At 65.5% G+C, this 56948-nt stretch carries 53 protein-coding genes (1 of these 53 running past the window's edge); 24 read left to right on the top strand and 29 right to left on the bottom strand.

The window, feature by feature from the left end:
* The 6 genes from murI to ACQR10_RS11020 all read left to right on the top strand — a co-directional run.
* Positions 1-525 carry the 3' portion of a glutamate racemase gene (gene murI / locus ACQR10_RS11045; RefSeq protein WP_316215935.1) on the top strand. It extends 273 nt beyond the left edge of the window, so 525 of the gene's 798 nt are visible here — the last part of the coding sequence; its start codon lies beyond the left edge, outside the window; its stop codon occupies positions 523-525.
* Between the two features lie 12 nt (positions 526-537).
* Complete coding sequence (locus ACQR10_RS11040) at positions 538-1311, top strand: HpcH/HpaI aldolase family protein (RefSeq protein WP_316215934.1); 774 nt, start codon at positions 538-540, stop codon at positions 1309-1311.
* Positions 1312-1528: 217 nt separating this feature from the next.
* Positions 1529-2353, top strand: coding sequence for an acyltransferase (locus tag ACQR10_RS11035; RefSeq protein WP_315801194.1), 825 nt, complete (start codon positions 1529-1531; stop codon positions 2351-2353).
* Positions 2354-2570: 217 nt separating this feature from the next.
* Positions 2571-3188, top strand: coding sequence for a 30S ribosomal protein S4 (rpsD, locus tag ACQR10_RS11030; RefSeq protein WP_315801195.1), 618 nt, complete (start codon positions 2571-2573; stop codon positions 3186-3188).
* A gap of 199 nt (positions 3189-3387) precedes the next feature.
* A complete protein-coding gene (locus ACQR10_RS11025) occupies positions 3388-3942 on the top strand; it encodes a hypothetical protein (protein WP_316215933.1) in 555 nt (184 codons plus the stop codon).
* Positions 3943-4014: 72 nt separating this feature from the next.
* Positions 4015-5082 (top strand): threonine aldolase family protein, encoded by a 1068-nt coding sequence (locus tag ACQR10_RS11020; protein WP_316215932.1) that lies wholly within the window; start codon positions 4015-4017, stop codon positions 5080-5082.
* A gap of 52 nt (positions 5083-5134) precedes the next feature.
* On the opposite strand, the gene ACQR10_RS11015 is transcribed toward ACQR10_RS11020, so the two are convergent.
* Together ACQR10_RS11015 and grxD are read right to left on the bottom strand one after the other, a co-directional pair.
* Entirely contained in the window at positions 5135-5704 is a 570-nt protein-coding gene (locus tag ACQR10_RS11015; RefSeq protein WP_315801381.1) for an O-acetyl-ADP-ribose deacetylase, read from the bottom strand.
* A complete protein-coding gene (gene grxD / locus ACQR10_RS11010; RefSeq protein WP_006609190.1) occupies positions 5701-6039 on the bottom strand; it encodes a Grx4 family monothiol glutaredoxin in 339 nt (112 codons plus the stop codon). Before grxD ends, ACQR10_RS11015 begins: the two co-directional genes overlap by 4 nt.
* 305 nt (positions 6040-6344) lie before the next feature.
* Between grxD and egtB the strand changes: the two genes are divergently transcribed.
* Positions 6345-7595 carry an ergothioneine biosynthesis protein EgtB gene (gene egtB / locus ACQR10_RS11005; RefSeq protein WP_316215931.1) on the top strand — a complete coding sequence of 417 codons (1251 nt, stop codon included), beginning with the start codon at positions 6345-6347 and terminating at the stop codon, positions 7593-7595.
* A gap of 54 nt (positions 7596-7649) precedes the next feature.
* Positions 7650-8621, top strand: coding sequence for an L-histidine N(alpha)-methyltransferase (egtD, locus tag ACQR10_RS11000; protein WP_315801199.1), 972 nt, complete (start codon positions 7650-7652; stop codon positions 8619-8621).
* Here egtD and ACQR10_RS10995 read toward each other — a convergent pair.
* Both ACQR10_RS10995 and ACQR10_RS10990 read right to left on the bottom strand, forming a co-directional pair.
* Positions 8597-9799 carry a low temperature requirement protein A gene (locus ACQR10_RS10995; protein ID WP_316183082.1) on the bottom strand — a complete coding sequence of 401 codons (1203 nt, stop codon included), beginning with the start codon at positions 9797-9799 and terminating at the stop codon, positions 8597-8599. The genes egtD and ACQR10_RS10995 overlap by 25 nt on opposite strands.
* 39 nt (positions 9800-9838) lie before the next feature.
* Positions 9839-10078, bottom strand: a complete 240-nt coding sequence (locus tag ACQR10_RS10990; RefSeq protein ID WP_315714834.1) for a BolA family protein — start codon at positions 10076-10078, stop codon at positions 9839-9841.
* A gap of 255 nt (positions 10079-10333) precedes the next feature.
* On the opposite strand from ACQR10_RS10990, the gene ACQR10_RS10985 reads away from it, so the two are divergent.
* Positions 10334-10699 (top strand): DUF427 domain-containing protein, encoded by a 366-nt coding sequence (locus ACQR10_RS10985; RefSeq protein ID WP_316183081.1) that lies wholly within the window; start codon positions 10334-10336, stop codon positions 10697-10699.
* 80 nt (positions 10700-10779) lie between these two features.
* Here ACQR10_RS10985 and ACQR10_RS10980 read toward each other — a convergent pair whose 3' ends face one another.
* Entirely contained in the window at positions 10780-10953 is a 174-nt protein-coding gene (locus ACQR10_RS10980) for a DUF1328 domain-containing protein (protein ID WP_009031962.1), read from the bottom strand.
* Positions 10954-11382: 429 nt separating this feature from the next.
* Here ACQR10_RS10980 and ACQR10_RS10975 point away from each other — a divergent pair, with 429 nt between their 5' ends.
* Entirely contained in the window at positions 11383-12579 is a 1197-nt protein-coding gene (locus ACQR10_RS10975; RefSeq protein ID WP_316183080.1) for an acyltransferase family protein, read from the top strand.
* 293 nt (positions 12580-12872) lie between these two features.
* On the opposite strand, the gene purL is transcribed toward ACQR10_RS10975, so the two are convergent.
* Positions 12873-15083: a phosphoribosylformylglycinamidine synthase subunit PurL gene (gene purL, locus ACQR10_RS10970; RefSeq protein WP_316183079.1), complete on the bottom strand. Its 2211-nt coding sequence runs from the start codon at positions 15081-15083 to the stop codon at positions 12873-12875.
* A gap of 198 nt (positions 15084-15281) precedes the next feature.
* Here purL and ACQR10_RS10965 point away from each other — a divergent pair, with 198 nt between their 5' ends.
* A complete protein-coding gene (locus ACQR10_RS10965; RefSeq protein ID WP_315801205.1) occupies positions 15282-15764 on the top strand; it encodes a PaaI family thioesterase in 483 nt (160 codons plus the stop codon).
* Positions 15765-15864: 100 nt separating this feature from the next.
* On the opposite strand, the gene ACQR10_RS10960 is transcribed toward ACQR10_RS10965, so the two are convergent.
* From ACQR10_RS10960 to purC, 6 genes are all read right to left on the bottom strand, one after another.
* On the bottom strand, positions 15865-16602 hold the full coding sequence (locus ACQR10_RS10960; protein WP_316215930.1) for a tetratricopeptide repeat protein: 738 nt from the start codon (positions 16600-16602) through the stop codon (positions 15865-15867).
* Between the two features lie 236 nt (positions 16603-16838).
* Entirely contained in the window at positions 16839-18086 is a 1248-nt protein-coding gene (locus tag ACQR10_RS10955) for a DUF1236 domain-containing protein (RefSeq protein WP_316216113.1), read from the bottom strand.
* 196 nt (positions 18087-18282) lie between these two features.
* On the bottom strand, positions 18283-18984 hold the full coding sequence (purQ, locus tag ACQR10_RS10950) for a phosphoribosylformylglycinamidine synthase subunit PurQ (protein WP_315801206.1): 702 nt from the start codon (positions 18982-18984) through the stop codon (positions 18283-18285).
* A gap of 9 nt (positions 18985-18993) precedes the next feature.
* Positions 18994-19410, bottom strand: a complete 417-nt coding sequence (locus ACQR10_RS10945; protein WP_315801207.1) for a hypothetical protein — start codon at positions 19408-19410, stop codon at positions 18994-18996.
* A gap of 17 nt (positions 19411-19427) precedes the next feature.
* On the bottom strand, positions 19428-19670 hold the full coding sequence (purS, locus tag ACQR10_RS10940) for a phosphoribosylformylglycinamidine synthase subunit PurS (RefSeq protein ID WP_316215929.1): 243 nt from the start codon (positions 19668-19670) through the stop codon (positions 19428-19430).
* 13 nt (positions 19671-19683) lie between these two features.
* A complete protein-coding gene (gene purC / locus ACQR10_RS10935) occupies positions 19684-20451 on the bottom strand; it encodes a phosphoribosylaminoimidazolesuccinocarboxamide synthase (RefSeq protein ID WP_016843454.1) in 768 nt (255 codons plus the stop codon).
* A gap of 310 nt (positions 20452-20761) precedes the next feature.
* On the opposite strand from purC, the gene ACQR10_RS10930 reads away from it, so the two are divergent.
* Complete coding sequence (locus tag ACQR10_RS10930) at positions 20762-21085, top strand: DUF1476 domain-containing protein (RefSeq protein ID WP_316183078.1); 324 nt, start codon at positions 20762-20764, stop codon at positions 21083-21085.
* Between the two features lie 67 nt (positions 21086-21152).
* Here ACQR10_RS10930 and cynS read toward each other — a convergent pair whose 3' ends face one another.
* From cynS to ACQR10_RS10895, 7 genes are all read right to left on the bottom strand, one after another.
* Complete coding sequence (gene cynS, locus ACQR10_RS10925; protein WP_315749292.1) at positions 21153-21641, bottom strand: cyanase; 489 nt, start codon at positions 21639-21641, stop codon at positions 21153-21155.
* Between the two features lie 47 nt (positions 21642-21688).
* Complete coding sequence (locus ACQR10_RS10920) at positions 21689-22594, bottom strand: ABC transporter ATP-binding protein (RefSeq protein ID WP_316215928.1); 906 nt, start codon at positions 22592-22594, stop codon at positions 21689-21691.
* Positions 22595-22840: 246 nt separating this feature from the next.
* Positions 22841-23680 carry a nitrate ABC transporter permease gene (gene ntrB / locus ACQR10_RS10915; protein ID WP_316215927.1) on the bottom strand — a complete coding sequence of 280 codons (840 nt, stop codon included), beginning with the start codon at positions 23678-23680 and terminating at the stop codon, positions 22841-22843.
* 178 nt (positions 23681-23858) lie between these two features.
* Complete coding sequence (locus ACQR10_RS10910; protein ID WP_316183075.1) at positions 23859-25244, bottom strand: CmpA/NrtA family ABC transporter substrate-binding protein; 1386 nt, start codon at positions 25242-25244, stop codon at positions 23859-23861.
* Between the two features lie 96 nt (positions 25245-25340).
* Positions 25341-26216 (bottom strand): sulfurtransferase, encoded by an 876-nt coding sequence (locus tag ACQR10_RS10905; RefSeq protein WP_315801214.1) that lies wholly within the window; start codon positions 26214-26216, stop codon positions 25341-25343.
* Positions 26217-26263: 47 nt separating this feature from the next.
* Positions 26264-27385 carry an acyl-CoA dehydrogenase family protein gene (locus ACQR10_RS10900; protein ID WP_316215926.1) on the bottom strand — a complete coding sequence of 374 codons (1122 nt, stop codon included), beginning with the start codon at positions 27383-27385 and terminating at the stop codon, positions 26264-26266.
* 33 nt (positions 27386-27418) lie between these two features.
* Entirely contained in the window at positions 27419-27961 is a 543-nt protein-coding gene (locus ACQR10_RS10895; RefSeq protein WP_315801216.1) for an OsmC family protein, read from the bottom strand.
* Positions 27962-28218: 257 nt separating this feature from the next.
* On the opposite strand from ACQR10_RS10895, the gene ACQR10_RS10890 reads away from it, so the two are divergent.
* Positions 28219-28899 carry a TetR/AcrR family transcriptional regulator gene (locus ACQR10_RS10890; protein ID WP_315801217.1) on the top strand — a complete coding sequence of 227 codons (681 nt, stop codon included), beginning with the start codon at positions 28219-28221 and terminating at the stop codon, positions 28897-28899.
* 30 nt (positions 28900-28929) lie between these two features.
* Here the strand turns inward: ACQR10_RS10890 and ACQR10_RS10885 are convergent, their stop codons facing one another.
* The 4 genes from ACQR10_RS10885 to ACQR10_RS10870 all read right to left on the bottom strand — a co-directional run bounded on the left by ACQR10_RS10885 (position 28930) and on the right by ACQR10_RS10870 (position 32760).
* Positions 28930-29154 (bottom strand): hypothetical protein, encoded by a 225-nt coding sequence (locus tag ACQR10_RS10885; RefSeq protein WP_316215925.1) that lies wholly within the window; start codon positions 29152-29154, stop codon positions 28930-28932.
* Between the two features lie 30 nt (positions 29155-29184).
* Entirely contained in the window at positions 29185-30303 is a 1119-nt protein-coding gene (locus ACQR10_RS10880) for a DUF2336 domain-containing protein (protein ID WP_316183072.1), read from the bottom strand.
* A 155-nt stretch (positions 30304-30458) separates the two neighbouring features.
* The gene (locus ACQR10_RS10875; RefSeq protein WP_316215924.1) at positions 30459-31304 is read right to left on the bottom strand and encodes a hypothetical protein; all 846 of its coding nucleotides are present in this window, start codon (positions 31302-31304) and stop codon (positions 30459-30461) included.
* Positions 31305-31560: 256 nt separating this feature from the next.
* A complete protein-coding gene (locus ACQR10_RS10870; protein ID WP_316215923.1) occupies positions 31561-32760 on the bottom strand; it encodes a TrmJ/YjtD family RNA methyltransferase in 1200 nt (399 codons plus the stop codon).
* Between the two features lie 302 nt (positions 32761-33062).
* Here ACQR10_RS10870 and ACQR10_RS10865 point away from each other — a divergent pair, with 302 nt between their 5' ends.
* Positions 33063-34277, top strand: coding sequence for an NADP-dependent isocitrate dehydrogenase (locus ACQR10_RS10865; protein WP_316215922.1), 1215 nt, complete (start codon positions 33063-33065; stop codon positions 34275-34277).
* 99 nt (positions 34278-34376) lie between these two features.
* Positions 34377-34883 carry a DUF3455 domain-containing protein gene (locus ACQR10_RS10860; protein WP_316183068.1) on the top strand — a complete coding sequence of 169 codons (507 nt, stop codon included), beginning with the start codon at positions 34377-34379 and terminating at the stop codon, positions 34881-34883.
* Positions 34884-34889: 6 nt separating this feature from the next.
* Here the strand turns inward: ACQR10_RS10860 and ACQR10_RS10855 are convergent, their stop codons facing one another.
* A complete protein-coding gene (locus ACQR10_RS10855) occupies positions 34890-36548 on the bottom strand; it encodes a copper resistance D family protein (protein ID WP_316215921.1) in 1659 nt (552 codons plus the stop codon).
* 2 nt (positions 36549-36550) lie between these two features.
* Positions 36551-36916 carry a copper resistance CopC family protein gene (locus ACQR10_RS10850; RefSeq protein ID WP_316215920.1) on the bottom strand — a complete coding sequence of 122 codons (366 nt, stop codon included), beginning with the start codon at positions 36914-36916 and terminating at the stop codon, positions 36551-36553.
* A 313-nt stretch (positions 36917-37229) separates the two neighbouring features.
* Here ACQR10_RS10850 and ilvD point away from each other — a divergent pair, with 313 nt between their 5' ends.
* Entirely contained in the window at positions 37230-39071 is a 1842-nt protein-coding gene (gene ilvD, locus ACQR10_RS10845; RefSeq protein ID WP_316183065.1) for a dihydroxy-acid dehydratase, read from the top strand.
* A 286-nt stretch (positions 39072-39357) separates the two neighbouring features.
* The gene (locus ACQR10_RS10840; RefSeq protein WP_316215919.1) at positions 39358-39879 is read left to right on the top strand and encodes a hypothetical protein; all 522 of its coding nucleotides are present in this window, start codon (positions 39358-39360) and stop codon (positions 39877-39879) included.
* Between the two features lie 105 nt (positions 39880-39984).
* On the opposite strand, the gene ACQR10_RS10835 is transcribed toward ACQR10_RS10840, so the two are convergent.
* Together ACQR10_RS10835 and ACQR10_RS10830 are read right to left on the bottom strand one after the other, a co-directional pair.
* On the bottom strand, positions 39985-41157 hold the full coding sequence (locus ACQR10_RS10835) for a fatty acid desaturase (protein WP_410051401.1): 1173 nt from the start codon (positions 41155-41157) through the stop codon (positions 39985-39987).
* A 480-nt stretch (positions 41158-41637) separates the two neighbouring features.
* Positions 41638-42720, bottom strand: coding sequence for an AI-2E family transporter (locus ACQR10_RS10830; protein WP_315801229.1), 1083 nt, complete (start codon positions 42718-42720; stop codon positions 41638-41640).
* Between the two features lie 1059 nt (positions 42721-43779).
* Between ACQR10_RS10830 and ACQR10_RS10825 the strand changes: the two genes are divergently transcribed.
* The 7 genes from ACQR10_RS10825 to ACQR10_RS10795 all read left to right on the top strand — a co-directional run bounded on the left by ACQR10_RS10825 (position 43780) and on the right by ACQR10_RS10795 (position 51323).
* Positions 43780-44955 (top strand): transporter substrate-binding domain-containing protein, encoded by a 1176-nt coding sequence (locus ACQR10_RS10825; RefSeq protein WP_315801231.1) that lies wholly within the window; start codon positions 43780-43782, stop codon positions 44953-44955.
* A 14-nt stretch (positions 44956-44969) separates the two neighbouring features.
* On the top strand, positions 44970-45593 hold the full coding sequence (locus tag ACQR10_RS10820; protein WP_172131072.1) for an ANTAR domain-containing response regulator: 624 nt from the start codon (positions 44970-44972) through the stop codon (positions 45591-45593).
* Between the two features lie 240 nt (positions 45594-45833).
* Entirely contained in the window at positions 45834-46709 is an 876-nt protein-coding gene (locus ACQR10_RS10815; protein ID WP_315801233.1) for a nitrilase family protein, read from the top strand.
* 46 nt (positions 46710-46755) lie between these two features.
* Positions 46756-47919, top strand: a complete 1164-nt coding sequence (locus tag ACQR10_RS10810) for a substrate-binding protein (protein ID WP_316215918.1) — start codon at positions 46756-46758, stop codon at positions 47917-47919.
* Positions 47920-47981: 62 nt separating this feature from the next.
* Complete coding sequence (locus ACQR10_RS10805) at positions 47982-48818, top strand: branched-chain amino acid ABC transporter permease (RefSeq protein WP_315801235.1); 837 nt, start codon at positions 47982-47984, stop codon at positions 48816-48818.
* Positions 48819-48861: 43 nt separating this feature from the next.
* The gene (locus ACQR10_RS10800; RefSeq protein WP_316215917.1) at positions 48862-50625 is read left to right on the top strand and encodes a branched-chain amino acid ABC transporter ATP-binding protein/permease; all 1764 of its coding nucleotides are present in this window, start codon (positions 48862-48864) and stop codon (positions 50623-50625) included.
* A complete protein-coding gene (locus tag ACQR10_RS10795; RefSeq protein WP_316215916.1) occupies positions 50622-51323 on the top strand; it encodes a branched-chain amino acid ABC transporter ATP-binding protein in 702 nt (233 codons plus the stop codon). Before ACQR10_RS10800 ends, ACQR10_RS10795 begins: the two co-directional genes overlap by 4 nt.
* Here the strand turns inward: ACQR10_RS10795 and ACQR10_RS10790 are convergent.
* Both ACQR10_RS10790 and ACQR10_RS10785 read right to left on the bottom strand, forming a co-directional pair.
* On the bottom strand, positions 51320-54442 hold the full coding sequence (locus ACQR10_RS10790; RefSeq protein WP_316215915.1) for an efflux RND transporter permease subunit: 3123 nt from the start codon (positions 54440-54442) through the stop codon (positions 51320-51322). The genes ACQR10_RS10795 and ACQR10_RS10790 overlap by 4 nt on opposite strands.
* A 42-nt stretch (positions 54443-54484) precedes the next feature.
* Positions 54485-55723 (bottom strand): efflux RND transporter periplasmic adaptor subunit, encoded by a 1239-nt coding sequence (locus tag ACQR10_RS10785; RefSeq protein ID WP_410051400.1) that lies wholly within the window; start codon positions 55721-55723, stop codon positions 54485-54487.
* Positions 55724-56948: the final 1225 nt, after the last annotated feature.

Below are 56948 nucleotides of genomic sequence, written 5' to 3'. Positions count from 1 at the left end.
ACGCCCTTCGTCGGCACCGTGCCGGCGATCAAGCCGGCCTGCGCGCAGTCAAAGACCAGGCGCGTCTCCGTGCTCGGCACCAAGGCGACCGTGCAGCGCGAATATACCCACGCGCTGATCCGCGATTTTGCGCAAGGCTGCAACCTCACCCTGGTCGGCTCGCCGGAGCTTGCGTCACTGGCGGAGGCCGCGCTCAGCGGAACGCAGGTCAGCGACGCGGCCATCGCCGCCGAGATCGCACCCTGCTTCGTGGGCGACGCCGCCGATCCCGCTGATCGCACCGACACGGTCGTGCTCGCTTGCACGCATTATCCGCTGCTGCTCGACCGGCTCGAACGCCTGGCGCCCTGGCCCGTCACCTGGATCGATCCGGCACCGGCGATCGCGCGCCGCGTCGTCGACCTGCTGGGCCCCCCGGCTGGCGACGCCGACGATGGCGGCGCCACCATGATCTTCACCTCGAACAAGCCACATCAGCTCGGCCGCGCGCTCACGCCCTATTTCGGCGGCCGCGTCCCGGCCTGACGGAGACCGCCGATGTCCGCACCGCCCCAACGGCTCAACCGCCTCAAGCAGGCCTGGCGCGACAAGCGGCCGACGTTCGGCGCCATCGCCACCATCCCGAGCATCCAGACCGTGCGCATCATGGCGCAACAGCTCGACTGGATCATCGTCGACCTCGAGCATGGGCCGATCGATCTCTCCACCGCGCACGCGATGATCACCGCCACCGCGGGCACGCCCTGCGTGCCGCTGGTGCGGATCGCCGCCAACGAGCCGCATCTGGCGAAGGCGCCGATGGACCTCGGCGCGCTCGGCATCAACTTCCCGATGATTTCGAGCCGAGCGGACGCCGAGAAGGCGGTGCGCAGCGTGCGCTACCCACCCCGCGGCGACCGCCTGTGGGGTCCGTTCCACGCGCCGTTCCACTGGAACGTGTCGATGGCGGATTACATGGCGACGGCCGATGACGACATGATCTGCATGGTCACGATCGAGCATGTCGAAGCGGTCGAGCGCATCGACGAGATCATGGCCACGCCCGGCATCGACATCGCGGTGATCGGCCCGGGCGATCTCGCGACCTCGATCAACAAGCGCGGGCAACTCGATGATCCCCTGGTGAAATCCCTCATCGCCCGCGCCGAGGCCGGCATCCTCAGATCGGGCGTGCCGATCGGCGGCGCCGCGCGCAGCGCCGATCAGGCCAATGCGATGATCGCGCGCGGCTACGTCGCGCTGGCGCTCGGCTTCGACTGGTCCCTGTTCCAGCGCGGCATTGCCGCGAGCTTCGAGGGGATCAAGCGCTGATTCAGGGCCGCTTCACGTTCCAAACGAAAAACAGGATTGGGGGAGAAGCCCATGACGAAGAAGACGATTTTGGGCACGTCGCTGGCCGTGCTCGGGCCGCTGGCCGCACCGGCGCCCTAGAGCGGCGCTTCCGTAACCCGGCCTGCGGTGTTAACAGCAGCCGCCGCCGGGGAGCCGGACCAGGCCAAGCACAACAAACGGGAGCGACAGGTTCAGGATGCGCGGAACGACCAGGCCGATTTCGCTGCACCGCCGTCTGATCATCGATCTGATGCATGCCTCGCGCGGCGTGCCGTTCGTGTCGCTGGCCCGGACGATCCAGATCGGTCCGCTGCTGGAGGCCCGCGCCGCGGCCGTCCACCCGCCCGGTTTCGCCGCGATCTTCGTCAAGGCGTTCGCCCTGGTCGCCCGTGACGAGCCGGTCCTGCGCACGCTCTACACCGGGTGGCCGCGGCGCTGCCTTTACGAGCTGCCGCGCAGCGTCGCCACCGTCACCATTGCCCGGGTCGAGAATGGCGAGGATTGCGTGCTGCCGCAGCGCGTCTCCGGGCCTGAGGCCATGTCGCTGGCCGAGATCGACGCCCTGATCCGCCAGGGCAAGGAGGCGCCGGTCGACGACGTCGCCATGTTCCGCAAGATCATGCGCGCGACCCGGCTGCCGCTGCCGCTGCGCCGGTTCGCCTGGTGGGTCGGGCTGAATTTCGGCCGCCAGCGCGCCAACTGGTTCGGCAATTTCTCCGTCACCAGCATCGCCGCCTGCGGAGGCGGCCAGTTGCACGCCCTGAGCCCGGGACCGTTCATCATCAATTACGACGTCGTCCAGCCCGACCAGACGATTCCCATCCTGATCCGCTGGGACCACCGGGTTACCGACGGCGCCATGATCGCCCGGACCGCGATCCGACTCGAGCAGGTGCTGAATGGCGAGATCGCAGCCGAGCTGAGGGCCTGCCCGGTTCCCGGGCGCAGTCCGGCGGAAGCCGACCTGGGATGCGAGGCGGGGCGGCGGAAAATGACCGTCCTGAAGGGGCCGAAAGGGTGATTTTGCCGGCAAAAGCGGCCGTTGCGGTTTGACAAGCCGGCAGTTTCTCGCCTAAGAACCCCCTGCTCGCGGGCCGCTTTCGGCCCGCGTTGCGTTTCGCGACCCGTGGCCTTCTCCCTTCATGCTTTGGGGAGGGGTCTGTCGGTGGACCGGATTTCCCGGACACACAGGAGGGCGCGTTTCCTCAAACCCGAACGAAAGACTTGAAGAGGACGCGATGACTAAGCGCAGTGAGGCGAAGTACAAGATCGATCGCCGCATGGGCCAGAACATCTGGGGCCGCCCGAAGAGCCCCGTCAACCGCAGGGAATACGGCCCCGGCCAGCACGGCCAGCGCCGCAAGGGCAAGCTGTCGGACTTCGGCGTGCAGCTGCGCGCCAAGCAGAAGCTGAAGGGCTACTACGCCAACATCTCCGAGCGCCAGTTCCACGGCATCTATGTCGAGGCCGGCCGTCTCAAGGGCGACACCGGCGAGAACCTGATCGGCATTCTCGAGCGCCGTCTCGACACCGTCGTGTTCCGCGCCAAGTTCGTGTCGACCATGTTCGCCGCGCGCCAGTTCATCAACCACGGCCACATCAAGGTGAACGGCCGCAAGGTCAACATCGCGAGCTACCAGGTCAAGCCGGGCGACGTGATCGAGGTCAAGGAAGCCTCGAAGCAGCTCGCCGTGGTGCTGGAAGCGAGCCAGCTCGCCGAGCGTGACGTGCCCGACTACATCGAGGCCGATCACGGCAAGATGACCGCGAAGTTCATCCGCATCCCGGCGCTGTCGGACGTGCCGTTCGCGGTGCAGATGGAGCCGCATCTGATCGTCGAGTTCTACTCGCGCTGATCTTGACGGAGCTCTGCTCCGATCACATCTGATAATCCGAAGGCCCTGGCACGCGCCGGGGCCTTTGTTTTTTAGGTTTCGGATCAGGCGAACCGATTCCCGAATGCCACACTTGCCACCGAATCGCCTCACCTGGGGCTGACAGCGAATCCGACCCGTGATTCACTGCCCGCAGTTGTAAAGTAGCGGGGCGTTCGCCATGGAGTTCAACAGGCGCAATATCATCTTCGGTGCGTTGCCGACCGATGCGGTCGGCGCCCCGCCTCTGCCGCCGTTGCGGGCGCCGCCGCTCACCGCTCCGCCGTTGCGCGCACGGACCTCCGGCGTCCGCTATCGCTTCAACGACGGCCTCTATCCCTCGACCGTCTTCGACATCCTCGAACGCTCCTGCTGGCACGTCCAGTCCGATGCGACAGCCCATGTGATCCGCCATGTCGGCACCGGGCTCACCTTTGCCGACGCGCAGCTTCGCCATGATCCCTATGCGCTCGAGCTCCTCCATTGCTTCGACGACTCGCGCGAGCTCACCGACGAATGGCACACCATGCTGGTGGGCTGGGCCGCGGTGAACATGGGCTGGAACGTCAAGCGGCAGCGCCCGGGCGCCGCGCTGCTGCTTTCACCGTCGCGGCAGAGCCCGCTCGAACCCTGGGTGTTCGACTGCACCGCGGCGCCGCCGCTGGTCGCCGAGCCGATCGAGAGCAAGCCGTTGCGGCGGCCGGACATCTGGCTCAACCCGCCGCGCGCGGCGTAGTCGAGGAGGCGTTTTGCGGGAGCGTTGCGAGTTGGGTAAGGTCGGGTCGTGATAAGCGAACGAGGACTGCCGATGTATTACACCCCGCCCCCGCGCGATCCCAAGGCGCCGCCCGTGCGCGTCAATCTGCTGTCGGACACGCAGACCCGCCCGACGCCCGCAATGCGCGAAGCCATGGCGCGGGCCGAGGTCGGCGACGAGCAGATCGGCGACGACCCGACCGTGCACGAGCTCACCGCCCGCGTCGCCGCCCTGCTCGGCAAGGAGGCGGCGGTGCTGATGCCGTCGGGCACGATGTGCAATGTCGCGGCGACCTTGGTGCATTGCCGGCCGGGCGACGAGATCCTGGCGCACGAGACCGCGCACATCATCTCGCGCGAGGGCGGCGCGCATGCGGCGCTCGGTGGTTTCCAGGTGACGCAGCTGAAGGGCCCCGACGGGCAGTTCACACCGGAGACCTTTCGCGCCGCGCTACATCCGCGCAGCCGCTACCAGCCGCCGCAGACCGTGGTCAGCGTCGAGCAGACCGCCAATATCGGCGGCGGCACGATCTGGAAGAAGGCTGATCTCGACGAGATCGTCGAGATCGCCAAGGCGAATGCAATGGCGACGCATATGGACGGCGCGCGGCTGCTCAACGCGACCGTCGCCACCGGCATTCCCGCGGCCGAGATGACCGCGGGCTGGGACTCGGCCTGGATCGATTTCTCCAAGGGACTGGGCGCGCCGATCGGCGGCGTGCTCGCCGGCAGCGCCGCCTTCATCGACGAGGTCTGGCGCTGGAAGCAGCGGCTCGGCGGCGCGATGCGCCAGGCCGGCGTCGTCGCGGCGGCCTGCATCTACGCGCTCGATCATCACGTCGGCCGGCTCGCCGAGGATCACGCCAATGCGCGGGCGCTGGCGCGCGGGCTGTCGCAGATCCAGGGCGTCGAGGTGCAGGAGCCCGAGACCAATCTGGTGTTCTTCAAGCCGGATGGCGCCGGCGTGTCAGGCGACAAGATGGTGAGTGAACTACGCAAGCGCGGCGTGCTGCTGGCGATGATGGACGGCCGCATCCGTGCCTGCACGCATCTCGACGTGTCAGCCGCTATGATTGAGGAAGCGATCGGCCATGTCAGGGAGATCGTGCGCGGCGCATGACGATCATGACGCGAGGGCTGCGTAAACCAGCCGGCCACACAGGCGGCCGCCGTTATCGCGGCGCCCCCTTGCGAGCGCGGCTCTCGATCGCCTTACTCAACGCCTCGTCGTGCAGCTCGGCGCTCGCCTCGGAGAAGCAGCAGAACACGATCTGCGACAGCGAGGTTTCGCCGCTGATGGCCTCGATCGTAGTGGCGACCGCAATCGAGGCGGCGCGATCAGCGGGAAAGCGAAAGATGCCGGTCGAGATTGCGGGAAAGGCGACGGAACACAGCAGGTGGTTGTGACACAGCTCAATCGAGCGGCGGTAGCACGAGGCCAGCAGCTCCGGCTCACCGCGGTCGCCGCCCTGCCAGACCGGGCCGACCGTGTGGATCACATGACGGGCGGGCAACCGGTAGCCCTTGGTGATCTTGGCCTCGCCAGTCTTGCAGCCATGGAGCATGCGGCATTCCATGACGAGGTCGGGTCCCGCCGCACGGTGGATCGCGCCGTCGACGCCACCACCGCCGAGCAGAGACGTGTTCGCGGCGTTGACGATGGCGTCAACGCCGAGCTTGGTGATGTCGGTGACGACGACCTCGAATCGGGTCGTGCCGATCTTTCGGACCGGGTAGCTCAGGCGGAGGCCGCCGTGCCGACCGGGATGCCCTTGTCGGTGAACAGCTGCTGCAGCTCGCCGCTCTGGAACATCTCGCGCACGATGTCGCAGCCGCCGACGAACTCGCCCTTCACGTAGAGCTGCGGAATCGTCGGCCAGTTCGAGAACGTCTTGATGCCGTTGCGCAGCTCGGCGGATTCGAGAACGTTGAGGCCCTTATAGCCGACGCCGACGTGGTCCAGGATCTGCACGACCTGGCCCGAAAATCCGCACTGCGGAAACTGCGGCGTCCCCTTCATGAACAGGACGACGTCGTTCGACTTCACTTCATTGTCAATGAATTGCTCAATGCTCATCTTCGCTTCCTCTAGGGCGCCTCAAGGAACGCCTGGGGCTCGGTCCGCGCTGATCGCCATCGGACGGATTTCGTCCGCGGCCGACCGTCACTTCTTTATATGTAGCGCAAACCGTTGTTCAACCAAAGTAAAATGCCGAGGATCGGCCCGCGACCCAGGCCCCCCGGCCGGACCATAGGCTGACGGCAGCAATATTATAGCCGCCACGAGGGTTTCATCCCGTAACCAAGCCCCTATTTAGGACGAACTGTCGAAAGGAACTTGTTCCGTCGAACATCGTTTTCTGCTGGCAAACGGAGACCCTCGTGACCAGTTCTGCCTCCGCTACGGCCTCCATCCCCGACACTGATACGCTTCAGACCGGGTCCGGCTCCCTCGCCGGGCGCCTGACCGAGGCGTACCTCGCCGTTCGGGGCGAGACCGAGCGGCGCGCGGCGCCGCTGAGCCCGGAGGATCAGGTCATCCAGTCGATGCCGGACGCCAGTCCGGCCAAATGGCATCGCGCCCATACGACCTGGTTTTTCGAGCAGTTCGTGCTGGGCGAGCAGTATCGGGAGTATACCCCTTTTCACCCCGATTACGCGTTCCTGTTCAATTCCTATTACGTCAGTGCCGGCCCGCGCCACACGCGGGGCGAGCGCGGCCTGATCACCCGGCCGGGCGTGGCCGACATCACGGCGTATCGGCAACACGTCGACGCGGCGATGGCGGACTTCCTGGGCAGCGCCGAGCCTGCCACATTGGCCGCTGTGACGCCGCTGGTGGAGGTCGGCCTCAATCACGAGCAGCAGCATCAGGAGCTGATGCTGACCGACATCCTGCACGCATTCGCGCAGAACCCGACGGCCCCGGCCTATGATCCATCCTGGACCTTTCCTGCCCCGGCAGGCCGGGGCGCGGATTGGATTCATCTCCCCGAGGGCATCCATACCGTCGGACACGCCGGTGATGGTTACCATTTCGACAATGAGGAGCCAGCCCATCGCGCGCTCGTCGGGCCGGTGGGCATCGCGCGCAATCTCGTCACCAATGCCGAGTGGCTCGCTTTCATGGATGACGGCGGCTACCGGACCGCCACGCTCTGGCTCATGGACGGCTTCGCCGCCGCCAGTCGCGAGGGCTGGCAGGCGCCCGGCCATTGGTACAAGGTCGAGGGCGAATGGCGCATCATGACGCTGGGAGGACTGCGGCCGGTCGATCCGGATGCACCCGTGTGCCACGTCAGCTACTATGAGGCCGACGCATTCGCACGCTGGCGCGGCAAGCATCTGCCGACCGAGATGGAGTGGGAGGTCGCCGCGCGCGGCAACCAGCTCAGCGACGCCTTCGGCATTGTCTGGCAGTGGACCCGCAGCGCCTACAGCCCCTATCCCGGCTATCGGGCCACGGAAGGCGCGCTCGGCGAGTACAACGGCAAGTTCATGGTCAATCAGCTGGTGCTGCGCGGCTCATCGCTCGCGACGCCGGCGGGCCACAGCCGCGTCACCTATCGCAACTTCTTCTATCCACATCATCGCTGGCAATTCACCGGGCTCCGGCTCGCGGACTACGCCTGAGCTATCAGCATTCGTTGCCCGACAGTCGCGCGTGTGCGCGTCCAGGAGAGTATCATGAACGTGCACGTCAACGCGCTGCTCGATGCCCATCTCCCCGACGACAAGACGTCGGCCTTTGCGACAGACGCAGTCGCAGGCCTCACCCAGCAGCCCAAGCAGCTATCGCCGAAATATTTCTACGACGCCGCCGGATCAGACCTGTTCGAGCAGATCACGCGCCTGCCGGAGTACTACCCGACGCGCACCGAGCTCGGCATCCTCAGGGATCGCGGCGCCGAGATCGCGGCGGTCATTCCCGACGATGCTGCGCTGATCGAGTTCGGCGCCGGCGCCACCACCAAGGTGCGGCTGCTGCTGGAAAGCTGCCGCTTCGCGGCCTACGTGCCGGTCGATATTTCCGGCGAGTTCCTGACCGCACAGGCCGACAGCCTCCGCCGCGACTTCCCGCAGCTGGCCGTGCACCCGGTCATCGCGGATTTCACCACGGCATTCAAACTGCCTGACGCCATCGAAGGCAAGCCGAAGGTCGGCTTCTTTCCGGGATCGACGATCGGCAATTTCGAGCCGCATGAGGCGTGCCGCTTCCTGCGCTCGGCACGCGAGATCCTGGGGACCGGCGCGCTGATGATCGTCGGGGTCGACCTGGAGAAGGACGAGCGCGTCCTGCATGCCGCCTACAATGACGCCGCCGGCGTGACTGCGCGTTTCAATCTCAATCTGCTGTTGCGGATCAACCGGGAGCTCGGTGGCAATTTCGACCTGTCCGCCTTCGTTCACCGCGCGATCTACAATCGCGAGCAGCACCGCATCGAGATGCATCTGGTTGCACGAAAGCCGCAGACCGTGCGGCTGCTCGGCACCACCCTCTCGTTCCGGGCCGGCGAGAGCATCCACACCGAGAACAGCTATAAATACAGCATCGAGCGCTTCGGCGCGCTGGCCCGCGGCTCCGGCTGGAAAGTCCAGACCGTGTGGACGGATGCGGAAAAAATGTTCTCGGTTCAGGCGCTCGTCGCCGAGGCGTGAGGCTCCGGCTTCGACCGCAGCGACAGCGTCTCCCACAGCGCGACGATCGCCAGCAGCGCGCTCGTCAGCGCTGATAGCACGAGCGGCGACAGTTCGGTCGCGAACCAGCCGAGCCCGATCAGCGCCAGCAGGCCAGCGCCGTGCGACAGCTGCAGGAAGCCGCGGATGTTGAACTTGAAGAGGATGGTCCCGAGCAGAAACACGAACGGACCGCCGATCGTTGTCGCCGCCGTATTCAGGTCGGTATGCCCGAGGGGGTGCTTCAGGATGATCTCGTCCGATACCGCCGAAACGATGATGCCGGCGACGATCGGCATGTGCAGGTAGGTGTAGGCCGAGCGCGCCATAAGCCCGGATTGCGCCGACTGCGAAATCACCTCCGATCCCGCCTCAGCGCCGCGGTTGAAATACACCGCCCACATCGCCACCGTGCCGATGAAGGCACTGGCAAAGGCGGCAATGTTGGCTCCGGTCCAGTCGAGCTCGGCAAAGGTCGCGCCGGTGACGACGATGGATTCGCCGAGCGCGATGATGATGAACAGCGCACAGCGCTCCGCCATGTGGCCGCCTTCGACCATCCAGTCCTCGACGGTGGATGCACCCAGCCCGGGGACCCAGAAGCGGACGGCCGGCGACACATATTCCAGGGTGAGCGCCGCCCCCCATAGCCCCATCCGCGCCGGGCCCTCGGCAAGGCCGCCGAGCAGCCAGAGCACGGCGGAGGCACTGAGCCAGGAGAGAATGCGGGCGGCGTTGCGACGGACGGCCAATCGCTGCGGCGGCGTCGCGGTCAGCCAGAACGCGGTCCGGCCGACCTGCATGGCGGCGTAGGCCATGGCGAACCACAGGCCGCGGTCCTCGAACGCCCGCGGGATCGACATCGACAGAACGAGGCCCGCCAGCATCAGCGCGAACAAGAGACCTCGGACGAGCGCCTTCTCGGGATCGAGCCAGTTGGTCACCCAGGCGGTGTAGACCCACACCCACCAGACCGCGAGAAACAGAACGGCCGTCTGGGCGGCGCCGAGCGGCGAGAAATGGCCGATCAGATAGTGCGAGATCTGCGTGACCGCGTAGACGAAGACGAGATCGAAGAACAGCTCGACGAAGGTGACCCGACTGTGCCGGTTCGGCTCGATGACGCGAAACAGCGCACCACGCGGATTGTCCACCGCCATCTCCCCCGGATGCGTGCTGCGCGATCTGCCCCTGAATGGTCAGCGCTGGTCCGGCACCCCGGTCTGCAGCGCCAGAGCATGCAGCACGTCACCCATCTGGCCGCGCAGCGATTGATAGACGAGCTGGTGCTGCTGCACGCGGGATTTGCCGCGGAACGATTCCGAGATCACCGTCGCGGCGTAGTGGTCGCCGTCGCCAGCGAGATCGCGAATCGTCACCTGGGCGTCAGGGATGGCAGACTTGATCATCTGCTCGATATCGTGGGCATCCATGGGCATCCCGGTGCATCTCCTTGTGTCGGGCCGGCGCCGCATCCCGTAGACGATGTAGCCCGCAGGGCCCGCGGCTTGGCTGCAGCTCCCATCAGTGGCCCGCCGAGCACGGCGAATCAAGGCATTCTCGCGGGACCGTGATAGTGAAATCTAGCGCGAACCGCTTTCGAGGTCACGCGCGGAACCACTATATACCGGGATCAGACGAGATACGTCGGACTGGGTGACGCACCCAAAAGGCCGAATCGGGAGGACGACGACATGAAGCTTCCAGGACCGGATCATCCGATCACCGTCACCCCCAACCCAAAACGCGTACGGGTGATCGCCGACGGCGTCGTGATTGCCGACACGACCCGCGCGTTGACGCTGAAGGAAGCGAGCTACCCCGCGGTTCAATACGTGCCGCGGGCCGACGCCAACATGGCGGCCTTGCAGAAGACTGATCGTGTCACCCATTGTCCGTACAAGGGGGATGCGAGCTATTTCAGCGTCGTCGCCAACGGCAAGACATTGGACAATGCGATCTGGAGCTACGAGGCGCCCTTCCCGGCGATGACCGAGATCTCGGGCCACCTGGCGTTCTATCCGGACAAGGTGCGGATCGAGGAGGTCGCAGCTGATTGAACCCGGTGACAGCCCGCCGCGCGGCGGGCGCGAGGCGATACCGGCGCGGCGGTTGTTTCGATCACTGACCTGATGGCGTGCTACACTCTGAAAATCGTAAGCCCGAGAATCAGGAGCACGAGGAAGATCACCAGGAAGATATAGAACAGGATCCGCGCAATGTCGGCGGAAGCTGCCGAGATGCCGGTGAAGCCGAGAATACCGGCCACCACCGAGATCACGAAGAACAGCAGCGCCCATTTGAGAAGTGTCACGGTATGGTCCTCCGGTTCTGCGCCGTGCCGGCGCGGCGCCTCACTAACGATGAGGCGGGGAACCGGTTCCTTCGGCCATCGGTCCCGGCGCCGAAGAAATGCGCAACCCACGACCGTCCCGGCCGTAACTTCATAGGTCGTCGGTTCGTAAGGATATCGGGAGCGGAAATCGGCATGTGTGAGAAACCGGCTTGCGGACCGCGGCACTTGCTGATTTGCAGCACCAAAGACGACATCTGGTAGTCCGGCGCCGTCATTCGCCCGCTTGCGGGCGACTCCAGCGAATGACGGTGCCATAGGTCACACGAGCTCATCCACTCATTCCGGCTCGCGCAGCCTTGGACGACGTTTGCATGACGCCCCGCGGCGAGGGGGATGCGAACGTCCCATCCGCTGCACGGGCCGGGCAGCAGCGACGCCGGGGGGCGTATGGTCATATCGGTTACACAATCGGCGGCGGCCGCGAAGATCGAGCTTCAGGCCCGCCCGCGCGCCCGGGCGCGCAACGCCGCGCTCGATCACGCCCGGACATTCCTGACGCTGGTGGTGCTGCTCCACCACGCCGTGATTCCCTATACCTATTTCGGGCACACCGATCCGACGTTCTTCCTCGGCTTCGATGCCATCGTGCTGGCCACCGACAGCTTCTTCATGGCCATGTTCTTCTTTCTGTCGGGCCTGTTCGTGTGGTCGGGCCTTGCTCACAAGTCGACGCTGCAGTTCCTGCGTGACCGGCTATTGCGCCTTGGCCTGCCGTTCGCCATCGCAGCCCTGACCGTCATTCCGCTTGCCTATTACGCGATCGAGCTGCGCGCCAATCCGGACGCCACCTTCGCTGCCTTCTGGTGGAAGACGGTCACGGTCGGTCCATGGCCGAGCGGGCCGATCTGGTTCATCTGGGTGCTGCTGGCGTTCGACACCTCGGCAGCCCTTTTGTACCGCGTCTCGCCACGCCTGCTGGATCCGATCAATCGGCTGTCGCAGCGCGCCTTCGAGCATCCGCGCGACTTCTTCTTTGCCTTCCTGCTGATCACAGGCGGACTCTACATCCCGTCCCGGCTCTATTTCGGCCCGACGTTCTGGTTTGAAGCCGGACCGCTCTCGGTGCAGGCCAGCCGCGTCCTGCTCTACGCCGCCTATTTCTACGTCGGGGCTGGCATCGGCTCGGCCAATGTCGAACGTGGCCTGCTGGCCGCAGAAGGGCAGATGTCGCAGCGCGGACTCGGGGCCTGGATCGTGGTTACGCTGGTGCCCTATGCGCTGCTCTGGGTGCTCATCACGATCAAGCGCCAGGTGCTGGGCAATCCCCCCGTGTTGCCGCAATGGTACGAGGCAGCCTATGGCTTCCTGTTCGTCATCTTCAGCGCCGCGATCCTGTTTGCGATCCTGTCCTATTTCCTCAACAACCGCCGCTCGGAATTCTCCGTGCTCGATCGCATGCAGGCCGACGCCTATGGCATGTTCCTGGTGCACTATCCGATCGTGCTGTGGATCCAGTACTGGCTGTTCGACTTCGGCCTGCCGGCCATCGCCAAGGCCACGATCGCCTTTGTCGGCAGCATGCTGCTGAGCTGGGGCGCGACCTGGGTGCTCAGGCAGATTCCGGGGGCGAAGAACGTGTTGTAGGACGGTCCTGCCTCCTCCGTCATTGCAAGGAGCGCAGCGACGACGCAATCCAACCTCCCGCCGGAGCTCTGGATTGCGTCGCTGCGCTCGCAATGAGCGCGTGGAAAGGCACCGCGCTGACAACGGACTCCGCTGTCGTCCTGCGAACGCAGGGACCCATAACCGCAAGATCTTGTTGTTGGCGCAGGTCAACGACCAGTCCCGCCGACTACTCCGTACACCGAGTGGGTCCCGGATCGGCGCCACGTCGGCGCGGTGCGCCGCCGTGGCTTGTCCGGGACGACAACGGTGTGTCAGGCAGCCGCCCCGCCCATATATTCTGGTAGCCAGCTCTCGAACCGGCTCTTCAGCGTATCCACTTCCACCGAGGCCTCGCCGGCGATCGCCAGCGCAGTGCCGCCTGTCGTGCCGATGCGCGTGCACGGCACGCCGGCGCCGCGCATCTTGGCGAGCACGCGGCCAGCCTCGGTCTCCGGCACCGTCACGAGATAGCGCGCCTGGTCCTCGCCGAACCAATAGGCATGTGGCACGATCGAGGCAGGCGCGGCCAGCAGCCGCGCGCCGATGCCGGAGGCCATCGCCATCTCGGCGAGCGCGACGAGCAGACCACCGTCGGCCAGATCATGCGCAGCCGTCGCCGTGCCCGCATGGATCATGCCGCGCACGACATCGCCGATGCGCTTCTCCGCGGCCAGGTCGACCGGCGGCGGAGCGCCCTCCTCGCGGCCGCAGACGTCGCGCAGGTAGACCGACTGGCCGAGCCAGCCATGGGTCTCGCCGATCAGCAGGATCGCCTCGCCCTCGGCCTTGAAGGCGATGCTCGCCGACTTGGTGAAATCATCGAGCAGGCCGACGCCGCCGATCGAGGGCGTCGGCAGGATCGCGCGGCCGTTGGTCTCGTTGTAGAGCGAGACGTTCCCGGAGACGACGGGGAAGTCGAGCGCGCGACAGGCCTCCGAAATGCCCTTCAGGCAGCCAACGAACTGGCCCATGATCTCGGGCCGTTCCGGGTTGCCGAAATTGAGATTGTCGGTGATCGCAAGCGGCCGGCCACCGACCGCGGTGATGTTGCGCCAGGCTTCGGCGACGGCCTGCTTGCCCCCCTCGAACGGGTCGGCCTCGCAATAGCGCGGCGTGACGTCGACGGTGAGCGCCAGCCCCTTCGGCCCGTCCTGCACGCGCACCACGGCGGCATCGCCGCCCGGGCGCTGCACGGTGTTGCCGAGGATCACATGGTCGTACTGCTCCCAGATCCAACGCTTGGAGCACAGATCGGGCGTTGCGACGAGCTTCTCCAACGCCGGGATGATGGCCAGGGGCGCCTTGACCTCGCGGGCGTGGATCACCGGCAGCGCCGATGAGGCCACGTGCGGGCGATCATACAGCGGCGCCTCGTCGCCGAGCTCCTTGATCGGCAGGTCGGCCATGACGTCGCCGCCATGCTTCACCACGAACCGCTTGCTCGGCGTGGTGTAGCCGACCACCGCGAAATCGAGCCCCCACTTGCGGAAGATCGCTTCCGCCTCCTTCTCCTTCTCGGGCTTCAGCACCATGAGCATGCGTTCCTGACTCTCGGAGAGCATCATCTCGTAGGCGCTCATGCCGATCTCGCGGGTCGGCACGGCATCGAGATCGAGATCGACGCCGAGGTCGCCCTTGGCGCCCATCTCGACCGCCGAGCAGGTCAGCCCGGCCGCGCCCATGTCCTGGATCGCGATCACGCAGTCGGCGGCCATGATCTCGAGGCACGCTTCGAGCAGCAGCTTCTCGGCGAAGGGATCCCCGACCTGCACCGTCGGGCGCTTCTCCTCCGAGGAGTCGTCGAATTCGGCCGAGGCCATCGAGGCGCCGTGGATGCCGTCGCGGCCGGTCTTGGAGCCGAGATAGACGATCGGCATGTTCACGCCGGAGGCGGCCGCATAGAAGATCTTGTCGGCGTCGGCGAGGCCGACCGCCATCGCGTTGACCAGGATGTTGCCGTCATAGCGGGTGTGGAAGCGGGTCTGGCCGCCGACCGTCGGAACGCCAAACGAGTTGCCATAGCCGCCGATGCCGGCCACCACCCCGGACACCAGATGCCGCGTCTTCGGATGCTCCGGCGCGCCGAACGACAGCGCGTTCAGGCAGGCGATCGGGCGTGCGCCCATGGTGAACACGTCGCGCAGGATGCCGCCGACGCCGGTCGTGGCACCCTGGTACGGCTCGATGTAGCTCGGATGGTTGTGGCTCTCCATCTTGAACACGACCGCCTGGCCGTCGCCGATGTCGATCACGCCGGCGTTCTCGCCGGGGCCCTGGATCACCCAGGGCGCCTTGGTCGGCAGGCCCTTGAGATGGATGCGGGACGATTTGTACGAACAGTGCTCGTTCCACATCGCCGAGAAGATGCCGAGCTCGGTGAAGGTCGGGACCCGCCCGATCAGCTTCAGGATGCGCTCATATTCGTCGGGCTTCAGGCCGTGGGCGGCGACGAGCTCGGGGGTGATCTGCGGTTCATTGCGCATGGAGAAATGCCTTTGCCCCGTGGGCCGCTGGTCCCTTAAACCCTGCTTCATAGATACAGAGGCAGAAGCGGAAAAGGCCTTTTACGGCCCTATTCCGCCCTGTCCAGAGCTTTGGCCCGGACCCGCCAAGCGGGATATTTGCAGATTGGCGGCCAATCGGATTTAAGACGGTAAATCAACAGTTAAAGGCCCTTGCACGTGCACGATCTGACCCGTTCCGCCTTCGAGAACCGCCCCGGCATCCATATCGCGACCGACGGCGAGTTCGCCGGCTGGCGCACCTGGATGCGCGACAGCTACGAATCCCATACCGGACCGTTCTGGCACCGGATGGAGGACGACGGTTCGATCCGCTGCGCCTTCCGGGTCGAGAAGAAGCATTTGAACGGCGGCGGCAACGTCCATGGCGGCTGCCTGATGACCTTCGCGGATTACTGCCTGTTCGCCTTCGCCGCGCCGATCATGCAGGGCCCGGGCGTCACGGTCTCGTTCTCGTCCGAATTCCTCGACGCCGCGCGCGAGGGGGAATTGATCGAGGCCACCGGCGAGGTCACCCGCGCCGGCGCGTCGCTGATCTTCCTGCGCGGCATGCTGCATTCCGGCACCAAGCCGCTGTTCTCGTTCTCAGGGACCATCAAGCGCGTCAAGCGGCGGACGCCGGAGGCAGCGAACTCGCCGTAGCCTGATTTGATTTGTAGCCCGGATGAGCGCAGCGATATCCGGGATCTCACGCGCTCCCTCGGTGAACCCGGATGTCGCTGCGCTCATCCGGGCTACGGCCTCACCCCGCGAGCTGCTTCTCGGCGATCGATATCCACTCGGCCTGCGCCTTGCGCACATGGCGCGGGGCGCGCTTCATCTGGATCAGCAGCTCGGTGAATACGATCTTGGCCTCGTCGATGCGGCCGGCCAGCTTGAGCAGCAAGCCGTAGCGGACCTTCGCCTCGCTGCCCGGCGCGTAGTCCAGCAAGGCCTGGTACTCCTCCAGGGCCTCGTCGGTGCGGCCGGCTTCCTGCAAGGCGCGAGCATAGAGCAGATGCGCCTCGACCGAATTGTAGTCCGGCCAGGTCTTCTGCAGCTCGTCGAGCGTCGCCAGTGCATCCGCGGGGCGGCGGCGCGCGAACTGCGCCTTGGCCTTGCCGAGCGCGAACAGCGGCTCGTGGCCCATCGGCAGGCTCAGGATGTGATCATAATGCTGCTCGGCCTCGTCATAGCGACCGACGGCGACGCATTCCTCGGCGAGCGCGGCGCGGTTGGCAATCGTATCCGTCACGGCGACGCGATCCGACAACTCACGATAGTATTTCTCAGGGTCCAGCTTGTTGGCGACGCGCTTGCGCGCCTTCTGGACGTCGTGGCTGCCCAGCCATTCCGGCACCAGCTCGACGACGATGTAGGCGAGCGCGCCGATCAAGGGGACCAACAAGATGATGAACGCCCAGGGCTGCATCCGCCCGGTCCGCGACGCATGATAGATCAGCGAGATCTGAAGAAGTATAATGACGAGTGCAACCGGCACGGCGGTCCCCACGGCCAATCCCTACACGCCAACGTTGATAGCGTGGCCGCGCGCGGCCGACAATCCCGTCCGCGCCAGCTCAATTGACGATGCCGGTTTGACGCATGAGGACAACGGCCGGTTCGAGCAGCGGAGCAAGGCTCGTTCGATGGCCGTACGGAAGGCGATCCTGTCGCGAAAAAGGGCGGAAGCGCGTCGCGCTCCCGCCCTCGAGCCGCCGTCGTATCGCCACGCCGCTATTGCTGCTGGTCGATGACCTGCACCACCTTCTGATCGCGCGGGTCGACCAGCACGACCTGCTCGCCGATCGCCAGATACTGGTAGTTGGCGAGCTCCGGATTGCTGCGCGCGAGCTCATCGGGCACGCGTCGCAGGCTCAGGCAGCTCGTTCCGGACGAGGTCGATGACGATGTCGTCGATCCGACGGTGCCGGTCTCGGTCGCGGCGCGGCGCAGGATCTGGCGCTGATCGTCGGACAGCACGATGCGGGTCGAGCTCACGCCGTAGCCGCCGCGCTCATAGCCGCGATCGGCGCGCATGCCGTCCTGGGGGATGACATCGACGATCTCGCGGCTGCGCGGATCGACGATGGCGATCTCGTCATGCACGACGGTGTACTCGTAGCCGCGATATTCCGGAACGATGGTGACGATGTCCGACGGCAGCGGACGCGGCCGCACGCGCTCGGGCAGGCGCTCGCCGACGTTGATGCGGATGTCGATGTCGGTGCGGGCACGGTCGAAGTCGTGATCACGCTTGAGCTGGTCGACCACGCGGGTCTTCTGTTGCTCGTTGACCGAAACCTGCGTGCTGGAGCGGGTGTTGTTGGTCTGGGTCTGGTTGCTGGCCTGCCCGGTCGCGTCCGGCTTGCCCGCAGCGGCACCGGCCGGACCGGTCTGCTGGTTCTGCTGCGCGGTCGTGCTCTTGCTGTCCGTTGCGCCCGGCTGATTGGCCTGCTTGCTGCGGCCGGTCTGCTTGTCGGCCGCCTGGTCCGACGTGCCGGCCTTGCGCTCGTCCTGGCTTTGCCGGCTCTTGTCGCTGCCGCTGCGCTCGGCCTCGCGGTCGGACTTGCGATCCGTGGCGCCCGACTTGGTTTCGGCGGCGCGATCCTCGCCCTTGCGCGGCTCGTCGGCGCGTCCCTGCTGTTGCTTCGACTCAGCCTTGCTCTTGCTGTCAGACTGCTTGTCGGCCTGCTTGCTGTCGGCCTGCGACTTGCTCTCGGCGCTGTCCTTGGCGTCGCGCTCGCGCTGTGCCGAGTCCGGCCCGCGCTCGCCCTTGCTCTGCTCCGCGCTCTGCTTCGCATCGTGCGCCGAGCGCTCCTGAGCCTGCTCGCGCGCGGCCGATGACGGCTCGCTGCGACCCTGCGCGCTCTGCTTCGCCTCCGACGCGCCGTGTTCCACGGCCGCGCCAGCGCTCTTGGCCTCGCTGCCGGGCCGGATCGCTTCGCGTGCGGTCGGGGCAGCGGCGCCACCCTCGCGCTTCATCTCGGACTGCGCCGATGCGGCACCTGATGCCGTGCCGATCGCCAGAATGATCGCGGCCGTTCCCAGCCAATGTTTCGTCGTCATATGAGAACCTCCTTGGTTCCTGTCCCGTGGAATCGGGCGGACAACGCAAACAGCCGCCCGGCGTTGCCGGACGGCGCGAGAAAAAACTACGGAACGATTTCGATGAACGGCGTCAGGCCGCGCGGTCGAGATGGGCGACGAGGCCGGCAAACAGCCCACGGCCGTCGGTGCAGCCCATGATGTCTTCGACGTGATTCTCGGGATGCGGCATCATGCCGAGCACATTCCCGTTCTCGTTGACGATGCCGGCGATCGAATGCGCAGCGCCGTTGATGTTGCTGAGGTCGCCAACCTCGCCATCGGCCGAGCAGTAACGATAGAGCACGCGCCCATCGCCATTGAGCCGCTTCAAGGTCTCCTCGTCGGCCGCATAATTGCCCTCGCCGTGAGCGACGGGCACGCGGATGACCTGTCCCGCATTGTAGCCGCGGGTGAACGGAGAATCCGAGCGCTCGACCCGCAGATGCACGTCCTTGCAGATGAATTTCAGCTTATCGTTGCGCATCAGCACGCCCGGCAGCAGGCCGGACTCGCACAGGATCTGGAAGCCGTTGCAGACGCCGAGCACGAGGCCGCCCTTGGCGGCGTGATCGCGCACCGCGTCCATGACCGGCGCCCGCGCCGCGATCGCGCCACAGCGTAAGTAATCGCCATAGGAGAAGCCGCCGGGGACGACGACGAGATCGGTGCCCTTCGGCAGCGACGTCTCGGCGTGCCAGACCATCGCCGGCTCATGGCCGGAGATCATGCGCAGCGCGCGCGCCATGTCGCGCTCGCGATTGATGCCGGGGAAGACGAGGATGGCGGATTTCATGCTTGCGACCTATTTGCTGGCTTCCTGCAGAGCCTTCTCGAATCGCGCGAGATTGGCTCGGCTGGCGTATTCGTCGTTCGACGAACTGATCAAAACGTATTGTGATGTAGCGCTGTCGACGATACCGGAGAGTCTGTGGCTCGTCGTTCGCACCTCGGGCGGCTCGCCCGAGAGCTCAGCGGCCATCTCATCCCACTTGCGCAGGATGCCCGGAAGCAGCGCCGAATGGGGCGGCTTGCTTTGGCAAACAAGCCGAGACCCAGGCACACAGTCGACACGTGCGCATACGAAGACATGCAGGCCGTTCGGTCCAGCGGTGTAGCGCCATCCGTCCATAGTGACCGGAGCCGCTGCGCTCGCCATCGATACCGATAGAAGGAGACCAACTGCCGCGACGCCCAGTCTGACTTCGTTTCGGCGGATCATGTCTCCCCCTCAGCGCCCTACCCCAGCAGTTCCACCCGGTAATTCTCGATCACCGTGTTGGCGAGCAGCTTGTCAGCGGCGGCCTTCAGGGCCGCCTCCGCCTGGGCCTTGTCGGCGCCGGCGAGCTCGATGTCGAACACCTTGCCCTGGCGCACGGACGCGACGCCGTTGACGCCGAGCGACTTGAGGGCGCCCTCGATCGCCTTGCCCTGGGGATCGAGGATGCCGGTTTTCAGTGTCACCGTGACACGCGCTTTCACGTCTTGCTTCCCTTTAGCTCTTGACCAGGACCGGGCCGGAGCCCGCCGGACGCTCGTTCTCGATGAGGATGCCGAGCCGCTTGGCGACCTCGGTATAGGCCTCCAGAAGGCCGCCAAGATCGCGGCGGAAGCGGTCCTTGTCGAGCTTCTCGTTCGACTTGATGTCCCACAGCCGGCAGGAATCGGGGGAAATCTCGTCGGCGACGATGATCCGCATCATCTCGTTCTCGAACAGCCGGCCGCACTCCATCTTGAAGTCGACCAGGCGGATGCCGATGCCGAGGAAGAGCCCGGTCAGGAAGTCGTTGACGCGGATGGCCAGCGCCATGATGTCGTCGATTTCCTGGGGCGTGGCCCAGCCGAACGCGGTGATGTGCTCCTCCGACACCATGGGGTCGTTGAGCTGGTCGTTCTTGTAATAGAATTCGATGATCGAACGCGGCAGCTGGGTGCCTTCCTCGATGCCGAGGCGCTGCGACAGCGAGCCCGCCGCCACGTTGCGCACGACGACCTCGAGCGGGACGATCTCGACCTCGCGAATCAACTGCTCGCGCATGTTGAGCCGGCGGATGAAGTGAGTCGGGACCCCGATGTCGTTGAGGTGCTGAAACAGGTACTCCGAGATCCGGTTGTTGAGGACGCCCTTGCCTTCGATCACCTGATGCTTCTTGGCATTGAAGGCGGTGGCGTCGTCCTTGAAGTGCTGGATCAGGGTGCCCGGCTCGGGGCCTTCGTACAGGACCTTGGCCTTGCCTTCATAAATGCGACGCCGACGGCTCATTGGGATGTACCGTGTTTTGTTGAAATCCATGAAATGGTGGGCTCCGGATGACTTTGGACAGGACCACGACGGAGCTGCCGCGAGGGCCCGGACGGACGGAAACAGAACAGGAACCGGGCCTGTGGGAAACCTATCTCATTGGTGTCCCGAGCACAATCGATCCAGACCTCGGGGGCGGAGTTTTACCGCCCTTCCCTGCGGCCTCGTACCCGTTGTATTGGCAAGATGTTCCAATTATTTAGGCGTGCGGCCACCGCCCCGCAACCGCCTGCGCGGTTAACCCTCTTCGGCAACACTGGAAGTTCCGACCATGACCACGTTCGACAAGCGCGAGGACGCCTTCGAGAAGCAATTCGCCCATGACGAGGAATTGAAGTTCAAGGCAGAAGCCCGCCGCAACAAGCTGCTCGGCCTGTGGGCCGCCGAAAAGCTCGGCAAGTCCGGCGCTGACGCCGACGCCTACGCCAAGGAGGTCGTCGCGGCCGATTTCGAGGAAGCGGGCGATGCCGACGTGCTGCGCAAGGTGCTGGGAGACCTCAACGCCAAGGGCGCCGCCGTCACCGAGGCGGACGTGCGCGCGAAGATGAGCGAGCTGCTGTCGACCGCCGTGGCGCAGGTCAAGGCGGGACAATAACGGGCGAGTTGCGAATGGCGAGTAGCGAATAGGGCAAGAAGATCCCTATTCGCCACTCCCTATTCGCCTATTCTTCCTTGAAACCGTACTCCGGCACGTTGCCGCTGGCGCCGTAATATTTGTACGGCAGGAACTTGCCCGACATCGTGATCTTGACGCGGTCGCCCTTGGCATTGGGCAGGCGCTCCATCACCATGTCGAAATCGATCGCCGACATGATGCCGTCGCCGAACTCCTCCTGGATCAGCTCCTTCCAGGCCGGGCCGTTGATCATCACCAGCTCGTAGAAGCGATAGATCAGGGGATCGGTCGGCGGCATCTGCACGCCCTCGCCGCGCATCGGCGTTTCGTTCAGCATCGCGATCTCGGACTTCGACAGGCCGAACAGCTCGCCGGCATTGGCAGCCTGCGGCTTGGTCAGCTTCATCTGGCCGAGAACGGCGCCGACGATCAGCACCTCGGAATAGCCACCGATCTGTTCGCAGATATATTTCCAGCTCCAGCCCTTCTCGCGCTTGATGTCGAGCAGCTTCTCGGTGAGGTCGGATCGCTTCATGCTTGGTCTCCCTTGATGGACCTTCGTTGATGGGTTTCTTCCGAGCCTCAGCGGGCGACCGCCAGCGGCGTATCGCTCTCGACCGGCTTGGACGCGACGATCGCCGGCTCGGTGCGCCCGATCTTCACCACCGGCACCTTGCGCGGGTCGTGATCCGGCGTCTCGGCAGTGAAGGTCCTGCTGCGGCTAACCAGGAAATCGATGATGTGATTGCGTAGCGCGTAGTACAGCGGATGACGATGCAGGTCGCCGCGCAGCCGGTCCTTCGGCAGCGGGTTCTCGACGATCTCCGCCAGCACCGCGCCGGGACCGTTGGTCATCAGCACGATCTTGTCGGCGAGATAGATCGCTTCGTCCACGTCGTGGGTGATCATGAACACGGTCTGCCCGGTCTCGACGCAGATGCGGCGGACCTCGTCCTGCAGGGTGCCGCGCGTCAGCGCATCGAGCGCGGAGAACGGCTCGTCCATCAGCATGATCTTCGGCGTGATCGACAGCGCCCGCGCGATGCCGACGCGCTGCTTCATGCCGCCGGACAGCTCCGAGGGACGCTTGTGCTCGGAGCCGGCAAGCCCGACCAGCTCGATATATTTCAGCGCATGCGCCTTGACCTTGGCGCGATCCCATTTGCGCCATTTCGACGAGACGGCATAGGTGACATTGCCGAGCACCGTCCGCCATGGCAGCAACGCATGACTCTGGAAGATGACCGCGCGGTCGAGGCTCGGGCCTTCGATGGCCTGGCCGTCGACGATGACGGCGCCTTCGCTCGGTGCGTCGAGGCCGGCAAGAACATTCAGCACCGTGGTCTTGCCGCAGCCGGAATGCCCGATCACGCAGACGAACTCGCCGCGCGCCATCGCGAGCCACAGGTTCTCGAAGATCGTCGTGCTCCGCGCCCCGTCGTAGCGCTTGGCGATGCCCTCGATGGAGATGAACTTGTCTGAGGTCATCGAGCAGACTCCGCGAGGACGGTGCGCTCCCTCTCCCCGTTCTTCACGGGGAGAGGGTTGGGGTGAGGGGCAGCCGCACGAAAGGTGCCTATGGAAAGAGATGATTCGGGGCACACGCGCCGGGAGTGTCCGTGGATGGACCTGTACCCCCTCACCCGGATTGCATCTACGATGCAATCCGACCTCTCCCCGCAAGCGGGGAGAGGTAAGACGGCCGCTCTGCTTGGGATCACGACCGTCATCCCCCTACTCCGGAAACGTCACAAGCCGCGCGACACGGGCCAGTATCTGATCGAGCATCATGCCGACCAGACCGATCATCAGGATCGCAATGATCACGTTGGTGATCGAGAGGTTGTTCCACTCGTTCCAGACGAAGTAGCCGATGCCGGTGCCGCCGACGAGCATCTCGGCGGCGACGATGACGAGCCAGGCGATGCCGATCGAGATCCGCATGCCGGTGAGGATCGTCGGCGCCGCAGCCGGCAGGATGACCGTGAAGGCGCGGCGGAAATTCCCGACTTCAAGTGTGCGCGCGACGTTGATCCACTCCTTGCGCACGCTGGCGACGCCGAAGGCGGTGTTGATCAGCATCGGCCAGACCGAGCAGATGAAGATCACGAAGATCGCCGACAGGCTGGAATCCTTGATCGTGTAGAGCGCCAGCGGCATCCAGGCGAGCGGCGAGATGGGCTTGAGAATCTGGATGAACGGATCGAGCGCCTTGCTCATCAACGGCGACATACCGATCAGGAAGCCGAGCGGGATCGCGACCGCGACCGCGATCAGGTAGCCGAGCATGACCCGCCCCAGCGAGAAGGCGAGCTGGATGCCGAGCCCCTTGTCGTTCGGGCCATTGTCGTAGAACGGCCGCCGGAGATGCTCCCACAGCTTGGCGCCGACATCGAGCGGCCCGGGCATCGCCGACTTGCCTTGCGTCGCGGTCATGCCCATCAGCTTGGCGTATTCCGGGCTCATGTTGGCAGCCGTGCCGGTGCTGCGCGTGGCGATGTGCCAGGCGCCGAGGAAGACGGCGAGCAGCACGATTGAGACGACGGCGGCGCGCAGACGAAGTGAGGCGGTCATGCCGTCGCTCCACCACCGGCGTCATCCCTGCGAACGCAGGGACCCATAACCACCGAAATCAATGGATGGATAAGATTGTCGCTACTGCTCCTGCCACAAGCCAGGTTACGGCGTATGGGTCCCCGCGTTCGCGAGGACGACACCGGTGGTGTGGCCGGCAGCGTGCCCATCGCTCCCATCACGACGCCTTCTTGATCTTGAAGCTCGCAACGTAGTCGTCCGGCTTGGTCGGATCGAACGGCTTGCCCATCACCGAGAACGATTTGTAGGAGTCCTTCGGCGGCGTCAGGCCCATGTCGATCATGACCTTGCGGGTGTCGGTGGCGAGATAGATCTGCTCGGCGACCGCCTTGTAGTCGACGTCGCCCTTGATCTGCCCCCAGCGCTTCATCTGCGTCAGCATCCACACCGCGAAGGACTGCCACGGGAACGGATCGAAATCGACGCGTTTCGGATCGGTCTTCACGCCGCCGAGGCCATCGGCGTAGGTGCCGGTCAAGACCTGCTCCATGACGGTCACCGGCGCATTGATATAATTCGCCGGAGCGATCGCCTCCGCGATCTGCTTGCGGTTCTCGGCCTTCGACGCGTACGCGGTGGCATCGACGATGGCGCGGGTGAGCGCCGCGAAGCTGTTCGGCGCCGTCGTGATGAACTCGCGGCTCGCCGCGAAGCTGCAGCAGGGGTGACCGTCCCAGATCTCCTTCGACAGCACGTGCAGGAAGCCGACGCCGTCGAAGATCGCCCGCTGGCAGATGTTGTCAGGCGCGAGAAAACCGTCGATGTTGTCGGCGCGCAGGTTCGCGACCATCTCCGGCGGCGGCACCGAGCGCAGCTGCACGTCGGTGTCGGGATCGATGCCGTGCTCGGCGAGATAGTAACGCAGCAGATAATTGTGCATCGAATAGTCGAACGGAATGGCGAACTTCATGCCCTTCCAGTCCTTCGGGTCACGCTTGTCCTTGTGCTTCATCGCCAGCACGATGCCCTGCCCGTTGATGTTCTCGATCGCGGGCACGGTGAACGGGATCGGCTGTGCACCGAGGCCGAGCGAGATCGCGATCGGCATCGGCGCCAGCATGTGCGAGGCGTCGTATTCCTTGTTGATGGTCTTGTCGCGGATCACGGCCCAGCCGGCGGTCTTGACGACCTCGACGTTCAGCCCAGCCTTGGCATAGAAGCCGAGCGGCGCTGCCATGATGATCGGCGTGGCGCAGGTGATCGGGATGAAGCCGACCTTGAGATCCTTCTTCTCCGGCGCGCCCGCTTCGGCGAAAGCTTCAGTCGCCGTCTTCAGCGGAAAGAATTGCGAGACGGCAGCGAGCGCGGTGGCGGCGCCGACCGACTTCAGGAACGCGCGGCGGGTGGCAGCTTGCGGAAACACCGCGCGCAGCACGGCGGACGCGACCACGTTCTCGTAGCGCTTCTCGGTGGACTCCGCCACGGGCTCGCAGCGCAGCGCCAGCATGGCGTGCTCATGTTCGGCCGGGCTGCGATGCTGGCCGCAGATACAACCAGCATTCACGCGTGAATCGGCATCGAACGGATCATCGAAAATCGACATGTGCTGCGCCCCTTTGTCACACCTGCGCTATCAGCGCCTTCGAACTGCTCATCCGGCCGCGTTTTTCAGCGGCCGGACGTGCTCAACATGCAGCTTCTATGCCGCCTTGCTGGTCATCGCCGGCATCGGAAGACCTTCCTCGATCGGCAGCGACGGATCGCGCGACCACTCGTTCCACGAGCCGAAGTACATCCGCACATCCTTCACGCCGGCGTTCTTCAGCGCCAGGAAGGTGTTCGAGGCCCGCGCGCCCTTGAAACAGTAGAGATACACCGGCGTGTCGACGGTGATGCCGACGGTGGCGCATTCGGCGAGGATCTCGTCCTTCGACTTGAAGCGCGGCCCCTCTCCGGTCGGCTTCATCATGCGGTACCATTCGAGCCAGACGGCACCGGGGATGCGGCCCTTGCGCGGACAGAAATCCTTGCCGTAGGGCGAGGAGGAATCGCCGATCCATTCGTCGACATCGCGGACGTCGAGGATCGCGATCGCGGGATTGCCGACGGCGGCCAGCATCGCCTTGGCGTCGATCAGGATGCTCCCCGCCTCCGGAACGATGCTGAACGATGCCTTCGCCGGCGACGGCACGTCGGTCGTCACGGGCAGGCCGGCGGCGACCCAGGCGTCGTAGCCGCCATGCAGCACCTTGATCTTGGGATAGCCGAGCATTGTGAGCAGGAAATAGCCGCGGCACGACTGGCCGAAGCCGGAGTTCATCGACTGCTCGTAGACCACGGCGGTCTCCGCACCCGACAGGCCGGCGGCGCCGAACGCATCGGCAAACTTCGTCTTCAGCTCCGTGATGCCTTCCGGCGTGGAGGTCGCGAGATAGGTGAAGATCTCGTGGACGTTGACCGCGCCGGGAAGATGTCCCGCGGCATAGGCATCGGGATTGCGGGTGTCGATCACGACACACGGCTCGGTCTTGATGAACTCGGCGAGTTCACCGGCAGTAATCAGAACGTCCGTCATGGCAGGCCTCTCCTGGTGGGATTTGTTGGTTGCCGTTCTCGCCGGCGTCAGCCGTCGGCGAGCATCTTGCGGAGCTGCTTGGTCGCGGGGGTCACGATCGCGACGAAATAGGCCTCGCGCAGGCGACGTTCGGCGCGATTGCCCTTGAGATAGCCGCGGGCTCCGCAATGGAGCATCGCGGCATGAGCCGCAGCGACGCTGGCCTCGCCGGCACGCAGGCGCAGCGCGACGACCTTGCGCCAATAGGTCTCGTCGAGGTTGAACGGATCGCTGGCGAGCTCAGAAGTTTCCTTTGCGAGCTCATCGGCGAGCGCGCTGAAGTCGACCGGCTGCTGCGGCAGATAGCGGTTGACGTGGCCGAGCGGCGCCTCGACTTCCTGCATGATCTTGATGCAGTCCTTGATCAGGCCGAGCGCCATGCCGGCCTGCAGCAGGATGAATCCGGCGCGGATCTTCTTGACGAAGGGACCGGCGGGATCGGCCAGGATCAGTTCATCCGGCACGAACAGGTCGCGAAACTGGATGCCGTAGGTGCCGGTGCCGTCCATCGCCAGGAACGGCTGGCATGGCTGCAGGGTCACCGCCGGATCGGCACAGTCGGCGATGAACATCACGATCTCGCCGGGCGCGTCCTCACGCTCGAAGATCGTGCCGAACATGTGGTCCGGCCCGAGGTTCGAGACCCAGGGCAGCACGCCGCGCACGACGTAGCCGCCCTCGACCTTGCGGCCCTTCAGCTTGAGCTTCTCGATGCCGAAGAAGCTCTTCATCGGGTTGGACAAGCCGGTGCCACCGAGCAACCGGCCGCTCGCGGCGTCGTCGAGAAGACGGTCGACGAGCGCCTTGTTGGGCGAGTTGGCGATGTACCAGACCAGCGTGTTCTGGCACCACGCCATGAAGGCCGAGGCGCCGCAGACCTCGCCGATCGCGCCGATGGCGTCGATCGCGCAGTTGAGATCCGCCGCGCCATTGTCCGGCACGTGGCTGCTCCACGCGCCGACCTCGCCGAAGCGGCGGAGCACGTCGGCCGGGTACACCGTCCCGGCGTCGATGCCAGAGGCCAGCGGCGCGAGCTCCTTGCGCGCGATCGCCGTGACCTGCTCCACGGTCGACGGCACGGGCATCACGCCCGCGCTGTCGACTGCCAGATGCTGTCCGAGTGAACCCATGACGTCCTCCGCTACTCGCAGGCCCTCGGCCGATCAGATTCCGACTTCGAGATTGACGGGGCGGGTAAACGTGTTGGCGACCGGCGACCACTTCTTGACGTGATCGATCAGCGCCTTGACCTCCTCCTGCGGAATGCCCTCGCACTCCATGTCGACCTTGACGCGGACGTCGGTGAAGCCGACCGGCTTCTCGCTGACGTCGCCGGTGCCCCAGACTGCGGTGATGTTGAGATCGCCCTCGAGCTCCAGCTCGAGCTTGTTGACGATCCAGCCGCGATGCACCGCATTGGCGTGCAGGCCGACGGCCAGGCACGAGCCGAGCGCGGCGAGCGAGGCTTCCGACGGATTGGGCGCGGTGTCGTCACCGAGCAGCCCCGGCGGCTCGTCGACGATGTAGGGCGCGAGGTTGCGGATGTAGTTGGCGTGGCGGAACTTGCCCTCGGCGACGGTCTTGCACTTCAGGGTCTTGATGACCTTGGGGTTGGCCTTGCCGTTGACGATGAGCTGCTCGAGCCCACCTCTGTCGATGGGCGCGAGGCAGCCCGTCAGCGCCGTCTTCTGAACCACAGCGGTCATCTCATTTCTCTCCCTGGGATGAGGATACCGAACGGTCTGTATCCTGCACGAAGCGTGCCAGAGAGGCCGAAAATCAAAAGCCGGAGTGATCCTCGCGGCTTACGCGATCATCGCGGCAAGCGGCGACCCGCTGCGTCCCCTCCGTTGCCCAAGCGCGGTGCAGAATGCCGCCCTCGGAGATCAAATTGCGCGCAACGCTGCCTCGCGCACGTCAGCGGTCTTGCTGACTCACGCGCACAGCGATTAAGCTTGCAGGCATGGCAAAGTCAGTTGCGGGCAAACAAACCGGCAAGAAGCAGGCGATCGCGAGGACGATCGCGGCCGGCGATGACGAATCCGCGCGCGGCCGTCTGCTCGGCGCCGCCACGCGGCTGTTCTGCAAGAACGGCATCAATGCCACCGGCATCGATGCGATCATCAGCGAGGCCGGCACCGCGAAGACCACGCTCTACAAGCTGTTCGGCTCGAAGACCGCGCTGGTCACCGCCGTGCTCGAAAGCGAAGGCAAGCAGTGGCGCGAATGGTTCATCGCGGAAATGGAGAGCGGCGGCGGTGACGCCGAGACCAAGCTGGCACGCATCTTTCCGGCGCTGAAGAGCTGGTTCGGCGAGGAGCGCTTCTACGGCTGCCCCTTCATCAATGCGGTCGGCGAGCACGACAAGGATCAGAAGCAGTTTCGCACCATCGCGATGCGCCACAAGAAGGTGGTGCTGGCGCATATCGAGAGGCTCGCCCGCGAGATGGGCGCCGCCGAGCCGGAGAGCTTCTCGCATCAGCTCGCATTGCTGATCGACGGCGCGATCGTGGCGGCCATGGTGTCACGCAATCCCGAGGTCGCGGACACGGCCGGCCTGGCCGCGAAGGCGCTGATCGAGCCGGCGAAGCTGAAGGCGGCACAGCGCAACAGCAAGGCGAACCCGCAGCTCGCGACGGCGTGAGCCGCCCTGCTCTGCGACCGAGCGTCTGGATTAGCGGAAATACTCCGTCACCAGCTTCAGGTCGGCCCGGTCTGCGCACGCGCCGTTGAGGCTGGCATCGATGACGCGGCGGCAGGCCGCGACCGCAGCCTCATCGCCGAGCTCGTTGGCCGCTTCGAGCACGTGCCAGGCCGCATCGGCCGCCGCGCGGTCCGCACGCGCCTCGCGATGGCCAAGCCGTTGCTCTCTGCGAAGAGGGAGTTCCGTGCCGTTCATCCGCGATCACCTCCGTCCATCGCTGCAGGTTCAATACGCCGCCGCGCGCGGCGTGGACGCCTTGCCGCCTTTGCCCGGATTCTTGCGGGACTGATAGAATTCGAGCACGCTGCGCGACGTCTGCGACTGGAGCTTGGCATAGTCACGCTCCAGCTCCTGCAATTCACCGGCCGTGATGCGATGTTCGCGGGCGCCGAGGAAGGCGAGCGCCATCATCGTATCCCAGGTGAAGCCGAGCGCCTTGGCGAGCATCAGCAGCATCTCGCGGTTACGGTCGAACAAGGCGCGCTCGACGACATCGACCGGTAGTCCCGACAGCAGCGCGAGGCCGATCGTCACCTCCTCGACCTTGTGCGCCGTCGCATAGCTGGCGATCGTGCTCTCGTGCAGATTGCCGAGGCGGTGCTGGATCGTCACGGTGCGCTTGGCGACGAAGTAGTTGCGCGAGCCGGGTCCGAACTTCGACTGCAGGTCGCCGGCGATGTTGGCGACCGAGCTGTTGATTTCACCGAGCAGTTCAGGGCGCTCGCCGGCCAGCCGCTTGCCGACATCGTCCGAGGCCTTGGCGATGAGCTGCTGGAACAGATGGCGCGGGATGTCGAGCCGACGGCCGAGATGCTCGGCGAGGATCGAGTCGTTCTCGGCGCGCTTGACCATGTGCAGGAATCCGGCGCCGGAGAACTGGGCGCCCTGGTTGCGCGCCACCGCCGTGGCGACCGCGCGGTTGCCGCGCGTCGCCAGCACATCGGTCACCGCCGGGCTCAGCGTTCGGCGTTCGGCGATCGCGAGCAGATGGTCCTGGCTCTTGGTGCTGGCGTTCTCGACCAGCGTGGCGTCATCGAGCCGCTCGGATTCGCGCAGCACCGGGCCGGCGACCCAGATCTCGTCGTCGAAGGCGAGCTTGCGGATGACGCTGGCCGGTGAATATTCGATCCTGGCGAGGCGATCGGCGAGTTTGGCGCGCGCTTCGACCTCGATCTCGTCAGCCAGCCGGCCGATGACCTCGCCGAAGGTGGCGATCTCCTCCTCGCAGTACCGTCCCGCGATCAGCAGGTCGGTCGCATGCCACAGCGCGCGCTCCCGGCTGTCGGCGGTCCCCCGCGCGATCGCATCCTCGAGGTCCCGCAACACCGATCTGGTTTCGTTCATGATGAAAGGCCGCACCGCTGCAACAATGGAAGGGCAATGCGCAGATCATACCGTTCGAACCCGAGCGTTCCGTAACCCGCCGCGTGCGGATTTGACCGGGCATTTTCACTCAAATGCGCGCGTGCGCGTTAAGCATGCGCGCACGCGCATGCTGTCTACGGCATGACGTGGAGTGCGCGCGCCTCCGCCTCGGCGACCGACCGTTCGCGCGACGTCCACCGGCACTCGGCGAGAGCCCGGTCGATCAGCTGCATGGCGTCGCGCTCGCGACCCTGGTGGAGCATCAACTCGCCGGCGAAGAAGCTCGCCTCGCAGCGCCGTGCCTGGCGCGTGGCGGGAGCACCGCGGTCCGCCGCCGCAAGCACGGCCTCTGGCGTTTCCTGGCCGAGGAACAGGCGGACGATCGGCGCCGGCCATTTGCCCATGTCGAGCCGCTTGGCGTGGTCGGCGAGCTCGCTCGCGAGCCCGGCACGGCGGCGCGCCAGGTCCAGCCACAAGGCCGCATGGGCATTGTTGGGATCGATCTCGCTGAGCCATCGGAAGTCGTCCTGCGACTGCTCCAGGAGACCCGCCTGGAAGCTTGCGATCCCCAGCGCGCGATAGGCTTGCGCGCGGTAGCCATTGCGACCGAACGCCCGCCCGAAACCCGACCCCGGCTGCGGCTCGCTCTCGCGCAGATCGGGGCCGGCGCGATCGAATGCGGCAAGAAGACCGGCCGAGGACTGCTCGATGACGATCTTGTAGTCGTCGATCGCATGCTCGACATCTCCCTTGCGGAAATAGGCGCCGGCGCGTGCGAAACGGGCTTCGATCACCTGCGGCGTCGCCGGCTTGCCGTGCTCGATCACGACAGTGCAGCCGGCGATGCGCTCGTCGGCGCCGAGATCGGCCGCGGTCGTACACCGCTTCGGTGCCGCCGCCTCGGCGCTCGCCGACAAGCCGAAGATCGAACCGATGATCAACGCACCACTCAAAAACGAGCGCCATCGTCGCGTAGCCATGAATGCCCCCTTAGGTCTTGCTCTTTGTGCTGCGATCTAACCAGAACCGATCGGACGAACCACAATCTGGAATTGCGTTCGCAAATCATCGTTCAGCCGGTGTAAACGGGATCGCAGACTCGAGGCCCGCCGGGGCGCGGATGAATTGCCAGGGCCGTGTGAGCCGCGCGACAACTCAATCGACAATTGCGCGCGATGGACGGATGCGCGAAGCCATTGATAGCCGCCACGCGGCACGCGATGCGACCGTCGGCGACTACTTGGCTGCGCCGATCAGCGCCTGCAGCCGCACCAGTTCGGCCTCCAGATTCGCCTCGACATCCGCCGCCTTCACCTCGGTGACGCGATAGTCGCGGCTTTCCAGCCATGCCCGCCGTGCTCTGCGATCGGCGACGACGCCCTCGCTCTCGTCGGGGCCGACGAGCTCGATGGCCAGGCGGTGGATGAAGGAGACGAAATCGGGGATGTGGCGGCCGACCGGGGTCTGGCGCTTGAACTGGCCGGCGAAGCGGCGGTCGCGCGACAGCGCGTGCCACAGCGCCCGCTCGGCGTCGGTGGGATTGCGGCGGAGCAGCCGCGCCAGCCCGCGCAGCGAGCCGCGCGAATCCGGCAGGTTGGCGACGGTACCCTGCTCGGCGATCAGCGCGCGCAGCCGCGTCGCCTGCTCGCTGTCAAGCACGCCGCCCTTGGCCGGTCCCTTGCGCCCCTCCGCGATCGCCATCACCACGCCGTGCAGGGTGTGGATGTCCTGCCGGCTCGGCTCCATGCGGAAGAAGATGTTGCGCAGGTTGACCAGCATGGTCTCGCGCTTCTCCGGCGGGCGCAGGAATTCGACCCGGTCGAGCTCGCGCACCAGGTTCTCGAAGAACGCCTCCATCTGTCCCTGGCTGGCGCGCTCGGAGCGCTCGGGCATGGCGAAGGGCAGCGCGCCCGATGTCACCAGCTTGAACCACTCATAACCCATCAGCAGCACGGCCTGCGCGAGGTTCAGCGAGGCGAAGCCCGGATTGACCGGATAGGTGATGATGCGATTGGCGCGGGCGACCTCCTCGTTGGTGAGCCCCGCCCGCTCGCGGCCGAACAGAATGCCGGCGCGGCCGCCGGCGGCAATCTGGCCCTGCATCTCCCGCGCGGCCGCCTCCGGGCCCATCACCGGCTTGGCCTGGTCGTGGGCGCGGGCGGTGGTGGCAAACACCAGGTCGAGGTCGGCGATCGCCTCCGGCAGGGTGTCGAACAGCCGGACGTGACCGATGATGTGGTCGGCTCCGGCCGCCGCCCGCTGGGCGGCGATGTTGGGCCAGCCGTCGCGCGGATTGACCAGGCGCAGCTCGGACAGCGCGAAATTGCCCATGGCGCGCGCGGCCATGCCGATGTTCTCGCCGAGCTGCGGCTCGACCAGGATCACCACTGGGCCCGCGATCTCCCGTCCCGCCTTCGTCTTGTCGGTGCCCGACACGATCTGCCCTCAACTTCCACGTCACATTAAAAGCGCCCGTGCCGCGCCCCGCCCGCTCCGTTGGCCCGGCTGGCGAGAATTCTCAAGCAAAATAATCGGCTTAGCCAAGAATTTTACGGTTTGCGCGAAACCGCAGCCGGCCACCTCGCCGCCGCTGCCCAGCGCATGAGCGGGCTGCGAAAATCACCACCGTGGGCCCACCGGGTGCGCTTCCGCCCGCGGTGCAGCAGTGCTATGACGCGCTTGATTTCACAAGCGCTTTCCATTCCTGGCGCGCTGTTCCCAAGAAGGCCCCATCGATCATGGCAAAAATCAAGGTGACCAACCCGGTCGTCGAGCTCGACGGCGACGAGATGACGCGGATCATCTGGCAGTACATCAAGGACAAGCTGATCAACCCGTTCCTTGACATCGATCTGCAGTATTTCGACCTGGGGATGGAGAGCCGCGACAAGACCAACGACCAGATCACGATCGATGCCGCCAACGCCATCAAGAAGGTCGGCGTCGGCGTCAAGTGCGCCACCATCACCCCGGACGAGGCCCGGGTGAAGGAGTTCGGCCTCAAGGAGATGTGGAAGTCGCCGAACGGCACCATCCGCAACATCCTCGGCGGCGTCGTGTTCCGCGAGCCGATCATCTGCAAGAACGTGCCGCGCCTGGTCCCCGGCTGGACCAAGCCGATCATCATCGGCCGCCACGCTTATGGCGACCAGTACCGCGCCACCGACTTCAAGTTCCCCGGCAAGGGCGTGCTGACGATGAAGTTCGTCGGTGACGACGGCACCGTGATCGAGAAGGAAGTCTTCAGGGCGCCCGGCGCCGGCGTCGCGATGGAGATGTACAACCTCGACGAGTCGATCTACGACTTCGCCCGCGCCTCGCTCAACATGGGCCTCGCCAAGAACTACTCGGTCTACCTGTCGACCAAGAACACCATCCTGAAGGTCTATGACGGCCGCTTCAAGGACATCTTCCAGGAGGTGTACGACAAGGAGTTCAAGGACAAGTTCGAGGCCAAGAAGATCACCTATGAGCACCGCCTGATCGACGACATGGTCGCCGCGGCGCTGAAGTGGTCGGGCGGCTATGTCTGGGCCTGCAAGAACTATGACGGCGACGTGCAGTCCGACACGGTGGCCCAGGGCTACGGCTCGCTCGGCCTGATGACCTCGGTGCTGATGACCCCGGACGGCCAGACCGTCGAGGCCGAGGCCGCCCACGGCACGGTGACCCGCCACTTCCGCGAGCACCAGAAGGGCAAGGAGACCTCGACCAACTCGATCGCCTCGATCTTCGCCTGGACCCGCGGCCTGTCGCACCGCGCCAAGCTCGACAACAATGCCGAGCTCGCGAAGTTCGCCTCGACCCTGGAGAAGGTCTGCGTCGACACCGTCGAGTCCGGCTACATGACCAAGGACCTCGCGCTGCTGGTCGGCGCCGACCAGCGCTGGCTCTCGACCACCGGCTTCCTCGACAAGATCGCCGAGAACCTGACCAAGGCGATGGCGGCGTAAGTTTCCCCACTTTCGCCTTCTGGTTTCGTCACCTATCAACGGGCCGCGCCGCCAGCGCGGCCCGTTTCCGTTTCACTCCTGCCGTCGAGGAACCTGATCATGCGCTTGACCTCATCGCTCGCTCTGCTGGTGCTCGGTGCCCAGATCGGCTCCTCCCACGCCGCGGAGACCACGATTCCCGACGCGCTGGTCGCCGCCGGCGAAAAGGCCGTGCTGACGCTGCATGCCGAAGGCGCGCAGGTCTACGACTGCAAGGCCGACAAGGACGGCAAGCTCGCCTGGACCTTTCGCGAACCGATCGCCAGCCTGTTCGAGGACGGCAAGACCGTCGGCCGGCACTACGCCGGCCCGAGCTGGGAGCATCAGGACGGCTCGATCGTCGGCGGCCGCGTGCAGGGCACCGCGGTCGGCGCCACCGACAACGACATCCCCTGGCTGAAGCTCGAGGTCGTCTCCCATCGTGGCGCGAAGGGCGTGCTCTCGGATGTGACCACCGTGCAGCGGATCAACACGGCCGGCGGCAAGCTGGCAGGCGCCTGCGACGCCGCCGGGCAACTCCGCAGCGTCGCCTATTCCGCGGACTACGTGTTCCTGCGGAAGCAGTAAGGCGCCTCACGCTTCGCGATAATCCAGCAGGATCAATCCCACCAGCACGAACGCCACCGGCCAGACCCAGGCGGCGACGCGGCTGATGCGGCCGTCCATGCGCAGCTCCAGCCAGCGCGCCCAGCCGGCGGTGATGCCGCACAGCGCCAGCGGCGTGTGGCTCATCTCGATCAGGAGCTGGTCCTTGATGTTGGCGATGGCGTGCGAATGGGTCAGCAGCAGCGCGCCGCCGGCGGCGACCGTCAGCGGAAACACCAGCGCCGCCCGCCCCGCCTTCTGCCCGCGCAGCCGCACCCGCCATTCGAACAGGCCGAACAGGATGATCAGCACCACGAACAGCCGGTGCTGCGCCACTTCCGGATCGCGCCACGAGGCCCAGAAACCGATCGGGCCGAGCGGCCAGGCCATCTCGTCGGCGCGCAGGAACAGGAACGCCGCCATCACCAGGAACAACAGCGGCCAGTGCAGCGCGAAGCCGCCCCAGGCAAAGCGCTCGATCAGCGCGAGCAGGCCGATCAGCACGACGAAGATGCCGGCCCAATGGTGGTTGTATTCCGACCAGGCGATGTCGGCGGCGCTGCGCGGCAGGATCACGCCCTCGCCCGGCACATAGGCTTGCGGCGCCGTCAGGCGCTGCGCGTCGGCGGCGTCGATCCTCGCCTGGAGCTGCGAGATCGTGAGCTGGTCGACCGAGGGGCTCGTCAGCCGCGGCCATTGCGGCGCAGCGCGCTCGACGATCTCGCTTAAGCTCAGCCGGTCCTGGCTGAGATCGATGCCGGGCGGCAGCGAGGTCAGCGAGCCCGCCGTCAGGAGCGCCGTCAGCCCGATGCCGAGTTCGACCTCGACGAAGCGCTTCATGCGCGAGAGCGGTGCTGCGGGATCACCGCGGCGCAAACGTTCGACGGCGAAGAAGTTGCCGGCGCCGAGCGCGAGCAGCATCAGCAGCATCGCGACCTTGGCCGACATCATCACGCCATAGGCGGTGCCGTAGATCGCCACGAACGAGCCGAGATAGGCGATCGCCATCACAATGCCGCCGAGCACGATCGCCGCCACCGAGACCATCGACATCAGCGAGTAGCGCCGTCCGATCAGGCGCTGATCGTCATCCGCCTTGCAGCCGTTCAGCGCCATCAGGAAGTACGGCAGGCCGCCGATCCAGATTCCGGCGCCGAGCATGTGCAGGAAGTCAGCGCCGAGCAGCGGCCAGCGCACCTCGAGCCGGCTCGCCGCGTGCGTCAGGTTGAGCTGCAGCAGCAGCGCGGCACCAGCCAGCACGGCCAAAGCCACGACGCGCCAGGCGGCCCAGCTGCCGGTCCGGGCGAGCGCCGCGATGCCGAGCGCGCAGGCGGCAACGGCCATGCCGGAGCGCGCGAAGTCGGCGCCCGCCGCCTCGCCGAGCGACAGGTCGAGCGTCCCGATCAGCGCCGCCATGTTGACCGCGAGCGAGGCCAGCACGACCGCGAACCAGCCGAACGCGCTTCGGCGCAGGAAGCGCTGGCTGCGCTTCCCCACGACGATCGCGTCGGCGGACAGCCTTTGCTGTAGCGGGCGAAGCAGCAACAGCAGAAACGCCAGGCCGCCCACGGTGAAGCATTGTGCCAGCAGGGTCAGGCCGCGCAGCACCACCGAGAGATAGCCGAAGATGTCGAGGAAGAGCGCCACGGCTAGCGCACGTTGAAAGGAATGTCGCCACGGGTGATGTGGCCATCGACGCTGAGCACCTGCCATTGCAGATGCCAGGCGCCGGGGCTGAGCGCCCTGGCCTCGGCGTCGATCTCGTCGGCCGGCCCGTCGGCGGCCGGCGTGAGCGCCTGCTCGGCGCCGTCGGGCGCGCGCAGCTTCAGCCGCGAGCGGGCGTGATCGATGCGGCTGTTGAAGCGCAGCCGGATCAGTGTCGGCTGCTTCTCGATGGTCCCGCCCGCCGCGGGCTGCGACGAGACAATGACGGCATGGGCCGAGGCGGCGCCGGGGGCGACCAGAAGCAGCGCGGCAAGGGTCGGCAGGTGACGGAATCGGATGACGGACGACATGGGACGCGCGGGCGGAGGCTGCGGCGGGAACGTTCGTGCTGGACCGGGTCGAACAAAACTCTACCGTTCAAATCTAAGCGCCCTTCCTGTTCCCCGCGTAGCCACAAAGTCGTGACTGCGCCGAACCGGGACCTGCGGCTGTGGACAGCCGCACGCCGGCCCTGCCCGCGGAGCATCCCGGAACGGCGAAATTTAGGGTCGAATCATCAAGCACTTCGCTGTATGCCTCGCCGCATCATTGCCGTCTGTCCGGCCCGGCCTGCCGGCCCGCAGACCAACATTGCCTTTCGAGGAACGCCTGAGGAAACCCGTCATGCCCGCCTATCGCTCCCGCACCTCCACCCATGGCCGCAACATGGCCGGCGCCCGCGGCCTGTGGCGCGCCACCGGCATGACCAACGAGGATTTCGGCAAGCCGATCATCGCCGTCGTCAACTCCTTCACCCAGTTCGTGCCGGGCCACGTCCACCTCAAGGACCTCGGCCAGCTGGTCGCCCGCGAGATCGAGAAGGCCGGCGGCGTCGCCAAGGAGTTCAACACCATCGCCGTCGACGACGGCATCGCGATGGGCCATGACGGCATGCTCTACAGCCTGCCGTCGCGCGAGCTGATCGCCGACAGCACCGAATACATGGTCAACGCGCACTGCGCCGACGCGATGGTCTGCATCTCCAACTGCGACAAGATCACGCCCGGCATGCTGATGGCCGCAATGCGGCTCAACATCCCCGCGGTGTTCGTCTCCGGCGGTCCGATGGAGGCCGGCAAGGTCAACATCGAGGGCAAGCTGCGCAAGGTCGACCTGATCGACGCGATGATCGTGGCCGCCGACGACAAGGTCTCGGACGCCGACGTCGAGGTGATGGAGCGCTCGGCCTGCCCGACCTGCGGCTCCTGCTCCGGCATGTTCACGGCCAACTCCATGAACTGCCTGACCGAGGCGCTCGGCCTGTCGCTGCCCGGCAACGGCTCGGTGCTGGCGACGCATGCCGACCGCCGCGGCCTGTTCGTCGAGGCCGGTCACCTGATCGTCGACCTCGCCCGCCGCTATTACGAGCAGGACGATGCATCCGTGCTCCCGCGCTCGATCGCCAACTTCAAGGCGTTCGAGAACGCGATGAGCATGGACATCGCGATGGGCGGCTCGACCAACACCGTGCTGCATCTGCTCGCCGCCGCGCATGAGGGCGAGATCCCGTTCACGATGACCGACATCGATCGCCTGTCGCGCAAGGTCCCCTGCCTGTGCAAGGTCGCTCCCGCCGTGGCCGACGTGCACATGGAGGACGTGCACCGCGCCGGCGGCGTGATGGGCATCCTCGGCGAGCTCGCCCGCGCCGGCCTGCTGCACACCGAATTGCCGAGCGTCCATTCGGCCTCGCTGGCATCAGCGCTGGAGCGCTGGGACATCCGCAGCACGGCGAGCGAGAGCGTCAAGAACTTCTACATGGCCGCCCCCGGCGGCGTGCCGACGCAGGTCGCGTTCAGCCAGGACCGCCGCTACCAGGAGCTCGATCTCGACCGCGAGAAGGGCTGCATCCGCGACCTCGCGCATGCCTATTCCAAGGATGGCGGCTTGGCCGTGCTGACCGGCAACATCGCGCGCGACGGCTGCATCGTGAAGACCGCGGGCGTCGATGCCTCGATCCTGAAGTTCTCGGGTCCTGCGCGCGTGATGGAGAGCCAGGACGCCGCGGTCGAAGCGATCCTCACCAACAAGATCAAGGCCGGCGACATCGTCGTCATCATCTATGAGGGCCCGCGGGGCGGCCCAGGCATGCAGGAGATGCTGTATCCGACCAGCTATCTGAAGTCGAAGGGCCTCGGCAAGGCGTGCGCGTTGATCACCGACGGCCGCTTCTCCGGCGGCACCTCGGGGCTGTCGATCGGCCATGTCTCGCCGGAAGCCGCCGAGGGCGGCCTGATCGGCCTGGTGCAGGACGGCGACCGCATCGAGATCGACATCCCCAACCGCACCATCCATCTCGCAGTGTCGGATGAGGAGCTCGCCCGGCGCCGCGCCGCGATGGAGGCCCGGGGGGACCAGGCCTGGAAGCCGGCCAAGCGCGCCCGCAAGGTCTCGACCGCGCTGAAGGCCTACGCCGCGTTCGCCTCAAGCGCCGCGAAGGGCGCCGTGCGCGTGGTGAGGGATTGAGCCTTTAGCCCGCAGGACGGAGAAAGCATCTGCCTTCGCTCGACAGAGTGAAGGCAGATGCGTGCCTGCCGTCCTACTATGAGGCCGATTACTACGACCGACGGGCGGTGGGCATGGCGCGTCCACTGACACTCCGCACCAGCCTTTTACTCAATCTGAAATTGCATTCAACTCGTGATGGTTGATTCAGGTCAACGCCCGATCTAGCGCCGTGCCGATACTGTGTCAGCATAGGGCCGCACGCGTCCCGGCCGTCACGTCCGGCCCGCATGGATGGGAGACGATCATGTCACAACAGCCGCTCCTCGACGAGCCGCGCCTCGCCTACCAGATCATCGTCACTGCGCCGGGCACGAAATCGCAGAACTGGCACGGCGTGCTGTACGATCAGAAGGGCGAGCCCGTGACGATCGCCGCCGGCGCGACGGTCAAGACCGGCGTCGGCGTGTTCGTCGGCGTCCCCGAGAACCGTCCTTTTCATCCCTTTGGTGCGATCCACGCCGACACCATTGCCTGGATGAAGACGGCGCAGGGCAACGTCATCATGGACACCGAGCCCTGGGCCTACCGGCTTCATGTCGGCGCGGAAGGCTCCAAGAACGAAGGCTGGCAGGGCGAGTTGCTGCATGGTCGGGGCGTGGTCGGGCCCCAGCCCGGCAAGTTTGAAACGCCGATGGGACCGTTCATCTGGTTGGAACGGACTCACCCCTGGGGCCTCAGCGGCTGGTTCCACGCATCCTGGTCGGCGGCCCAACGACAGGCACCGGCCCAACGACAGGCACCGGCCAAACAAAGCGGCGCGGCCTGAGACGCGCGCGGTCGGCGCGCCTTGGTTTCCATCTGACGGCTCAACCCGCCGGGTCAGAACTTGTATGTGGGCAGGTCGCTCGCGCGCCCCTGCCTAATCTACGTACTATGGCTGTGACCCAGTGAGCTTCGGTGTCCTTGTCCGAAGCTCCAATGCTCCGGCTCCCGCTCCGGCGTCGCGGAACGACACCAGCCGGCGCTGCTTTTCGTCCCACAGCACCAGTCGGACGCAGCGCAGGCTCTCGGGCAGTGTGATGCGGCCGATCTCGCGCAGCTCGGGATGATCGCGCAGCACGACCGGCAGCCGGTAATAGGGAATTCGGCTTGAGAGATGGTGGACGTGGTGGATGCCGATGTTGGCGGTGAGCCAGTGCAGCCATGCCGGCAGGTCGTAATGTGAGCTGCCGTAGAGCGCAGCCTGCTGCTGCGTCCAGCGCTCGCCCCGCTCCCAGACGGTGTGCTCGAACTGATGCTGGACGTAGAACAGCCACACCCCCGCCATGGCGGCGAGCAGCATGATCGGGAGATGCACGACCAGGAACGCCTGGATGCCGATCAGCCACATCAGCCCGGCGACCACCAGGGCGATGCCGAGATTGGTGGCCATCGTGCTGACCCAGGGAGACCAGCCAGCACGCATGAGACCGAACGGAAGACGGTGCTGCAGGAAGAACAGGTAAGCGGGACCGGCCACGAACATGACCAGGGGATGGCGGTAAAGCCGGTAGCGCAGCCGGGCCCAGCTCGACCGCGCCTGATATTCCCGCACGGTCAACGTATCGATATCGCCGATGCCGCGCCTGTCGAGGTTGCCGCTACTGGCGTGGTGGATCGCATGCGTGCGCCGCCACCAGTCGTAAGGCGTCAGGGTCAGCACGCCCAGGATGCGGCCGACCCAGTCGTTCGCCTGACGCCCGGCGAAGAAGGTGCCGTGGCCGCAATCGTGCTGGATCATGAACAGACGCACCAGAAAGGCGCCGGCAGGAATCGCGATGAGCAACGACGCCCAGGCATGGCCGAGCGAGAACGCGAACCAGGCGGCCGTCCACAGCGCCACCAGCGGCACGGCCGTGATCACCAGCTCGGTCACGCTGCGCAGGCGGTTTGGCGTGCGATAGCTGCTGAGAATCTGCATCCAGTACCTTGCGTCGGCCGCCGCGCGGCCCTCGTCGTCGCCGGCGCGCAGCGTGGCGCGGTCCTTGGGCGGCACAGTCGCCATCGCGACTGGCTGATCGAACTGCAATGTCGTCTCCACCTTGTGTTCTTGGCGATCGCGCATGGCGCGACCGCAGCCAAATGGACCCCTGCGGACCGCCGCAGGCGCTCGAAACCAGAGCTTTCGCGGATTCAACCGGGGGTCGAAGCCAAATGATTCATCGTGCGCCCGACGATGAGCCGGTCTGGAAGAGCAGTCTGAGACATGCCCGCAGGAGAGAGGTCAAGGGCGCGCAGGACAGATCGTACAACGTAACCCGCCGGACTCCGCATTGCTAGGAGATGGCGGATTACGATCCGTTAATTCCCTCTTGTTTGCCGCGACGATATGGCGCTGCGCCGTTTTCTTCCGGGTTATTGCGGGGTGGGCCCGGGCTCCGCAGCCGCCACTGCACGAGACGACGAGCGCAGCGATGATCCCGCCAATGACGGCCTTTTGGTGGTCATGAATCCGGGCCGGCCCCTGGCGCTTCTGCCCGGGAATGACGGGAGCAGAATTCGAGTCACCCTCACGGTGGCGGTCATCGGCCCATCGTGACGTGCCTCATCGTCCAGTACCCTGCGTGGTGTCGTGCACGAACGCCCCATCGCCGCGCGCGTCGGAGAACATGTTCCAGATCGCGATGAACATTGCGGCGATGACCGGCCCGATGATGAAGCCGTTCAGACCGAACGCCTCGATCCCGCCGAGGGTCGAGATCAGCACGACATAGTCGGGCATCTTGGTGTCCTGGCCGACCAGGAGGGGACGCAGCAGATTGTCGACAAGCCCGATCACCAGGGCGCCATAGGCGATCAGGATCACGCCATGCCAGACCGATCCGGTGGCCAGCAGATAGAGCGCGACCGGAAACCACACCAGCCCTGCTCCGACAGCCGGAAGCAGCGACAGAAACGCCATCACGACGGCCCATAGCAGCGGCGCGGTGATGCCGAGGAACCAGAAGATCAGACCGCCCAGAGCGCCCTGCGCCAGCGCCACGACCAGATTGCCCTTCACCGTCGCGCGAATGACGACCGTGAACTTGCCCAGCAGCGCGTGCCGCTGCTCCGCGCGCAGCGGAATGGCGTTGGCGATACGCGCCGACAACGCCTCCTGATCGCGAAGCAGAAAGAACAGCAGATACAGCATGAGGAACAGATTGACGAAGAACTCGAAGGTCCCTTGGCCGATGTTCAGCGCCTGGCCCGCAATCATCTGGCTGCCTTTCAGCAGGCCGGCCGACAGCCTGTCCTTCAGTCCGGCCAGGCTGCCAAGTCCAAAACGGTTGAGGAGATCGACCACCCATGTCGGAAGCGCCTCCAGCATCTTCTGGAAATACTGCCCGAGGTCCAACTGGCCCGACTGCGCCTGGCCGTAGACACCGGAGGCCTGCTGCGCCAGCGCCGCCCCGATCAGCGACAGCGGCAGAATGACGATCAGGACGACCAGCAGTACGGCGACGGCTGCGGCAAGCCCATCTCTGCCGTGCATCGACCGCGACAATCGGCGGTGGAGGGGAGAAAACACGATGGCCCCCACGACGCCCCACAGCACGGCGGGGTAGAATGGCAGCAGGATCCAGCCGAGCAGCAGCGTGATCACCACGAGCAGGAACAACAGAACTCGGTCTTCGAAGCTGCGCATGTCAACTTTCCAGTCTGGCCGCGACATCTGGACGCGTGCCGTGGTCTTTCGAGCATCGCGAGTCGGCTATCGCCGAATCCAACAGGGGTCAACGCGCGAACGCGCCATTCGGGCTCCAAGCTGGTCGCGAGATCGATGCGGCACGTTGCATGACATCCATCATCGCGTCGCAGTCCATATCACTCAGCGCCGGTCGACCGAACCCGACGTCAGCGACTCCGATGTCGCCTGCCCTATCGCAGCGGACAGTGCGAGCCCGGACTCTGTAACCACGACAGCTCGAGATGAAGCGAGCTGGGCGTGGGCTCACCTCATCCTCGCAGGGGCCATCCTGAATATGGATTCCGGCTCAGCCACTGGCGCGGCTGCCCCGGAATACCCTGGAATGACGACAGATTACGTGGTCACTCGCTGCGGCAAAACACCGATTTTGCCCACGCGATCAACCACAAGACCGGTTTCAAGAGCCCTCGTCCAAAATAAATCGCTTCCGAAAATCAGCAAATCAGGCGTATGCTGCCCGCGTTCCGGTCCGGATGAGGGACGTACGCGTCGTCACGATACGTTGGGCCGGCAATGCGGTGGACGTGAGGGCATCGGCGCGCATCATGTGCGGACGAACGATGCACTTGCGGACGTGAAGTCGCGTGGTCCTGACACCCCGAAGCTGGTGTCCCCGCGGCAGCGTGCGAGAAGCGCGTCGTCGCGTACGGTGGCCAACAAGCCCGGTGCACCGAGGAGAGCGCGTATAAGCGTTAAAACCTCCGCGCAGGGAATGCCGGGATGTCTCGGCTGACCTGTGGTGACTGCCGCCTGCTTTTTTTCTGCAGGCGGGCCATGGGTGTGGCCAGCGCCCGGCATTCCCTGCGCCCTCATCATGTCACGAGGGCCCGGCCTATCGCATGACCCGGACGCACTGGGCGTCGCGGCGATGCTGCGGCTCGTCCTGATCCGGATCCTCGTCTGCGGCCTCCGCCCCGGTTGCCAACCGCGCGATGAGTCGCAATAAACAGCGCTTCCGAGCCGGCGCGACCGGCCCGTCGACCTGGAGGCATGATGATGACGACGAGACCGACCGCAAAATCATCCGACAAGGATGTCTGGCGCGTCGGCGTGCTGTTCTCACGCAGCGGCCTGATGGAGGTCACGGAGTCCGAGCATTTCTTCGGCACCGCGCTGGCGATCCAGGAGATCAACCGGGACGGCGGCGTGCTCGGCCGCGAGATCGAGGTCATCGCCTATGATCCGGGCTCGCAGCCTGAGACGTTCCGCAAGCTCGCCGATCGGCTGCTGACCGAGGACGGCGCCTCCGTCATCTTCGGCTGCTCGACCTCGGCCGAGCGCAAGGCGGTGCTGCCGGCGATCGAGCGTCGTAACGGCCTGCTGTGGTATCCCTCGCTCTACGAGGGTTTTGAATATTCGCCGAACGTGATCTACACCGGGCCGGCGCCGAACCAGAACGCGTTCCAGCTTGCCGAATACATCGTGCGCAAGCATGGCCCGCGCGTCTACCTGATCGGCTCGGACTACATCTATCCGCGCGAATCCAACCGCATCATGCGCGACCTCGTCGAGTCCTATGCGGGCCGCGTCGTCGGCGAGCAATATGTGGCGATGGAGGCGACCGATGCCGAGCTCTCGCGCGGCCTCGATGCCATCAGGGATGCCGCGCCCGACGTCGTGTTCTCGACCATCGTCGGCCGCACCGCGCAGCGCTTCTATCGCATGTATGCGCAGGCCGGCTTCGATCCGAAGCGGCTGCCCATCGCCAGTCTCACGATGGCCGAGGGCGAGGTCCGCGCCATCGGTCCCGAATATTGCGCCGGCCACCTCACTGCGGCGAGCTATTTCGGCACGCTCGCGCGCGACAGCAACGACCGCTTCAAGGCGGCGTTCGCGGCCGCCTTTGGCGCCGACAAGCCGGTCAGCATGTGGAGCGCCTCGGCCTATGCGCAGATCAAGCTGTTCGCGCTGGCGTTGGCGCAGGCGGGCAGCCTCGATACCCAGAAGCTGGTCGAAGCCGCGCTCGGCCTCAGCCTGGAGGCGCCGGAGGGACCGATGCGGATCGATCCCGACAACAACCACGTCTGGACCACGCCGCGCATCGGGCGCGTGCGCGCCGACGGGCAGTTCGACATCGTCTGGGAGAGCAAAAGCCCGATCAAGCCGGACCCGTATCTTTCAGTGTCGCCGATCGGTGGCCGCTGGCTGAGCGAAGAGGCGCTCTCAGCATGAGGCCGGATGACCGCATGAAGCCGGGGGTGCGCCGGCTGATCGAGGAGCTGCGCGGCGCGCGCGTGCTGGTGATCCATCCGCGCGATGCCGAGGGCGATGCGCTGATCGACCAGCTCAAGCGCATCGGCTGCAACGTGCGCGGCGTGTGGCCGCCGCCGGCCGCGATCCCGCACGACATCGACACCGTGTTCCAGCTGATCGAGACCTCGGAGGAGATGATCTTTCCGGAAGGCACCAGCGAGCATCCACTCACCTTCATCGCCATCGTCGACTACGAGAATCCGACCATCCTGAAGCGGCTGCTCGACAGCAACGCGCATGGCGTCGTCAACAAGCCGATCCGCTCGTTCGGCATCTTGTCGTCGCTGGTGCTCGCGCGCTCGCTGCGCGGCTACACGCGCAGGCTCGAGGGCAAGGTGCAGAAGCTGGAGGAGACCTTGAAGGCGCGGCGCGACGTCGACAAGGCGGTGAAGATCCTGATGGGGCTGAAGCAGGTCGGCGAGGTCGAGGCCTATGAGCTGATCCGCGCGCAGGCGACGCAGAAGCGCGTCGCGATGGCGGATATCGCGATCTCGATCATCAATGCGCAGGAGACGCTCGGCGGATTGGGTGTGCTGGATGCGCCGGCCTCGCGCTGAGCGGGTGTTTCCGCGCTCATGCGCTGGGCAGTCGCGGCCCGAAATTTTTGCAGCCGATGGCGTTGACTTCGTATCAAGCATGGGAATTACTTGAGGACGTCGCGGACATCGGATGTCCGCCAATGGCCGGTCGGCCATTTCACATCAGGCTATGCAGCCCTCGCATTGCGCCGCAAGGCGCAGTCGGGGGCTTTTTGTTTGGCGCGCGCGACCCTCGCGAACGCAACGGAGACTCGTGCCTTGACGACGGATGACGACAGCAAAGTGCGGATCGCCTGCATCCAGATGCAGCCGATGGTCGGCGAGTTGGCAACCAACCTCGCCCACAGCCTCGATCTGATTCACCAGGCCGTGGCGCAAGGCGCCAGGCTCGTGGTGCTCCCCGAGCTCGCCTCCTCCGGCTACGTATTCAAATCGCGCGAGGAGGCCTTCGCCGCCTCCGAGACCATTCCAGGCGGTCCCGCAGTGACCGCCTGGAGCGAGATCGCCGCCGAGCACGGCCTGCATCTCGTGGCAGGGATCTGCGAGCGCGACGGCGCCAAGCTCTACAACAGCGCCGTGCTGATCGGACCGAACGGCTATATCGGCACGTTCCGCAAGGTGCACCTGTGGAACGAGGAGAACCTGTATTTCGAGCCCGGCAATCTCGGCTTCCCCGTCTACCACACCGAGATCGGCCGCATCGGCATGGCGATCTGCTACGACGGCTGGTTCCCGGAGAGCTATCGTCTCAATGCGCTGCAGGGCGCCGACATCGTCTGCGTGCCGACCAACTGGGTGCCGATCCCCGGCCAGGCGCCGGGCCGCGAGGCGATGGCCAACATTCTCGCCATGGCCGCCGCACATTCCAACTCGATCTTCATCGCCTGCGCCGACCGTGTCGGCATCGAGCGCGGCCAGCCGTTCGAGGGTCAGAGCCTGATCGTCAGCTACACCGGCTGGCCTGTCGCCGGTCCCGCGAGCCGGGACAAGGAGGAGATCGTGGTCGCCGACGTCTCGCTCGGCGAGGCCCGCCGCGCCCGCAACTGGAACGCCTTCAACCAGGTCCTGCGCGACCGCCGCTCCGATGTCTATGACGAGATGCTCGGCAGCGAGGTCAAACGGGGGTGGTACTGACTGCTCCACGGCAATTTTCATCTCGACCATTCACGGAGGACAATCGATGACGTCGCGTTTGATCACCACCTCGCTGGCGCTCGCCCTTGCGGCGGGAACGGCACTCTCGCCTGCTCTGGCCGCCGATCCGATCAAGATCGGCGTTCCCGTCGGCCTGTCGGGCGCCAACTCCGTCGTTGCACCGTCGGTGGTGCAATCCGCCGAGCTCGCGGTGGAGGAGATCAACGCCAAGGGCGGCGTGCTCGGCCGCAAGCTCGCGCTCGAGGTCGCCGATGACGCCTCGGGCGCGGCCGGCGCCCAGAAGGCATTCGACGCGCTGATCTTTCAGAAGAAGGTCAACGTGCTGATCTCGATGGAGACCAGCGCGGCCCGCAACGCCGGCCTGCCGATCGTCGCCCGCGGCAAGACGCCCTACATCTACACCTCGTTCTACGAGGGCAAGTCCTGCAGCCCCTATCTGTATGTCAACGCCTGGGTGCCGGACCAGCAGGTGCCGCCGATCGTCGACTACTTCAACAAGGAGAAGAAGGCGAAGAACTATTTCCTGATCGGCTCCGACTACGCCTTCGGCCGCGGCATGCTCGGCTTCACCAAGAGCTACATCGAGAAGACCGGCGGCAAGGTGGTCGGCGAGGAATATCTGCCGATGGACGGCTCGGACTGGACCTCGATCATCTCCAAGCTCAAGACTTCCGGGGCTGACGCGCTGATCACCTCGACGGCGGGCGGCGCGCCGAACGTGACCCTGACCAAGCAACTGCGCGCCGCCGGCGTGAATCTGCCTTACGGCAACCTCGCCGTCGACGAGGGCACCGCCAAGGGCATGGGTGCTGATGCCGCCGGCATCTATCTGTCGGCCTCGTACGTCACGGGCATCGACACCCCCGCCAACAAGACCTTTTTGGCGGCGATGGCCAAGAAGTTTGGTGCCGAGCTGAAGACGCCGAACGATCTGTCGGTTCCGGAGTATGAGGCGGTGTACGCCTACAAGGCGGCGGTCGAGAAGGCCGGCAGCACCGACCAGGACAAGGTGCTGAAGGCGCTGGCCGAGGTCTCGGTCGACGGCCCGCGCGGCACGATCAAGATGGACAAGCAGCGCCATGCGCCGCTGACGATGTATCTCGGCCAGGTCCAGGCCGACGGCAGCGTCAAGGTGATCCAGAGCTTTGCGAACGTCGATCCCGGAGCGCAGTGCCCGGGCAAGTCCTGATCGCGTATGCTCCCGCGGGGCGGACGCGCGTCCGCCCCGCAACCTCTCGACCGGGAATGACCATGCTGACCGTCGCCCTCGATGCCGTCACGACGGCCGCCATGCTCTTCATCATCGCCGCCGGCCTTCTGATCGTGTTCGGCGTGATGAAGATCATCAACTTCGCCCATGCCGCCTTCCTGACCGTGGGCGCTTATGCAGCCCTGGTCGGCGCGCAACTGGGCCTGCCGTGGTTTCTGATCCTGCCGCTCGCCTTCGTCGCCGGCGCGGTCTGCGGCGGCGTGACGGAGATCGTGATCGTCCGCCGGCTCTACAAGCGTCCGCTCGATGCGATCCTCGCCACCTGGGGCCTCGGCATCGTACTCGGGCAGCTCATCACGCTGATGTTCGGCCGCGAGGTGCAGTTTGTGCAAGCGCCGATCTCGGGAACGGTGCATCTGTTCGGCGCCGATTATTCGGCCTACCGGCTGGTGATGATCGCCGCGGCCATCATCGTCGGCCTGCTGTTCACCGCTCTTCTCAACGGCACGCGGCTTGGTCTGTCGACCAAGGCCGTGATCATGAACGAGATGCTGGCGCAGGGCCTCGGCGTCGACTCCTCACGGGTCAGGCTGATCACCTTCGCACTCGGCAGCGGGCTCGCCGCGCTGTCGGGCGCACTGATCACGCCGCTGTCGAGCGTCGACCCGAACATGGGCGTGCCCTGGCTGATCGGTGCGTTCATGCTGGTCATGGTGTCCGGCGGCTCGCTGCTGGCGCTGGCCGGCTCCTGCGCGGTCCTCGGCACCCTTCAGGTCCTGGTTTCGACCTTCGTCAATCCGATCCTCGGCGGTCTCACCATCGCGATCTGCGCCGCCGTCGTGCTGCGGATCCGCCCGGAGGGTTTTGCCCGTGCCTGATGCGCGCCCCCTCGCCTCTCCTGTGTCCCCAACGAAGCGCGCGATGCCGCTCCTGATCGTCCCCGCGTTGCTGGTCGCGCTCGCCGCCGGCGTGATCGTCGTGGCGCCGCTGCTGCTCGATACCTACCTCGTGAACATCCTGGTGCGCGCCTGCTTCGTCGCCATCGCGGCGATCACCGTCGACATCATGTGGGGCTATTGCGGCACGCTGACGTTCGGCCAGTCCGCCTTCTTCGGCATCGGCGCCTATGCGCTCGCGATCATGTTCACCGAATATGGCTTCGGCCCCTGGCAGATCTGCGCCGCGATCGGCGCAGCCGTGGTGGTGGCGGCCGCTGTCGCCGCCTTCACTGGCTGGCTGTCGTTCTACCCTGGCTCGACGCCGCTCTACGCCTCCGTGATCTCGCTGGTGGTGCCGATCGTGCTGGTGCAGATCCTCTATTCCGGCGGCACATTCACCGGCTCGTCGAGCGGACTTGTCGGCTTCGAAAGCTTCGATCTGGAGATCGAGACCTGGCTGCGACTCGCTGGTTTCGGATTGCTGGCGACGGCGACGCTCGCGCTCGTCGTGATGCGCAGTGACACCGGACGTCTGCTGGCGGCGCTGCGCGACAACGACGCACGCTGCACCTATCTCGGCATCGACACGTCGCGGCTGCGTATCACGGTGCTGGTATTGTCCGCGATCGTCTCCGCGCTGGCCGGATTCTTTTATGCCGGATTCGGCGGTATCGCCGCGCCCGAAAACGCGAGCTTCAGCTTCGGAACCAACCTCGTGATCATGGTCGCGCTCGGCGGCCGCGGCACCGTGATCGGTCCGGTGATCGGCGCGCTGTGCATCGAGGTGGCGAGCGCCTACCTTGCCAATAGCCTCCCCTATGTGTGGGAGCTGATCGTCGGGCTTGCGCTGATCATCGTGATCCTTGTCTTCCCGGACGGTCTGCTTGGCGCTGTGATGCGCCTGGTCAAGCGCGGCGGTTCGGGACGGCGCACTGCGACGACGCTGCGCCCGGCCGCTGCCGCCACGGCGGTCAGCAATCCGGACGCCGTTGCCATCGAAGTTCGCGCGCTCGGCAAGCATTATGGCAGTCTCGCAGTGCTGGACGGCGTGCAGTTCACGGCATATCGCGGCGAATTGCTGAGCCTCGTCGGTCCCAACGGGGCTGGCAAGACCACCTTGATCCGCTGCCTGTCCGACGGCCGCGAACGCTCGACCGGCGACGTCGCGATCGCCGGCCACGACATCGTACGGCTGCCGCCGGATCGCGTCGTTCGGTTTGGCCTGGGACGCAAGTTCCAGACGGCATCGGTGTTCGAGACGCTGACCGTCGCAGAATGCCTGCGCGTCGCGCGGACACATGCTGATCCTCCCGCACTGACCTCGCGCGCGGTGACGCTGGCGCTGCCGCCTGCAGCCATGTCGGTCGTCGAACGCTCCGGGCTCAGCGAGCGGCTCGATGAGGAAGCGCGCAATCTGAGCCACGGGCTCAAGCAGGCACTCGAGCTCGCGATGGTGCTGTCGCTCGAGCCCGACGTGCTGCTGCTGGATGAGCCAACCGCCGGACTGACGCGCGCGGAACGGCAGAGCTTCGCCGACATCCTCACCGCCCTCGCCCGACGCGACCGGCTCTGCATTCTCCTGGTCGAGCACGATCTCGATTTCGTGCGCGAGATCTCCTCGCGCATCATCGTGCTGCACCAGGGGCGCCTCGCGCTCGACGGCTCGGTCGACAAGGTCGTGAACAGCGAGCTGGTGCGCGAAATATACACCGGACAGCATGTTCCGCATGCGGAGGCCCTCGCATGAGCAGCGTGCTGGACGTCAGCGAGCTGGCGAGCGGCTACGGCTCGTCGGAGGTGATCAGCAATGTGGGTTTTGCGCTTGGCAAAGCCGAAACCCTCGCCATCGTCGGCAAGAACGGCATGGGCAAGACGTCGCTGCTCAAGGCCATCGTCGGCTTCCTGCCGGCCTGGCGCGGCCGAGTGAAACTTGCAGGCAAGGACGTAACGCGGATAGCGCCGCATCTGAAGCGGAAGATGGGGCTGGTCTATGTTCCCCAGGAACATGCGCTGTTCCAGGACCTGTCGGTCCGCGACAATCTCAGGCTTGGCGTGCTCACGGACGATGACATGACCGCGCGTTTCGAGCAGGTCGGCGGCTGGTTTCCGGTGCTGACCAAGCGGCTGAGCCAACGGGCCGGCACGCTGTCCGGCGGCGAGCAGAAGATGCTGATCGTCGCCCGCGCGTTGATGGCGAAGCCCGACGTGCTGCTGCTCGACGAGGTCACGGAAGGCCTGCAGCCGTCCGTCGTCGACCGGCTGTCCGAGGTGCTGGTGCGCGTCCGGCGCGAGATCGGCACCTCCATGATCGTGGTCGAGCAGCATCTGCCGTTCGCGCTCTCGATCAGCGACAGATACCTCGTGTTCAAGCGCGGCGAGATCGTCGATGCCGCCGCGGTCGATCGTGACTCCGCCGCGCGCATCGACGAGCACATGCGCATCTAGCGGACCCGTCGCCGCGAGAACAGCGAGATCAGCACCGGCAGCGTGATTAGGATGACCATCGGGGCCAGCATCATGCCGGTGACCACGACGATCGCGAGCGGCTTCTGCACCTGCGAGCCGATGCCGGTCGACACCGCGGCCGGCATCAGGCCGATGCCGGCAACGACGCAGGTCATCAGCACCGGCCGCAACTGCAATTCGCCGGTGCGGATGACGGCCTCGATGCGGTCGACACCCTCGTCGATCAGCTGGTTGAACTGCGACAGGATGATGATGCCGTCCATCACGGCGATGCCGAACAAGGCGATGAAGCCGATCGCCGCCGAGACGCTGAACGGGATTCCGGTCAAGACGAGGCCGACCACGCCGCCGAAGATCGCCATCGGGATCACGCTCATGGCGAGCAAGGTATCGGCCATCGAGCCGAAATTGAACCACAGGAGCACGCCGATCAACGCGAGGCTGATCGGCACCACGATCGACAGCCGCTTGATCGCATCCTGCAGATTGCCGAACTCGCCGACCCACTCGACATGCGAGCCCGGCGGCAACTGCACCTGGTCGGCGACCTTCTGCTGCGCCTCCTGGATCGCGCTGCCGAGGTCGCGCTCGCGCACCGAGAACTTGATCGGCAGATAGCGCTCCTGCTGCTCGCGATAGATATAGGCCGCGCCCGACACCAGCTTGATGGTGGCGACCTCGCTCAGCGGAATTTGCGTAATGCCGTTCGGCCCCTGCGCACCGATGCGCAGATTCTCGATCGCCTCCGCGCTCTTGCGATATTCCGGCGCCAGACGAACGATGATCGGGAAATGCCGGTCGGAGCCGGGCTCGTAGAGATCGCCCGCGGTGTCGCCGCCGATCGCGACCTTGATGGTGGCGTTGATGTCGCCAGGCGCGAGCCCGTAGCGCGCCGCCTTGGCGCGGTCGATGTCGATCTGCACGGTCGGCTGTCCGAGCGAGGTGAACACCGCGAGATCGGTGATGCCCTGCACCGTCGACAGCACCTGCTTGATCTTGTTGGCGGTATCCGTCAGCGCCTGCAGATCATTGCCATAGAGCTTGATCGAGTTCTCGCCTTTCACGCCGGAGACGGCTTCGGAGACGTTGTCCTGCAGATATTGCGAGAAATTGAACTCGACGCCGGGGAAGCGGTCGTCGAGCTGCTTCAGCAACTCCGCGGTAAGCTGATCCTTGTCCTTGGTGCCGGGCCAGTCCTTCACCGGCTTCAGCGGCGCGAAGAACTCGGCATTGAAGAAGCCCGCGGCATCGGTGCCGTCGTCGGGACGGCCGTGCTGCGAGACCACCGCATCGACCTCGGGCCGCGCGCGGATGATCTTGCGCATCTCGTTGACGTAGGCGTTGCCCTCCTGCAGCGAAATCGTCGGCGGCAGGGTCGCACGGATCCAGAGATTGCCCTCCTCCAGCTTGGGCAGGAATTCGAGCCCGAGCAGCCGGCCGACCACCACGGTCAGCAGCACGAGACCGATCGCGCCGGTCATCACCAGATTGCGGTTGCCGACCGCCCAGCGCAGCACCGGCGAATAGATCGCGTGCAGCAGCCGCATCAGCCGGGTCTCGGTCTCCTCGACATGTGCGGGCAGGATGATCGCGCTCAGCGCCGGCGTCACGGTGAAGGTCGCAAGCAGACCGCCGGCGAGCGCATAGGCATAGGTGCGCGCCATCGGCCCGAAGATGTTGCCCTCGACGCCGCTCAGGGTGAACAGCGGCAGGAACGCGGCGATGATGATCGCGGCGGCAAAGAAGATCGAGCGCGACACGTCGGCGGCCGCCGACAGGATCGCGTGGCTCTTCATGCCCATCATCGTCTCGGGCGAGATGTGGCTCTCCTCGGCCTCGGACAATGGCGTGGTTTGCGTCAGCCGGCGGAAGATCGCCTCGACCATGATGACGGTGGCATCGACGATCAGGCCGAAATCGATCGCGCCGACCGACAGCAGGTTCGCCGACTCGCCGCGCAGCACCAGGATGATGACGGCGAAGAACAGCGCGAACGGAATCGTGGCGCCGACGATCAGCGCGCTGCGCAGATTGCCGAGGAAGATCCACTGCAACAGCACGATCAGACCGATGCCGACCACCATGTTGTGCAGCACGGTGTGGGTCGTGGTGTCGATCAGGTCCTTGCGGTCGTAGATGCGCTCGATCCGCACGCCCGGCGGCAGGATGGTGGAGTTGTTGATCTGGTCGACCAATTGCTCGACACGGGCGATGGTCGGCGAGCTCTGCTCGCCGCGCCGCATCAGCACGATGCCCTGGACGATGTCGTCATTGTTGTTGAGGCCGGCGATGCCGAGCCGCGGCTTCTCCGCCACCGTGACGTTGGCGACGTCCTTCACCAGCACCGGGTTGCCGCCGCTCTGCGACACCATGGTGTTGGCGAGGTCGTCCATCGAGCGGATCAGGCCGACGCCGCGGACGACTGCCGACTGCGTGCCGATCTCGACCGTGTTGCCGCCGACATTGATGTTGGAATTGCCGACCGCCTGCAAGAGCTGCGGCAGGGTCAGGCCGTTGGCAACCAGCTTGTTGAAGTCGACCTGGATCTCATAGGTCTTGGTCTTGCCGCCCCAGCCGGTGACGTCGATGACGCCAGGCACGGCGCGGAAGCGGCGCTGCAGCACCCAATCCTGCAGGGTCTTGAGGTCGAGCACGCTGTAGCCCGGCGGACCGCGCAAGCGATAGCGATAGATTTCGCCGACCGCACTCAGCGGCGAGATCTGGGGCGTGACATTGCCCGGCAGCGGCGACAGTTGCGACAGGCGATTCAGCACCTGCTGCAAAGCTTCGTCATAGGTGTAGTCGAACGAAAACTGCAGCTTGACGTCGGACAGGCCGTACAAGGAAATCGTGCGGATGGTGCGCAGGTTCTTGATGCCGGCGACCTGGGTCTCGATCGGGATCGTGATGTAGCGCTCGATCTCCTCGGCCGAGAGGCCGGGGCTCTGCGTCACGATGTCGACCATCGGCGGGGTCGGATCGGGATAGGCTTCGATGTTGAGCTGCCGGAACGCGATCAGGCCGCCGATCAGGACGGCGACGAACATTCCGACCATCAGGAAGCGCCGCTGAACGGCGATGGCGACGAGACGGTCCATTCAGATCGGCACTTTCAGGAAGGCAGGCAGGAGAAGCGCATGTCAGCTGCCCGAGGCTGCGCGATCGATGAACAGGCTGCCCTTGGTGACGATCTGCTCGCCCGCGCTCAGATTGCTTTCGACCGCGACCTGGTCGCCATTGATCAAACCGGTCTTGATCTTGCGCAGCTCGATCGACTTGTCGGGACGGGCGACCCAGACCCGGACCTGGCTGCCTTCGTAGATCAACGCCTGTCGGGGCACCGCGACGGCGGGCTGTTCGCCTGGCGAATAGATCGTCACATTGGCGAACATCTCCGGCTTCAGCAGCCCGTCCTTGTTGTCGATGGTGGCGCGGACGAGCAGCCTGCGGCTCGTCGGGTCGATCGAAGCGGCGACGTAGTTGATGCTGGCCTTGAGCGGCCGGCCGGGCAGCGCCAGCACGTTGACGAGGATCTCCTCGCCGACGTTCACCAGCGCCGCGTCGCTCTCGCGGACGAAGGCGGTGAGCCAGACCGTGGAGAGATCGCCGATCACGAAGACCGGGTCGCTCGCGCCGGAATTGACATATTGTCCGGGGCCGACCTTGCGCTGCACGACCGTGCCGGCGATCGGCGAGTAGATGGTGATCTCGCGGTCGATCACGCCCTTGCTCTGGAAATCGGTGATCGCGGCATCGGTGAAGCCGAGAATGCGCAGCTTGTTGCGCGCGGCCTCCAGCGCCGTTTGTGACGACCGCATGTCGTTCTGAGCCTGAACCGAGGTCGCCTCCGCCTGCTGGAAATCCTTCAGCGGAATCGCCCGGCCTTCGAACAGGTCCTTGGCGCGCTTGTACTGGATGTCGGCGAGGTCGAGCGCGGACTTTGCCTTGTTCATCGCGCTGATGGCGGCGATGAAATCGTTCTGGGCCTGCACCGTGTCGGCGGCCTCGATCACGAACAGCGGCTGGCCCTGGCGCACGGTTTCGCCGGGACGGGCGAGCAGCTTGGTGACGCGGCCGGCATAGGGCGAGAAAACCGGTGTCGAGCGATCCTCGTCGACGGCAACCTTGCCCTCGGTAATGTGCTCGGCACGAAATATCTTCTCACACACCGGCTCGATCGTCAGCGTCGACCATTCCGCCGCCGACGGCGTGAAGGTGGTGCCGTTGCGCTTGGACTGGCTGGAGAGCTCGATATTGTCTTTCGCCGCCGATCGCGACGGGAGCTGCATGTAGCCATAGCCGCCCGCGCCGGCCATCGCCAGGGCAGCAAGGCCGATCAGCAGCCGCTTGGTGCTGAGCATCTGCGGAGATGGGTTCATGTCAGACGCCATGGCTGGTCAAATCGGCTGGTCAGGTCGGCTCGCGTGATCGGTCGACGATTCCGGCTTTTGGCGGTCTCATCGTCGCGCTAATAGTGCGGAACTGGAGCTTTAAACAACCTAAAAATCGCCCCACTCGCCCCTGTTTTGCTTTAAAAATTTGAAAGTTGAACGACAGTCGTTCAGCTTGCATTCAGCTCGTTCCGGGCAATCGCGAGTTCACTGCAACGCACCATGAGCGCCTCGAACGACGCGGCGGATCGCCGTGACGGTGTTGCAGGCCTGCCAGCCAACCTCTGCGGGTACGCGCCTACTCCAGCGCGGCGGGGTTGGGGTCCAATTCGAACGGGCCCGCCACCCCCGGCGCTTCCGCCAAAAATCGACTCATGGTTTCCATGGCCCTGTGATTGGTAACGGTCCCTAGCGCGATCATCGATTGCACCTCGATCAGGTGGCTGTGACACGCACATGAAGGCGCCCTCTCGCGGCGCCGATGCGTCCGAGTCTTGCCGATCGCTTCACCCTCTCGTGAAGAGGGCGCAGGGAAGGCCAGGCGCCGGCTGGCGCCTGCGGCCCGCCTGCGAAAAAAATGCAGGCGGCAGGTACCACAGGTGCAGCCGAGAACGCCCGGCCTTCCCTGCGCGACGGTTTTCACGGTTATAGCGCGCTCTCCCCGGTGTCCGGCTTGTTAGCCACCGTCGTCTACGGGATCATCGTCACCCGCGAACTTGACGCCAGCATCGGGGCGCCAGGACCACACGCCTTCCCGTCCGTATCACGCCGTTCGTCCGCGTAAGCCAAGGCTACGCTGCGGCATGAACACAGCCATCGCTCCCCGCCCCGCGTGTCGTGACGATCGCGCGCTACGCCCCTTTTCATGGAGCGGGATGCGCGGAATAGAGCATGATTTCGGAAAAAATGAAAGAGGAATTTTGGAGTGGAGCGAAGTTTTCCGGATTTCTGAATTCCAATGATGCGACCTCTGCCGGTGGGCAGGTCGCGCAGCGCCGTTATCAGCTTAAGTTAGGTCCTGGATGCGCTGTGAGATACAGCGCCCTCTCCCCTTGTGGGAGAGGGCATCTCCGACCTGTCCACAAACGCGATTGGGTGAGGGGTATCTCTCCGAAAGCAACGACCGTGGAGACAGACCCCCATTGGCGCTAACTTACCAAATTAACGCTTGGTATTCTCGTTTTCTTGGCGGCTCTCGGAGATGGCGTTGAAT

This window comes from Bradyrhizobium sp. HKCCYLRH2060 (genome assembly GCF_051168135.1).
Taxonomy (GTDB): domain Bacteria; phylum Pseudomonadota; class Alphaproteobacteria; order Rhizobiales; family Xanthobacteraceae; genus Bradyrhizobium.
Note: the sequence above shows the minus strand (reverse complement) of the source record. Positions and strands in the feature narration are given on the sequence as shown.

Excerpts from the sequence above, each read along its gene's own strand:
- ACQR10_RS11040 (WP_316215934.1), top strand. The coding sequence starts at position 538 with ATGTCCGCACCGCCCCAACGGCTCAACCGCCTCAAGCAGGCCTGGCGC.
- ACQR10_RS11035 (WP_315801194.1), top strand. The coding sequence starts at position 1,529 with ATGCGCGGAACGACCAGGCCGATTTCGCTGCACCGCCGTCTGATCATC.
- rpsD (WP_315801195.1), top strand. The coding sequence starts at position 2,571 with ATGACTAAGCGCAGTGAGGCGAAGTACAAGATCGATCGCCGCATGGGC.
- ACQR10_RS11025 (WP_316215933.1), top strand. The coding sequence starts at position 3,388 with ATGGAGTTCAACAGGCGCAATATCATCTTCGGTGCGTTGCCGACCGAT.
- ACQR10_RS11020 (WP_316215932.1), top strand. The coding sequence starts at position 4,015 with ATGTATTACACCCCGCCCCCGCGCGATCCCAAGGCGCCGCCCGTGCGC.
- grxD (WP_006609190.1), bottom strand. The coding sequence starts at position 6,039 with ATGAGCATTGAGCAATTCATTGACAATGAAGTGAAGTCGAACGACGTC.
- egtD (WP_315801199.1), top strand. The coding sequence starts at position 7,650 with ATGAACGTGCACGTCAACGCGCTGCTCGATGCCCATCTCCCCGACGAC.
- ACQR10_RS10995 (WP_316183082.1), bottom strand. The coding sequence starts at position 9,799 with ATGGCGGTGGACAATCCGCGTGGTGCGCTGTTTCGCGTCATCGAGCCG.
- ACQR10_RS10990 (WP_315714834.1), bottom strand. The coding sequence starts at position 10,078 with ATGCCCATGGATGCCCACGATATCGAGCAGATGATCAAGTCTGCCATC.
- ACQR10_RS10985 (WP_316183081.1), top strand. The coding sequence starts at position 10,334 with ATGAAGCTTCCAGGACCGGATCATCCGATCACCGTCACCCCCAACCCA.
- ACQR10_RS10975 (WP_316183080.1), top strand. The coding sequence starts at position 11,383 with ATGGTCATATCGGTTACACAATCGGCGGCGGCCGCGAAGATCGAGCTT.
- purL (WP_316183079.1), bottom strand. The coding sequence starts at position 15,083 with ATGCGCAATGAACCGCAGATCACCCCCGAGCTCGTCGCCGCCCACGGC.
- ACQR10_RS10955 (WP_316216113.1), bottom strand. The coding sequence starts at position 18,086 with ATGAAGCGCGAGGGTGGCGCCGCTGCCCCGACCGCACGCGAAGCGATC.
- purQ (WP_315801206.1), bottom strand. The coding sequence starts at position 18,984 with ATGAAATCCGCCATCCTCGTCTTCCCCGGCATCAATCGCGAGCGCGAC.
- ACQR10_RS10945 (WP_315801207.1), bottom strand. The coding sequence starts at position 19,410 with ATGATCCGCCGAAACGAAGTCAGACTGGGCGTCGCGGCAGTTGGTCTC.
- purC (WP_016843454.1), bottom strand. The coding sequence starts at position 20,451 with ATGAGCCGTCGGCGTCGCATTTATGAAGGCAAGGCCAAGGTCCTGTAC.
- ACQR10_RS10930 (WP_316183078.1), top strand. The coding sequence starts at position 20,762 with ATGACCACGTTCGACAAGCGCGAGGACGCCTTCGAGAAGCAATTCGCC.
- cynS (WP_315749292.1), bottom strand. The coding sequence starts at position 21,641 with ATGAAGCGATCCGACCTCACCGAGAAGCTGCTCGACATCAAGCGCGAG.
- ACQR10_RS10920 (WP_316215928.1), bottom strand. The coding sequence starts at position 22,594 with ATGACCTCAGACAAGTTCATCTCCATCGAGGGCATCGCCAAGCGCTAC.
- ntrB (WP_316215927.1), bottom strand. The coding sequence starts at position 23,680 with ATGACCGCCTCACTTCGTCTGCGCGCCGCCGTCGTCTCAATCGTGCTG.
- ACQR10_RS10910 (WP_316183075.1), bottom strand. The coding sequence starts at position 25,244 with ATGTCGATTTTCGATGATCCGTTCGATGCCGATTCACGCGTGAATGCT.
- ACQR10_RS10905 (WP_315801214.1), bottom strand. The coding sequence starts at position 26,216 with ATGACGGACGTTCTGATTACTGCCGGTGAACTCGCCGAGTTCATCAAG.
- ACQR10_RS10900 (WP_316215926.1), bottom strand. The coding sequence starts at position 27,385 with ATGGGTTCACTCGGACAGCATCTGGCAGTCGACAGCGCGGGCGTGATG.
- ACQR10_RS10895 (WP_315801216.1), bottom strand. The coding sequence starts at position 27,961 with ATGACCGCTGTGGTTCAGAAGACGGCGCTGACGGGCTGCCTCGCGCCC.
- ACQR10_RS10890 (WP_315801217.1), top strand. The coding sequence starts at position 28,219 with ATGGCAAAGTCAGTTGCGGGCAAACAAACCGGCAAGAAGCAGGCGATC.
- ACQR10_RS10885 (WP_316215925.1), bottom strand. The coding sequence starts at position 29,154 with ATGAACGGCACGGAACTCCCTCTTCGCAGAGAGCAACGGCTTGGCCAT.
- ACQR10_RS10880 (WP_316183072.1), bottom strand. The coding sequence starts at position 30,303 with ATGAACGAAACCAGATCGGTGTTGCGGGACCTCGAGGATGCGATCGCG.
- ACQR10_RS10875 (WP_316215924.1), bottom strand. The coding sequence starts at position 31,304 with ATGGCTACGCGACGATGGCGCTCGTTTTTGAGTGGTGCGTTGATCATC.
- ACQR10_RS10865 (WP_316215922.1), top strand. The coding sequence starts at position 33,063 with ATGGCAAAAATCAAGGTGACCAACCCGGTCGTCGAGCTCGACGGCGAC.
- ACQR10_RS10860 (WP_316183068.1), top strand. The coding sequence starts at position 34,377 with ATGCGCTTGACCTCATCGCTCGCTCTGCTGGTGCTCGGTGCCCAGATC.
- ACQR10_RS10850 (WP_316215920.1), bottom strand. The coding sequence starts at position 36,916 with ATGTCGTCCGTCATCCGATTCCGTCACCTGCCGACCCTTGCCGCGCTG.
- ilvD (WP_316183065.1), top strand. The coding sequence starts at position 37,230 with ATGCCCGCCTATCGCTCCCGCACCTCCACCCATGGCCGCAACATGGCC.
- ACQR10_RS10840 (WP_316215919.1), top strand. The coding sequence starts at position 39,358 with ATGTCACAACAGCCGCTCCTCGACGAGCCGCGCCTCGCCTACCAGATC.
- ACQR10_RS10835 (WP_410051401.1), bottom strand. The coding sequence starts at position 41,157 with ATGCGCGATCGCCAAGAACACAAGGTGGAGACGACATTGCAGTTCGAT.
- ACQR10_RS10830 (WP_315801229.1), bottom strand. The coding sequence starts at position 42,720 with ATGCGCAGCTTCGAAGACCGAGTTCTGTTGTTCCTGCTCGTGGTGATC.
- ACQR10_RS10825 (WP_315801231.1), top strand. The coding sequence starts at position 43,780 with ATGACGACGAGACCGACCGCAAAATCATCCGACAAGGATGTCTGGCGC.
- ACQR10_RS10820 (WP_172131072.1), top strand. The coding sequence starts at position 44,970 with ATGAAGCCGGGGGTGCGCCGGCTGATCGAGGAGCTGCGCGGCGCGCGC.
- ACQR10_RS10810 (WP_316215918.1), top strand. The coding sequence starts at position 46,756 with ATGACGTCGCGTTTGATCACCACCTCGCTGGCGCTCGCCCTTGCGGCG.
- ACQR10_RS10805 (WP_315801235.1), top strand. The coding sequence starts at position 47,982 with ATGCTGACCGTCGCCCTCGATGCCGTCACGACGGCCGCCATGCTCTTC.
- ACQR10_RS10800 (WP_316215917.1), top strand. The coding sequence starts at position 48,862 with ATGCCGCTCCTGATCGTCCCCGCGTTGCTGGTCGCGCTCGCCGCCGGC.
- ACQR10_RS10795 (WP_316215916.1), top strand. The coding sequence starts at position 50,622 with ATGAGCAGCGTGCTGGACGTCAGCGAGCTGGCGAGCGGCTACGGCTCG.
- ACQR10_RS10790 (WP_316215915.1), bottom strand. The coding sequence starts at position 54,442 with ATGGACCGTCTCGTCGCCATCGCCGTTCAGCGGCGCTTCCTGATGGTC.
- ACQR10_RS10785 (WP_410051400.1), bottom strand. The coding sequence starts at position 55,723 with ATGAACCCATCTCCGCAGATGCTCAGCACCAAGCGGCTGCTGATCGGC.